The organism is Plantibacter sp. MDV22-iso1 (assembly GCF_058408345.1).
Genome location: NZ_JBZVDY010000004.1, coordinates 227898 through 285568, shown reverse-complemented (window position 1 = coordinate 285568; position 57671 = coordinate 227898). Strand labels below are relative to the sequence as shown.

Genomic DNA, 57671 nt, shown 5'->3' with positions numbered 1-57671 from the left:
CCGGGTCGCGGCCGGCGTCCTCGGCGGCAACGGTGGTGGGAAGGACGACCTCGCACAGGGTGGCGGCGTCGACGCCACCGCGCTCGGCGACGCCCTCGCGGCGATCGCCCGCGAGATCGCCTGACATGACGGACGGGTTCCGTCGCGGTGTCCGACTCGGGATCGACGTCGGGAAGGCCAGGGTCGGGGTCGCGAGAAGCGATCCCGACGGCCTGTTGGCCACGCCGGTGGAGACGGTCACACGGGACCTGGGCGGCGACGCCGACATCCGGGCGATCGCGGTCATCGCCGAAGAACTCGGCGCCGTGGAGCTCGTCGTCGGTCTCCCGATCGCCCTGTCGGGGAAGGACACGGCGTCCACACAGGACGCCCGGGAGTTCGCCGCCCGGCTCAGGTCGATCACCGGTGTCCCGGCCCGTCTCGTCGACGAGCGGCTGACGACGGTGACCGCCCACGGCGCCTTGCGCTCCGCTGGGAAACGACAGAAGCAGACGCGCTCGATTGTCGATCAGGTGGCGGCCGTCATACTCTTGCAGTACGCCCTCGACGCCGAACGCGGTTCGGGGCGACCCCCCGGAAGCCCCGTCGACCCGTGAACAGGACGTGCCTGTGTCGAATCTGACACCTGAGAACAACCCAGCAGACGATCCGCTCGCCGACCTCTTCACGTCCGAACGGAACGCAGCGGGGGAGCAGCCGGTGCCACTGTCCCGACGCGAGGCACGTCAGCGGCGGGAGGCCGCCGAAGCCGCCTCGACGCCGCCCGAGCCCGTCGATGAAGACGCCGCGAGCGACACGGTCGAACCGGCCCCGGCCGGCTCCAGATCGGTCGACGCCACGTCCGTCGACGCCCCCTCGACCGCCGCGTCGTCCGGTGACTCCAGCGTCGGCGAGCCGGCCGCGAGCGCCACACCCTTGAGCGGATCGACCTCACGTGCGCCCGAGTCCGACGACACCGAGTCATCGGTGTCCCGGGCCAGGACCATGACCATCCCCGCGTTCGAGGACCTGCTCGCTGAGGACGACACGGCGAACGACAGCGGGCCGCAGCCGATCCATCGGGGGCGCCGTCGTGCGCTGGCCGGCGGGGAACCGCCGAAGCGCCGTCGTGGTCGTCGCGGGCTCATCGCGCTCATCGTGTCGATCGTGGTCGTCGGGGGTCTCGTCGCGTGCGCCGCGGTCGTGTGGACGAGTTACGAGCCGCAGATCCGCAAGGTCCTCGGCTGGGAGGAACCGAACGACTACGAGGGTGCCGGCAGCGGCGAGGCCGTCGTCATGGTCAACGAGGGCGACATCGGCGAGGACATCGCGACGAGCCTGCACGACGCGGGGGTCACGAAGTCGTTCGACGCCTTCTACGACCTCCTCCTCGCACAGCCCACCCAGCCGGAGTTCTTCCCTGGCGCCTACAAGCTGAAGCTCAAGATGAGCGCCAAGTCCGCCCTTGCGGCCCTGACCGATGAGGCGAACCGCATGGAGGACACCTTCGTCATCCCCGAGGGCACCGCCGAGCAGGACGCCCTGCCGTCGATCGCGGAGGGCACCGGCATCCCGCTGGAGGAACTCCAGGCTGCGGCCGCCGACGTCGCGTCCTTCGGTCTCCCCGCCGAGGCGACCTCGCTCGAGGGGTTCCTCTTCCCGGCGACCTACAGCCTCCCCGACGGCGGCGATGCGCACGCCGTCCTCCAGACCCTCGTGAACCGGTCGTTCCAGGCGCTCGACGACGCCGGGGTGAAGCCCGAGGACCGCTGGAAGACCATCGTCCTGGCCTCGCTCATCCAGAAGGAGGCGGGCCTCCGCGACGACTACTACAAGGTGTCGCGGGTCTTCCTCAACCGACTGGACCCGGCCCAGTGGGAGAGCGGTCTGCTGCAGTCCGACGCGACGGTCGCGTACGGGACGGGCAACACCCACCGGGTGTCGACAACGGACGCCGAGCGCGCCGACGCTTCGAACCCGTACAACACCTACGTCCACCCGGGCATGGTCGTGCGACCGATCTCGAACCCGGGCGACCTCGCGATCGACGCAGCCCTGCATCCGGCCGACGGACCCTGGCTCTACTTCGTCACCTGGAACCTCGATTCCGGTGAGACGATCTTCTCCACCACCCAGGAGGAGCACGAGGCCGCGGTCGACAAGTGGCTGTCCTGGATGGACGAGCACCCCGAGTACCAGTAGCGGGAGCGTGGCGCACATGCGTGGAACAGGGCCGGGTCACGGCCAGGACGGGCAGCCGCGGCTCGCCGTGCTCGGCGCGCCCATCGCCCACTCCAAGTCGCCGGCACTGCATGAGGCCGCCTACCGGGTGCTGGGGCTCGACTGGGACTACGGTCGCCACGAACTCGAGGCGGCTGAGCTCTCGGCCTTCCTCGACGACCTCGGCTCGGACTGGCGGGGGCTCTCGCTGACCATGCCACTGAAGCATCGCGCGCTCGAGCTGGCCGACGTGGCCGACCGCGCCGCAACCGAGACCGGGGCGGTCAACACGCTGCGTCTCCGACGAGCCGAGGACGGGTCCCGTCGGATCGAGGGGTTCAACACCGACGTCGGCGGCATCGTCCGCGCGATCGGGGCGGCCGGTGTCGACACGATCGCGTCCGCGGTCGTCCTGGGCGGGGGAGCGACGGCTTCCTCGGCGATCATGGCGGCGGCGGACCTCGGTGCCGAGCACGTCCACGTGGCGCTCCGACGACCGGCCCAGGCGCGACCACTCGAGGACCTCGCCGGCCGGCTGGGGCTGCGGTTCGCCTCAGGGCCGTTCGACGGTGAGACGCCTGACGCACCGCTCGTGATCAGCACCCTTCCGGGCGGCGCCCTCACCGAACCGGGTCCGGTCCTGTCCCATGCTCCAGGCGCGCTCCTCCTCGACGTCGCGTACGACCCGTGGCCGAGCGTGCTCGCGGAGGCCTGGTCGCAGGCCGGCGGGTCGGTCCTCAGCGGGCTGTCGATGCTCGTGCACCAGGCGTTGCTCCAGGTCCGGATCTTCGTCCTCGGCGATCAGCTCCTGCCGCTCGACGACGAGACGACGGTGCTCGGGGCGATGCTCGAAACGGTCCACCTCGATCACACCGGGGCGCCGGTCGCCTGGCACTGACCGCTCCGGACGCATCCGTCGCCCACCTGCACACCCGCCGGGCCGTCGACCGAAGGCGCACGGTCGCGTCCCGGCTCTATGGAAGGATAGGACCATGCTTCGTTGGCTCACTGCCGGAGAGTCTCACGGCCCGGAACTCATCGCCGTCCTCGAGGGACTCCCCTCCGGCGTCCCCATCTCCATGGACGGCGTCCGCGCCGACCTCGCCCGACGGAAGCTCGGCTACGGCCGAGGATCCCGCATGAAGTTCGAGGAGGACGAGCTCAACCTGTCCGGCGGCGTCCGCCACGGCTTCTCCATGGGCAGCCCGATCGCGATCCGCATCGGCAACACCGAGTGGCCGAAGTGGGCCGAGGTCATGAGCCCCGAGCCGACCGAGATCTCCGACAAGTCGCGTGGCCGCAGCGCCGCGCTCACCCGTCCGCGTCCCGGTCACGCCGACCTGACGGGTATGCAGAAGTACGGCTTCGACGAGGCGCGTCCCGTGCTCGAACGCGCCAGCGCACGCGAGACCGCAGCGCGCGTCGCCCTCGGTGCCGTCGCGCGCTCCTTCCTCGGCGAGCTGGGCATCACCCTCGTCAGCCACACGCTGTCGATCGGCCCGGTGCGCGTTCCCGAAGACAGCCCGCTGCCGGTCCCGGCCGACGTCGACGCGCTCGACGCCGATCCGCTGCGCTGCTTCGACAAGGCGACCTCGGAGCGCATGGTCGCCGAGGTCGACGCGGCCAAGAAGGACGGCGACACCCTCGGCGGCATCGTGGAGGTCCTGGCCTACGGACTCCCACCGGGACTCGGCTCCTACGTCCACTGGGACCGCCGACTCGACGCACGCCTCGCGGCAGCGCTCATGGGCATCCAGGCCATCAAGGGTGTGGAGGTCGGCGACGGCTTCCTCACGACGACGCGTCGCGGTTCCGCGGCCCACGACGAGCTCGTCCAGGAGAGCGACGGCATCGCCCGGCAGAGCGATCGCGCCGGCGGCACCGAGGGTGGCATGACCACCGGTACCGTCCTCCGCGTGCGCGCCGGCATGAAGCCGATCGCGACCGTCCCGCACTCGCTCCGCACGGTCGACGTCGCGACGAGCGAGGCCGCCACCGCGCACCACCAGCGCTCGGACGTCTGCGCGGTCCCGGCCTCCGGTGTCGTGGCCGAGGCGATGGTGGCCCTGGTCCTCGCCGAAGCGGTGCTCGAGAAGTTCGGTGGCGACTCCGTCCCCGAGACGAAGCGCAACCTCGACGGATACCTGGCAGCGATCCCGTCGAACCTGCGCACGCGAGGCGACCACGCCTCCAGCGCCGATGCCTGAGCAGGCCGCCGATCTCCGACTCCCCGTCGTCCTCATCGGACCGATGGGGTCGGGGAAGAGCCGGGTCGGCAAGCAGCTGGCGAAGCGCCTGGGCCTGCCGTTCGTCGACACCGACAACGTCGTCTCCGGCGAGCACGGCGCGATCGCGCGCATCTTCGAGCAACACGGCGAGCCTCACTTCCGCGCCCTGGAGCGGGCGGCGGTCGCCGCCGCACTCGAGCAGCCGGCGATCGTGTCGCTCGGCGGGGGAGCGGTGCTCGACGAGGACACGCAGCGTCAGCTCGCCGATGCACGCGTCGTGCTGTTGACGGTGACCGAAGAGGCCGTGCTGGCACGAGCCAACCTCGACAAGCGTCCACTCCTCCGTGACGACCCCGGCGCGTGGTCGCGCATCGCCGCCGCCCGGCGTCCCGTGTACGAACGACTCGCGGATGTCACCTTCGACACCTCGCACCGACCCATCTCAGGCATCGTCGACGAACTCGTCGCCTGGGTGAAGGAGCCTGCATGAGCACCGAACCGACCACCCCGACCGAGCGGACCGTCATCGAGGTGACGGGATCCTCCCCGTACCCCATCACGATCGGGAGAGGGCTGGAGGACGTGCTCGTCGACGCCCTCGGGACCAGCGTGCAGCGGATCCTCATCGTCCACCCGGCGACGCTGGGCGAGAAGGCTGCCAAACTGCGCGAGACCCTGAGCGACCGGTACCAGGTGCTGCTCGCCGAGGTGCCGGACGCCGAGGCCGGGAAACGGGTCGAGGTGGCCGCGTTCTGCTGGGGAGTCCTCGGCCAGGCAGACTTCACGCGCTCCGACGCGGTCATCGGGTTCGGCGGTGGCGCCGTCACCGACCTCGCAGGCTTCGTCGCCGCCACCTGGCTGCGCGGCGTCCGACTCGTGCAGGTCCCCACGACGGTCCTCGGCATGGTCGACGCGGCCGTGGGCGGCAAGACGGGCATCAACACCGCGGAAGGCAAGAACCTCGTCGGCGCCTTCTACGCCCCGGCAGCCGTCGTCTGCGATCTCGACACGCTCGACACCCTCCCGAAGAACGAGATCCTCGCCGGGTTCGCCGAGGTGGCCAAGGCCGGGTTCATCCGCTACCCGGAGATCCTCGATCTCATCGAGGTCGACGTCGACGCCGCGACCGACCCCGAGACACCCGCCTTCCGCCGCTGCATCGAGCTCGCGATCCGGATGAAGGCCGACGTCGTCAGCGAGGACTTCACCGAGCAGGGCCTCCGCGAGATCCTCAACTACGGGCACACGCTCGGGCATGCCATCGAGCACGCCGAGCGGTATCAGTGGCGACACGGTGCCGCGGTGGCGATCGGCATGATGTACGTCGCCGAGCTCTCCCGCCTCGCCGGCCGGCTGTCGGACGAGGTCGTCGACCGCCACCGTCGCGTCCTGGAGCTCCTCAGCCTGCCGATCGCCTATCCGGTGGGCCGCTGGAACACGCTGCTCGCGACGATGCAGCGCGACAAGAAGACGCGCGGTTCGATGTTGCGGTTCATCGTGCTCGACGACCTCGCCAAGCCGACCGTCCTCCAAGGGCCCGAGACCTCGCTGCTCTTCGCCGCCTACCAGGAGATCGGCTCCTGACCGACGCCGGTGCGCTCCGCGAGCGCTCGTCCCGAACGGATACCCTCGACTCATGACCACCGTACTCGTCCTCAACGGACCGAACCTCGGGCGCCTCGGCAGCCGTGAACCCGACGTCTACGGCTCGGCCGACCTCGTTGCGCTGCGCACCGTGCTCGAGGCCGACGCGGGCGACGGGACGCGGATCGACCTGCGCCAGACGGACGACGAAGGCGAGCTGATCGGCTGGCTCCACGAGGCCGTCGACTCCGGCACGTCCGTGATCCTCAACCCCGCGGCGTTCACCCACTACAGCTACGGGCTCCGTGACGCGGCGGCCATGGTCACGAAGGCTGGCCTCCTGCTCGTCGAGGTGCACCTCTCGAATCCGCACGCCCGCGAGGCCTTCCGTCACACGAGCGTGATCTCCGGTGTCGCGACCGGCGTGATCGCCGGTTTCGGCTTCGACTCGTACCGCCTCGCCCTCGACCTCGTGGTGCGCCGCAGCGCCGAGTGACGTGCGCGGCGCCCTGGTCCACCACGGGTGCATTGGTCACGGGTCCTCGCAGCGGTTACACTCGTTCGTTGGGTCGTATCCGGCCGCACACTTTCCACGAACGGACATTCTCGCGCATGGCTTCTACCGCTGACATCAAGAACGGCATCGTCCTGAACATCGACGGGCAGCTCTGGACGGTGATCGAGTTCCAGCACGTCAAGCCGGGCAAGGGTGGCGCGTTCGTCCGCACCAAGATGAAGAACATCATGACCGGCAAGGTCGTCGACAAGACGTACAACGCCGGCACGAAGATCGACGTCGAGAACGTCGACCGCCGCGACTTCACCTACCTGTACGCGGACGGCGACTCCTTCGTCTTCATGGACAAGAGCGACTACGACCAGATCACCATCCCCGCCGTCGTCGTCGGCGACACCAAGAACTTCCTCCTCGAGAACCAGGACGTCACGGTCGCACTCAACAACGGCAACCCGCTCTACGTCGAGCTCCCCGCGTCGGTCATCCTCGAGGTCACCTACACGGAACCCGGGCTCCAGGGCGACCGCTCGACCGGCGGCACGAAGCCGGCGACCGTCGAGACCGGCTACGAGATCCAGGTCCCGCTCTTCCTCGAGACCGGCACCAAGGTCAAGGTCGACACCCGTACGGGTGACTACCTCGGTCGCGTCAACGAGTGAGCGCTCGCACCAAGGCGCGCAAGCGCGCCCTCGATCTGCTGTACCAAGCCGACGTCCGTCAGCAGACCCTCGCTGAAGTCCTGTCCGCGGAAGCGTCTCGCGCCGTCAGCGAGCCCGACCGCCAGGCCTCGTGGTTGTATGCGCGAGAGATCGTCGACGGCGTCGGTGACCACGCCGAGGAGATCGACGAGCAGATCGAGACGTACGCGCAGGGCTGGACGCTCGCGCGGATGCCCACGGTCGACCGGGCCATCCTCCGGATCGCGATCTGGGAGATCCTGTTCAACGACGAGGTGCCGCACGGCGTCGCCATCGACGAAGCGGTCGAGGCGGCCAAGACGCTGTCGACCGACGACTCGGCCGGCTTCATCAACGGCCTGCTCGGCAAGATCTCGCAGATCAACCCGCGGTGACGATGAGCGACGAGAACGGTGCAGCCCTGCCGCTGAAGCGCGTGCACCACATCGCGATCATCGCCAGCGACTACGAGCGCTCCAAGCACTTCTACACCTCGGTGCTCGGCTGCGAGCTGCTCACCGAGGTGTACCGGGCCGAGCGCGACTCCTGGATGGGCGACCTCGCCCTGAACGGTCAGTACCTCATCGAGTTGTTCTCCTTCCCTGACCCGCCGGCGCGCGCATCCGGGCCCGAAGCGCTCGGGCTGCGGCACCTCGCCTTCGCCGTCGACGACGTCGACGCCGGCCACGCGCGGCTGGTCGAGCTGGGTGTCCGCGTCGAAGACGTCCGGATCGACCCGCACACCTCGCGCAAGATGCTGTTCTTCTTCGATCCCGACGGCCTCCCGTTGGAGCTCTACGAGGCCTGATCCGACTGCTAGGCTCGGGTGTTGACCAAGACAACCTTTAAGACCGTCCAGAGAGGCGGAGAAGGGAGTCGGCGATGAGCGCACGTACCGTGCTGCACGAAGCTGACATCGCGCGGGCGTTGACTCGGATCTCCCACGAGATCCTCGAGTCCAACCGCGGAGCAGACGACCTCGTGATCCTCGGCATCCCGACGCGCGGGGTCATCCTCGCGAAGCGGATCGCCGCCACGATCTCCTCGATCTCGGGCGCGACCATCGTCTCGGGTGCACTCGACGTCACGATGTACCGCGACGACCTGGCGAAACACCCGACCCGTGCACCGCAGCCCACGACACTGCCGCCGCAGGGGATCGACGGGCGCACGGTCGTCCTCGTCGACGACGTCCTGTACTCGGGACGCACCATCCGCGCCGCACTCGACGCGTTGACCGACCTGGGCCGCCCACGCGTCGTGCGGCTCGCCGCGCTCGTCGACCGCGGGCACCGCGAGCTCCCGATCCGGCCCGACTTCGTGGGGAAGAACCTGCCCTCCTCGCAGGCGGAGCGCATCTTCGTCCGGCTCACCGAGTTCGACGGCGACGACTCCGTGACGATCGAGGGGAGCGGCGAATGAGGCACCTGCTGTCGACGAAGACCCTCACCCGCGACGAGGCGATCGAGATCCTCGACGTCGCGGAGGACATGGCCGAGACGCAGTTCCGTGAGGTCCGCAAGCTCCCGACCCTCCGTGGGAAGACGGTCGTCAACCTCTTCTTCGAGGACTCGACCCGCACGCGCATCTCGTTCGAGGCTGCCGCAAAACGGCTGTCCGCAGACGTCATCACCTTCAGCGCGAAGGGGTCGAGCGTCTCGAAGGGCGAGAGCCTCAAGGACACCGCACAGACCCTCGCCGCGATGCACGCCGACGCCGTCGTGATCCGACACTCCGCCTCCGGTGCGCCGCAGACCCTCGCCGACAGCGGGTGGATCGACGCAGGCATCCTGAACGCGGGGGACGGGACGCACGAGCACCCGACGCAGGCCCTCCTGGACGCGTTCACGATGCGCAAGCGCCTCCACGGCGAGCGTTCCCGCGGTCGCGCGCTCGACGGGGTGGCGGTGACGATCGTCGGCGACATCCTGCATTCCCGGGTCGCCCGCTCGAACGTCTGGCTGCTCGACACGCTCGGCGCCGAGGTGACCCTCGTCGCCCCGCCGACACTGCTTCCGGTGGACCTCGGCCCGTGGCCGGCCACCGTCCGCTACGACCTGGACGACGCGATCGCCCAGCGTCCCGACGTGCTGATGATGCTCCGGATCCAGTCCGAACGCATGCGCGCCGCCTTTTTCCCGAACAGCCGGGAGTATTCCAGGCGCTGGGGGCTCGACGACGAGCGACTCGCCCGCCTCGATCCGGCTAGCATTGTCATGCACCCCGGGCCGATGAACCGCGGTCTGGAGATCTCGTCCGGGGCAGCCGACTCACCCCGGTCGACCGTCCTCGAACAGGTCGCCAACGGGGTGTCGGTCCGGATGGCCGCGTTGTACCTGCTGCTGTCCGGCGATCGAGAGGAATCCACCCGTGTCTGAGCCCACTTCGAATCACGACGCCACGCTGATCACCGGAGCGACGCTCGCCGACGGGACACGCACCGACCTCCTCCTGCGCGACGGACGGATCGCGGAACGCGGCTCCGGGCTGAGCGCCGTCGGCGCGACCGTCGTCGATGCAGACGGCCTCCTCGCTCTCCCCGGGCTCGTCGACCTCCACACGCATCTCCGGGAACCCGGGTTCGAGCAGAGCGAGACGGTGCTCACCGGTACGCGTGCCGCAGCCGCCGGCGGCTTCACCGCGGTGTTCGCGATGGCCAACACCTCGCCGGTGGCCGACACGGCCGGGGTCGTCGAGCAGGAACAGTCGCTCGGTGAACGCGCCGGGTACGCGACGGTGCAGCCGATCGGTGCCGTGACGGTCGGCCTCGCCGGAGAGCGGCTCGCCGAACTCGGCGCCATGGCCTCCTCACGTGCCGAGGTCCGGGTCTTCTCGGACGACGGTCTCTGCGTGTCCGACCCGCTGCTCATGCGCCGCGCGCTGGAGTACGTGAAGGCCTTCGACGGCGTGATCGCCCAGCACGCGCAGGAACCCCGGCTCACCGTCGGTGCGCAGATGAACGAGGGCGCCCTCTCCGGCGAACTCGGGCTCACCGGGTGGCCGGCGGTCGCCGAGGAGTCGATCATCGCCCGCGACGTCCTCCTCGCCGAGCATGTGGGTTCCCGCCTCCACATCTGCCATGTCTCGACGGCAGGGTCCGTCGACGTCATCCGCTGGGCGAAGGCCCGAGGCATCCCCGTCACGGCCGAGGTCACGCCGCACCACCTGCTGCTCACGGAGGAGCTGGTGGCGAGTTACGACGCCCGGTACAAGGTGAACCCGCCGCTGCGACGGGCGGAGGACGTCCAGGCGCTGCGCGAGGCCCTCGCGGACGGCACGATCGACATCGTCGCGACGGACCACGCACCGCACCCGGTCGAGGCCAAGGACTGCGAGTGGGACGCCGCCGCGAACGGCATGGTGGGCCTCGAGTCCGCCCTCTCCGTCGTGCACGCGTCGATGGTCGCGACCGGGCTCCTGGACTGGAACGACGTCGCCCGGGTGCTCTCGGCGACGCCGGCGAGGATCGGACGGATCACCGGGCAGGGGGCTTCGATCGAGGCCGGAGCTCCGGCGGAGGTCGTGCTCTACGACACCGCCGCCACCCGTCCGTTCGGCACGGCCGACCTTGCCGGCAAGGGCGTGAATTCGCCCTACCTCGGCCTGGAGCTGCCGGGCCGCGTCGTCGCCACCTTCCACCGTGGCTACGCGACCGTCCTGGACGGCGCCGTGCTCCCGACGGAGCAGGTCGCGGCGGCAGCACGCCGCGCCGCGCGATCCGCGGAGGTCGAGCGCTGATGGACGGGCGGATCCTCGCGGCCGTCCTCGTCGCCCTCGTCCTCCTCGGCATCCTCGCCCTCATGGGCCTCGCCTGGCGACGCCGCGTCGCGCGCGACGCCCAGGTCGGTCCCCTCGCAGAGCTCCCCGACCCGCGGCCGGTCCCGTCACTGACGGTCGAGGTCCTCTACGTCGCGACGTCGAAGCACGACCAGCCGCTCGAACGGCTGGCGTTGCAGGGACTGCGCTACCGATCCCGGGTCACGCTCGAACTGGGCGCCGCCGGAGTCGTCGTCGACGTCCCGGGGGAGCGGCCGACGTTCATCCCGGCGACGAGCATCGTCGGCGTCGACCAGACCAACCTCACGATCGACCGGGTCGTCGAGCGGGGCGGGCTCATCCGCCTGAGCTGGCGTCCCGTCCCGACGGTGATCGCGGACAGCACCTTCCGCGTCCTCGAGCAGGCGGACCGCGCCCGCATCATCGACATCGTCACGAGCATCATCCCCGCCGCGGACGCCGGACTCCGGCCGACCGGCACCTCAGACACCCTCGCCGACGTCACCTCGGCCGACGACTCCACCCCACCGCCTCACGAGAGGGCTTGACCATGACCTCCTTCACCCCACCCAGTCCAGCGGTACTCGTCCTCGAGGACGGCAACCGCTACGTCGGGCACGCCTACGGCGCGACCGGCCGCACGCTCGGCGAGGTCGTCTTCGCCACCGGCATGACCGGCTACCAGGAGACGCTGACCGACCCGTCCTACGCCGGACAGATCGTCCTGATGACCGCGCCCCACATCGGCAACACCGGCGTCAACCGCGAGGACATGGAGTCCGCCCGTGTCTGGGTCGCCGGATACGTGGTGCGCGACGCGTCGCGCGTCGTCTCCAACTTCCGAGCGGACCGCTCGCTCGACGACGAACTCGTCCAGGACGGCGTCGTGGGCATCAGCGGCATCGACACCCGCGCGGTGACGAGGCACATCCGTTCCGCCGGTTCCATGCGCGGCGGCGTGTTCTCCGGTGAGGACTTCGAGTTGTCCGGCGCCGAACAGCTCAGTCTCGTCCGCGCCGGCGCGCAGATGGCCGGTCTGAACCTGTCGAGCCAGGTCTCCACGACCGAGCAGTACACCGTGCCGGCGGTGGGGGAGCGCGTCGGTTCCGTCGCGGTCCTCGACCTCGGCGTCAAGACGTCGACGCTCAACCACCTCGCCGCTCGCGGCTTCGACGTCGTGGTGCTGCCGCAGTCGGTGACCTCGGCCGAAGTCCTCGCGCTCGAACCGTCCGCCCTGTTCTTCTCCAACGGACCCGGCGACCCGGCTGCGAGCGACGCGCACGTCGCCCTCCTGCAGGACGTGCTCCGCGCGGGCGTCCCGTACTTCGGCATCTGCTTCGGCAACCAGCTGCTCGGCCGCGCGCTCGGATTCGACACCTACAAGCTGCCGTTCGGCCACCGCGGGATCAACCAGCCGGTCCTCGACAAGGCGACCGGTCGGGTGGAGATCACCTCGCAGAACCACGGCTTCGCGGTGGACCTGCCGATCGAGGGCCGCCACGAGACGCCCGCCGGGTTCGGCCTCGCGGAGGTCAGCCACTACAGCCTGAACGACGAGGTCGTCGAGGGCATCAACTGCATCGACATCCCCGCGTTCTCGGTCCAGTACCACCCCGAGTCCGCCTCGGGTCCGCACGACGCGGTCTACCTCTTCGACCGGTTCCGCGACCTCGTGACCGGCCACGCCACCACTTCCAGCACCAAGGAGAACAACTAGTGCCCAAGCGCGACGACATCAACAGCGTCCTCGTCATCGGCTCCGGGCCGATCGTCATCGGGCAGGCCGCCGAGTTCGACTACTCGGGCACCCAGGCATGCCGCGTGCTGCGCGAGGAGGGCGTCCGCGTCATCCTCGTCAACTCGAACCCGGCGACCATCATGACCGACCCCGACTTCGCCGACGCGACCTACGTGGAGCCGATCACCTGGCAGGTCATCGAGACGATCATCGCGAAGGAGAAGCCCGACGCGATCCTCCCGACCCTCGGGGGCCAGACGGCGTTGAACGCCGCGATCCAGCTGCACGAGCACGGCATCCTCGAGAAGTACGACGTCGAGCTCATCGGCGCGAACTTCGAGGCGATCAACAAGGGCGAGGACCGCCAGATCTTCAAGCAGCTCGTGCTCGACGCGGGCGCGGACGTGGCCCGCTCGTACATCGCCCACACGGTCGAGGAGGCCGTCGGCTACGCCGAGGAGCTCGGCTACCCGCTGGTCGTCCGCCCCTCGTTCACCATGGGCGGCCTCGGCTCAGGCTTCGCGTACACCGAGGCGGAACTGCGCCGGATCGTCGGTGACGGCCTCCACCAGAGCCCGACCACCGAGGTGCTCCTCGAGGAGTCGATCCTCGGCTGGAAGGAGTACGAGCTCGAGCTCATGCGCGACACGGCCGACAACACCGTCGTCGTCTGCTCGATCGAGAACGTCGACCCGGTCGGTGTGCACACCGGGGACTCCATCACGGTGGCCCCCGCCCTGACGCTGACGGACCGCGAGTACCAGAAGCTCCGCGACATCGGCATCGACATCATCCGCGCGGTCGGCGTCGACACCGGCGGCTGCAACATCCAGTTCGCGGTCGACCCGGCCGACGGCCGCATCATCGTCATCGAGATGAACCCGCGCGTCTCGCGCTCGAGTGCCCTCGCCTCGAAGGCGACCGGCTTCCCGATCGCGAAGATCGCGGCGAAGCTGGCCATCGGGTACCGACTCGACGAGATCCCGAACGACATCACGAAGGTCACGCCCGCGAGCTTCGAGCCCACGCTCGACTACGTCGTCGTGAAGGTCCCGCGCTTCGCGTTCGAGAAGTTCCCCGCCGCCGACCCGACGCTCACGACCACCATGAAGTCGGTGGGTGAGGCGATGGCGATCGGACGCAACTACGCCACCGCCCTGCAGAAGGCGCTGCGGTCGCTCGAGAAGCGCGGTTCCAGCTTCCACTGGAGCGACGAGTCCCGCAGCGTCGAAGAGCTGCTCGAGGTCATGAAGACCCCGACCGACGGCCGCATCGTCGTCGTGCAGCAGGCGCTCCGCAAGGGTGCCACCGCCGAGCAAGTCTTCGAGGCCACCAAGATCGACCCGTGGTTCATCGACCAGATCGTCCTCATCAACGACGTCGCCGACTGGATCGCCGCGGCGGACCGCCTCGACACCGAGGTGCTCCGGACCGCGAAGAACCACGGCTTCTCGGACGCGCAGATCGGTCAGCTGCGCGGGTTCGGCGAGCAGGAGGTGCGTGAGGTCCGCCACATCCTGGGTGTCCGCCCGGTCTACAAGACGGTCGACACGTGCGCCGGCGAGTTCCCGGCCCTCACCCCGTACCACTACTCGAGCTACGACACGGAGACCGAGGTGGTCGCGAGCGACCGCCGCAAGGTGGTCATCCTCGGGTCCGGCCCGAACCGCATCGGCCAGGGCATCGAGTTCGACTACTCCTGCGTGCACGCGTCCTTCGCGCTGCAGGCCGCCGGTTTCGAGACGATCATGATCAACTGCAACCCGGAGACCGTCTCGACGGACTACGACACGAGCGACCGGCTCTACTTCGAGCCGCTCACGCTCGAGGACGTCCTCGAGGTCATCCACGCCGAGAGCGAGTCGGGCGAACTCGTCGGTGTCGTCGTCCAGCTCGGCGGCCAGACGGCGCTCGGGCTCGCGAAGGGTCTCGAGGCCGCAGGCGTCCCGATCCTCGGCACCACGCCGACCGCCATCGACCTCGCCGAGGAGCGCGGCCAGTTCCAGGAGATCCTGGACGCCGCCGGCCTCGTCGCACCGAAGAACGGCACCGCGGTGGAGATCGAGGGTGCGCTGCGCGTCGCCGAGGAGATCGGCTACCCGGTCCTCGTCCGCCCGAGCTTCGTGCTCGGCGGACGCGGCATGGAGATCATCTACGACAGCGCATCACTCACGGACTACTTCGTGCGCATCGAGGACCAGGGCATCGTGGGCCCGGCCCAGCCGCTGCTCGTCGACCACTTCCTCGACGACGCGATCGAGATCGACGTCGACGCCCTGTTCGACGGCGAGGAGCTCTACATCGGCGGCGTCATGGAGCACATCGAGGAGGCCGGTATCCACTCGGGCGACTCGAGCTGCACCCTGCCGCCCGTCTCGCTCGGTCGCGCCGAGATCGACCGCGTGCGGAACGCGACGCTCGCGATCGCCCAGGGGATCGGCGTGCGTGGTCTCCTGAACGTCCAGTTCGCGATCGGCGCCGGCATCCTCTACGTCATCGAGGCGAACCCGCGTGCGTCCCGCACGGTGCCGTTCGTGTCGAAGGCGCTCGGCATCCCGCTGGCCAAGGCCGCTTCGCTCATCATGACCGGCGCGACGGTGGCCGAGCTCAAGGACTCGGGGCTCCTGCCCCCGGTCGACGGATCCCGCGTCCCGATCGACTCCCCGGTGTCGGTCAAGGAGGCCGTGCTGCCCTTCAAGCGCTTCCGCACGAAGGACGGCCAGATCGTCGACAGCGTGCTCGGCCCGGAGATGCGCTCCACCGGCGAGGTGATGGGCATCGACAAGGACTTCCCGCGCGCGTTCGCGAAGAGCCAGGAGGCGGCCTACGGCGGCCTGCCGTCGAGCGGAACGGTGTTCGTCTCGGTCTCCGACCGCGACAAGCGTTCGATCATCCTGCCGGTGCTGCGCCTCCAGCAGCTCGGGTTCGACATCCTCGCGACCGACGGCACGGCCGAGGTGCTGAACCGGAACGGCATCAGTGCCCGAACGGTGCGCAAGTACAGCGAGACCACGGCCGCGGGCGAGGACGACTCGATCGTCGACCTGATCAACCGCGACGAGGTCGACATGGTCATCAACACCCCGAGTGGCCGGTCGGCTCGCGCGGACGGCTACGAGATCCGCGCGGCCGCCGTCGCGGCCGACAAGCCGCTCTTCACGACGATCGCGCAGCTCACCGCCGCGGTCGGCTCCTTCGAGGCGCTCGGCGGTGGCTTCGAGGTCCGCTCGCTCCAGGAGTACGCACTCGATCGGGCTGCGCGCTCGTGACGGCTTCCTTCGGAACCCGGCTGGACGAGGTCTTCGTCCGGTCGGGCCGACTCTGCGTCGGCATCGATCCGCACCGCTTCCTGCTCGAGGCGTGGGGCCTGCCTGACACCGCCGCCGGCGCAGGGGCCTTCGGCCTCGCCGTCGTCGAGGCCGCAGCCGGTCGCGCCGGGATCGTCAAGCCGCAGGTGGCGTTCTTCGAACGGTTCGGATCGGCCGGGTACATCGCCCTCGAAGGGGTCCTCGCAGCGGCACGCGACGCCGGGCTCCTCGTGATCGGCGACGCCAAGCGCGGCGAGATCGGGACGAGCATGGAGGGCTATGCCGAGGCGTGGCTGACCCCCGGTTCACCGCTGGAGGTCGACGCCCTCACCGTGAACCCCTATCTCGGCTTCGGCTCACTGCACCCGGCACTCGAGCTCGCCGAGCAGCACGGCAAGGGCGTGTTCGTGCTGACGGCGACCTCGAACCCGGAGGGTCGCGACGTCCAGCTCGCCGAGGACAGCGCCGGCCTCACCGTCGCGGCGTCGATGCTCGACGAGATCGACCACTGGAACGCACGGCACCACCCCGGGTCGACCGGTTCGATCGGCGCGGTCATCGGTGCCACGCTCCGTCTCGAGGAGTTCGGCCTGACGGCGGTACCGCCGACGACCACGCTCCCGATCCTGGCACCCGGTTTCGGCCACCAGGGAGCCGCGGTCGCCGACCTCGGATCCATCTACGGCGACCTCGCGCCGGGCGTCATTGTCTCCGAGTCCCGGAGCATCCTCGCCGCCGGACCCTCGGGGATCGCGGACGCCGTCGAACGTTCCGTCTCAGCCGTGAGGAGCGCCCGTGGTTGACCAGGAGCAGGACCAGCCCAGCAGGAACATGCCGGAGGTCGACCGGGCCGCCGCGTCACGTGAGGCCGTTCGCAAACGTCGCGCCCGCGCGACCGTCAAGGCCTCCATCGCCTCCGGCGCCCGCACCCCGTTGGAGGTGCTCGACGCCGCGACCGCCGATCCGGACGGCATCGAGGGCGGCATCCGCATCACCGAATACCTCCTCAGCATCCCGAGTGTCGGCGTCACCAAACTCGGGCGGATCCTCGAATCGCTCGGTATCTCCTCGGTCAAGCGCCTGGGCGGTCTCGGTCGACTGCAGCGGGATCGCCTCCGCGCCTTCATCGCAGAGCGCTACCCGGGCACGGCGCGCAGCCGACTCGTCGTGCTCGCCGGTCCGACGGCCGTCGGCAAGGGGACGGTCGCCGCGTACATTCGCGACCACTACCCGGAGGTGCACCTCTCCGTCTCGGCCACGACGCGCAAGCCGCGGCCTGGGGAGCAGCACGAAGTGAACTATTACTTCGTGACCGACGACGAGTTCGACGGCCTCATCGAGGGCGACCGCCTGCTCGAGCACGCCACGGTCCACAACGCGTACCGCTACGGCACGCCACGCGAGCCGATCGAACGTGCGCTCGCAGCCGGCGACAGCGCGCTGCTCGAGATCGACATCCAGGGCGCCAGGCAGGTCCGGGAGGCGATGCCGGAGGCGACCCTGGTGTTCCTGCTGCCGCCGAGCTGGGACGAACTGGTCCGTCGACTCGTCGGACGGGGCACCGAGGACGAGGAGGAACGGGAGCGCCGACTGCGTACTGCGAAGGTCGAACTGGCCGCCGCGGACGAGTTCGACCACCGTGTCGTCAACGACGACGTGGCCCGCGCGGCCCAAGAGGTCGTAGACTTGATGAAGATTCACGGGGATTGACGTCCGACGCGCACCCCGCATCGATCCGATCTTCCCCGAACACAACCACACGAGGAGTGTGAACCTGCATGGCTGACAAGCTCAAGGGCATCATCGACCCGCCCATCGACTCCCTGCTCACCAAGGTCGAGTCCAAGTACGCACTCGTGATCTTCGCGTCCAAGCGCGCGCGCCAGATCAACGACTACTACGCCGACCTCCACGAGGGCAGCCTGTTCGACAACGTCGGGCCGCTGGTCGACTCGTCCGTCGAGGACAAGCCGCTCTCGATCGCGATGCACGAGATCAACGAGGACAAGCTCCAGATCAAGCCGATCGCCGAATAACGCTTCACCACGACGAATCCGCCGGGCGCCAGACGACCGGCGGATTCGTCGTGTCGGGCCCGTTCCCACCACCGCGACGCCCTGCGTCACAGGCGGACGACGTGTCCGAGGCCTCGACTAGAGTGATCAACGGTCGGGCCCCGGAACACCACGACGGCCGATCCCTCCACCATCGCATCACCACTTCCGACGGGAGACCGCATGACCGAGCTGCGCCTGTTCACCTCCGAATCCGTGACCGAGGGGCATCCCGACAAGATCTGCGACCAGATCTCGGACAGCATCCTCGACGCGCTCCTCGAGGTGGATCCGCGCAGTCGAGTCGCCGTCGAGACGCTCGTCACCACCGGGCTCGTCCATGTCGCCGGTGAGGTCTCCACGAGCGGCTACGTCGACATCCCGACGATCGTCCGCGAGCGCATCCGGTCCATCGGCTACACCTCGTCCGACATCGGATTCGACGGCGACTCCTGCGGCGTGAGCGTGTCGATCGGCTCGCAGTCCGCCGACATCGCCGCCGGAGTCGACCACGCCTTCGAGTCCCGCGAGCAGTCCAGCGTCGACGCCTACGACCTCCAGGGCGCCGGCGACCAGGGCATCATGTTCGGGTTCGCGACCACCGAGACGCCGCAGTACATGCCGCTGCCCAGCTGGATCGCGCACCGTCTCGCAGAGCGACTCGCCGAGGTACGCAAGTCCGGCCAGCTCGACTACCTGCGCCCGGACGGCAAGACCCAGGTCACCATCGGGTACGACGGCTTCCTCCCGAAGACCGTGGAGACGGTCGTGGTCTCCACGCAGCACAATCCGGGTGTCTCCACGGAGCAGCTGCGCCGCGACGTCCAGCGTCACGTCATCGAACCGGTCCTCGCGACGGTCGAGCTCGACAGCTCGAACGTGACGCACCTGATCAACCCGACCGGCATCTTCGTCGTCGGTGGCCCGATGGGCGACGCCGGGCTCACCGGACGCAAGATCATCATCGACACCTACGGCGGAGCGGCTCGACACGGCGGTGGGGCCTTCAGCGGGAAGGACCCGTCGAAGGTGGACCGCTCGGCCGCGTACGCCATGCGCTGGGTGGCGAAGAACGCGGTCGCCGCCGGATTCGCCGAACGTCTCGAGGTGCAGGTCGCCTACGCCATCGGCAAGGCCGCGCCGGTCGGACTCTACGTCGAGACCTTCGGGACGGCCCATGTGCCGGAGGCCGACATCACGCGCGCGATCCGCGACGTCTTCGACCTCCGTCCGGCCGCGATCATCGCCGACCTCGACCTGATCCGCCCCATCTACGCCGCCACGGCGGCGTACGGGCACTTCGGCCGCGAGCTCCCCGACTTCACGTGGGAGCGTCTCGACCGGGTGGAGGCGTTGCGGTCAGCAGCCGGGCTGTAGCCGTGGTCGGCGCGAGGGTCGCGAGGGTGGTGCTCGACTCCCCGTTGCCACAGCTCGACCACCTGTTCGACTACGCCATCCCCGACGAACTGGCTGACGACGCCGTGCTCGGCGCGCGCGTCTCGGTCCCGCTGCGCTCGGCGGGTCGGTCGGCGAACGGGTTCATCGTCGACCTCGCCGACTCGAGCGAGTTCGGCGGAGCGCTCAGCCCCTTGAGCTCGGTCGTCTCGTCGGTGCCGGTCCTGACCCCGAGCCTGTGGACGCTCGCACGCCGTGTCGCGGACCGCAGCGCCGGCAGCGCCATGGACGTCCTGCGTCTCGCCATCCCGCCGCGACAGGTCCGGGTCGAGAAGACCTGGACCGCCGCGACCCCGCCGGAACCTCCGTCGGTCGAGCGGCGCACCGTCCCGGGGTACGCCCCCGGCACCCTCGACCGTCTCGCGCTGGGGGAGCGGTACGCGATCAGCGCGATCCCCACCCTGACCGCGACGAGCGCGGGCGTGTGGCTCCCGGACTGGTCGTTCACGCTGGCGGCTCTCGCCGTGAACCAGCTGTCCGAGGGGAGGAGTGCGATCCTGTGCGTCCCCGACTACCGGGACGTCGAACACCTCCTGGCGGCGCTCGACGACCTCGGTGTCGGTGCCGCGGTCGCGAGGGCTGATGCGAAGCAGACCCCGGCTGCTCGCTACCGCGCCTACCTGGACGGCCTGCATCCGGTGCCCCGGATCGTCGTCGGCAACCGGTCGGCCGTCTATGCACCGGCGCACGACCTCGGACTCATCGCCCTCTGGGACGACGGCGACCCCCTCCACCAGGAGCAGCTCGCCCCCTATGTGCACGCCCGCGACGTCGCGTTGACCCGGCAGGAGATGAGCGGCTCCGCCCTCGTCTTCGCCGCGCACTCACGCAGTACCGAGGCGCAGCGACTCGTCGAACTCGGCTGGCTGCGCGAGGTCGCACCGACCCCGCCGATACGCCCGAGAGTCGTCGTGTCCCGGGCGAGCGGCGACGACGCCATGACGAGCCAGGCGAGGATACCGTCGAGCGCCTGGCGCGCAGTCGACGAGGCGCTGCATCACGGACCCGTGCTGGTCCAGGTCGCGCGGCCGGGGTACGCGCCGCACCTCGCCTGTCGACGGTGCGGGACGAGGGCCCACTGCTCGGTGTGCCACGGTCCACTCCAACTCGCCACAGCCCGTTCGCAGCCCTCCTGCCGGTGGTGCGGTCACCTCGCGGCAGGGTGGTCGTGCGAGACCTGCCACGACACCGCGTTCCGTGTCACGGCCGCCGGCACCGGCCGGACCGCCGAAGAACTGGGCCGGGCGTTCCCCCGGTACCGGGTCGTGGTGTCGGACGGCGACGCCCCCAAGTTCGACGTCGGTCCGGAGCCGGCGCTGGTGATCGCGACCCGAGGCGCGGAGCCCGTCGCAGCGGGCGGCTATGCCGCCGTCCTCCTGGTCGACGCCGACCGCATGCTGGCGCGGGAGTCACTCCGTGTCGCCGAGGACTGCCTACGGTGGTGGTCGAACGCCGCAGCCCTGGCCGCTCCACGCGCGCCGGTGCTGCTGATCGGCGTCGAGGCCCCCGTGGCGAACGCCTTCGCCCTCTGGCAGCAACCGCGGTTCGCGAGCGAGGAGCTCGCCGAGCGCCGAGAGCTCGGGTTCCCTCCCGCGGTCCGGAGCGCGACCCTCACCGGCACCCGCGACGCCGTCGACGCCGCTCTCGCCGCGCTGCCCGCCGAGTACCGGAGCCGCGTGCTCGGCCCGACCGTCGACGAGGCGGGCGACAGCGTCGCGATCCTGCGGGTCGACTACGGCCATGCCAGGGCGGTCGCCGAGCAGTTGCGGGCGACCGTGGTCGCGCAGGCGGCGAAGCGTCGACGGCCGACCCCCGGCAGGCGGGCGCCGAAAGCCCCGCCTACACTCAGAGTACGATTCGACGATCCGGAGATGCTGTCATGATCCACCCCGTCCACGAAGTCCGAACCGCATGAGGCTGGTCTTCGCCGGCACCCCCGCCGTCGCCGTCCCGACGCTCGACGCCCTCGTCTCGGCCGGGCACGAGATCGCGGCCGTCGTGACCCGACCCGACGCCCCGCTCGGCCGCAAGCGGGTCCTGACCCCGTCGCCGGTGGCAGCGGCCGCCGAACGGCTCGGGCTCCCGGTCATCCGCGCTGCACGTCTCGACGACGACGCGACGGCGCGGATCGTCGCGCTCCGTGCGGAACTCGGCGTGATCGTCGCGTACGGCGGGCTCGTCCGTGAACCCCTCCTGTCCGCGCCGGCACACGGTTGGATCAATCTACACTTCTCGTTGCTGCCGGCCTGGCGCGGCGCGGCGCCCGTCCAGCGGTCCGTGATGGCCGGGGACGCGGTCACCGGCGCGTCGGTCTTCCAGCTCGTGCCGGCTCTTGACGCCGGAGACGTCTTCGCCACCGTGGAGACGCCGATCACCGAGGGCGAGACGTCGGGGGAGCTCCTCGACCGGCTCGCCGAGCTCGGCGCACCGCTCACTGCCGAGGTCGTCGCCGCCATCGCCGCCGGCACCGCGGTCGCGGCCCCGCAGCAGGGCGAGGTGTCCCTCGCGCCGAAGCTCGACGGCCAGGACGGCCGGATCGTCTGGGACCGCCCCGTCGCCGACGTGTGGTCGCAGATCCGCGGGGTCACCCCCGAGCCGGGCGCGTTCACCGTCCTCGACGAGGCGCGGGTGAAGGTGCACCGCGCCGTCCCCGTGTCGACCCTGCCGACGGATCCGCCGGCGCCCGGGACGATCGTGTCCGTCGACGGCCTCGTCCTGGTCGGCACGGCGGACACCCCGTTGCAACTCCTGGAGGTGCAGCCGGCGGGACGGACGGCGATGCCGGCCGCCGACTGGTGGCGCGGTGCGTCCACGGGAACCGATCGGTTGGTCACCGCGTGAGCGGCCAGCAGCCCGAGGGCCAGCGACGCCGCGACCGACGGCCCCGCGACGTGGAACCCCGTCGAGGACGCCAGCGTCCCACGCGTCCGCGTGACTCGGCGACCGTGCAGCCGGCACGCCGATTGGCCTTCGACGTCATCCACGCCGTCAGCACCTCGGACGCCTACGCGAACCTCCTCCTGCCGCACCGGCTGGCCGAGGCGAAGTTGAGTCCGGCGGACGCCGGCCTCGCGACCGAACTGACGTACGGCACCCTCCGCCGACGCGGGTACTACGACCGGGTCATCGCGCACGCTGCCAAGCGTCCCGTGACCGAGATCGACGACGCGATCCTCGACGTCCTGCGGCTCGGAGCCCATCAGCTGCTCTCCATGCGCGTCCCAGGCCACGCCGCCGTGAACGAGTCGGTCGAGCTCGCCCGCTCCGCGGGTTCACGGTCCGCTGCCGGCTTCACCAACGGCGTCCTCCGCACCATCTCGCGGACCGAACCCGCCGAGTGGGAGCGGATCCTGCTGGCTGAGGCCACGAACGACACCGATCGCCTGGCCGTGAGCACCGCACACCCGGCGTGGGTCGTTCGGGCCATCAGACAGGCGCTCGATCTGCAGGACCGCGGCGACGAACTCGAGGACGCACTGGCCGCGGACAACCTCGCCCCGCAGGTGAACCTCATCGCACTCCCGGGGCTCGCCGACCGGCCCGAGGACGCCGAACCCAACCGGTTCTCGCCGTACGGCTTCCGCAGCGCCGGCGGCGACCCGGTGCAACTCGTCGGGACCGGCGGCGGGCGCCTCCGCGTCCAGGACGAGGGCTCGCAGCTCGCCGCGCTCGCGCTGACCCGCGCGGTACCGGTCCGGTCCGGCGAGCGATGGCTCGACCTCTGTGCGGGGCCGGGTGGCAAGGCGGCGCTGCTGGCCGCCGAGGCCCTCGCCGGGGAGGCACGCCTCGACGCGAACGAACTGGTCCCCGCCAGGGCCCGTCTCGTGGAGCGCGCCCTCGCAGGTGTCCCGCTCGACGTGTCGGTCTCGACCGCCGACGGCACGACGCTCGCGGCAGCGCATCCCGCGACCTACGACCGCATCCTCCTCGACGCCCCGTGCACCGGGCTCGGCGCGCTGCGACGACGACCGGAGGCGCGGTGGCGGAAGACGCCGAAGGACGTCTCCGAACTGACCCGACTGCAGGGCTCACTGCTCGATGCCGCCATCACCGCGCTCGCTCCCGGCGGGATCGTGGCGTACGTGACGTGTTCGCCGCACGTCGGCGAGACGGCACTGATCGTGGAGAGCGCCCTGCGTGCCCATCCCGGGATGGAGCGGCTCGACACCTCCGCGGTGCTCGACCAGGTCACGACCGAACCGCTCGACGCCGCGGCACCCGGTGGCGCGGTCCAGCTCTGGCCGCACCGCCAGGGCACCGACGCCATGTACATCGCCCTCCTTCGCAAGCCTGCGGAGTCGGCCGGACCCGCTGTCGATCGATAGGCTCGAGCACATGTCCGCGCGCATCAACCCGAGCATCCTGTCCGCCGATTTCGTGAACCTCCAGGCCGACCTGGAGCGGATCGCGAGCGCCGACCTCGTCCATGTCGACGTCATGGACAACCATTTCGTCCCGAACCTCACGTTCGGTCCGCAGATGGTCGGTCGCATCCAGGACGTGTCTCCGGTCCCGCTCGACGTCCACCTCATGATCTCGGACGTCGATCGATGGGCTCCCGGCTACGCCGAGCTCGGGGCGTACTCGGTGACGTTCCACGCCGAGGCCACCAGCGACCCCGTCGCCCTCGCCAGACGCCTGCGTTCCATCGGGGCACGCGCCGGGATCGCCGTGAAGCCCGGCACGCCCATCGAGCCGTACCTGGAACTCCTGTCGGAGTTCGACCAGGTGCTCGTCATGACGGTCGAGCCGGGATTCGGCGGACAGTCGTTCATGCCGGAGACCATGCCGAAGCTGCAGGCGCTGTCAGCCGAGGTCGCGCGCACCGGTCTCGACGTCTGGCTCCAGGTCGACGGCGGGATCTCCGCGGACACGATCGGGATCGCTGCCGCCGCCGGCGCGGACACCTTCGTCGCGGGGTCGGCGGTCTACAGCGGTTCCGATCCGGCGTCGAACATCGCGCTCCTCCGGGCCGCCGCCGAGGCGTCGACGCACACCCACTGACCCGGCGAGCCGGTCGAGCGCGTCCGCGGTGCGCACCGCCGCCCGGAACCGGTACCCTGGAGCACGTGAAAACCTTCGACGAGCTGTTCGACGAGCTGCGCCTGAAGGCCGAGACCCGGCCGGAGGGTTCCGGCACCGTCCGCGAACTGGACACGGGTGTGCACGGCATCGGGAAGAAGATCGTCGAGGAGGCCGCCGAGGTCTGGATGGCGGCCGAGTACCAGAGCGACACCGAGACGGCCGAGGAGATCTCCCAGCTGCTCTACCACGTGCAGGTGATGATGGTGGCGAAGGGGCTCACCCCCGCCGACGTCTACCGACATCTGTAGGAGCTCGTCGCGGCGCATCCGCCGCGCCTCCTGATCACCCCTGTCGAGACACCGTCGCACAACACGAAAGTCACCCCATGCTGAGAGTCGCCGTGCCCAACAAGGGCTCGCTGTCCGAGACCGCCGTCGAGATGCTGCAGGAGGCCGGCTACGCGACCCGGCGCGACACCAAGGAGCTCCACGTCGTCGACGCACGGAACGACGTCGAGTTCTTCTACCTCCGTCCGCGCGACATCGCGACCTACGTCGGTTCCGGCGCCCTCGACATCGGCATCACCGGGCGCGATCTGCTCCTGGACTCGCACTCCGCCGCCACCGAACTCGCCGAGCTGGGCTTCGGCGGCTCGACGTTCCGCTTCGCCGGTCCGGCCGACGAGTTCTCCGAGCTCTCCGATCTCGCGGGGAAGACCGTCGCCACCAGTTACCCCGGCCTCGTCGGCAACTTCCTCCGCGACGCCGGTGTGGATGCCACGCTCGTCCACCTCGACGGTGCGGTCGAGTCGGCGGTCCAGCTCGGGGTCGCGGACGCGGTGGCGGACGTCGTGTCCACCGGCACGACCCTCCGGAAGGCCGGCCTCGGCATCTTCGGCCCGGTGATCCTCGACTCCAACGCCGTGCTCATCGCGTCGCCGGAGACGAAGCCCACCACGGCGACGCTCATCCGCCGCCTGCAGGGCGTGCTCGTCGCGCGGCAGTACGTGCTCGTCGACTACGACCTCCCGGTCCGGCTGCTCGAGCAGGCGACCGCCGTCGCCGGTGGCATCGAGTCGCCGACGATCTCGCCGCTCCGCGACCCAGAGTGGGTGGCGGTCCGGGTCATGATCCCTCGCGGCGACGCGAACGACGTCATGGACCGCCTCTACGAGCTCGGCGCACGCGCCATCCTCGTCACGGCCATCCACGCCGCCCGACTCTGAGTCGCCCCTCCATCATCACCCGCCCCAGTCGCCCTGCGGAGGCCTCCGTGTCACTCGCCACCCGAGTCATCCCCTGTCTCGACGTCGCCGACGGGCGCGTCGTGAAGGGCGTCAACTTCCTCGACCTCCGCGATGCCGGCGATCCCGTCGAGCTCGCGAAGCGCTATGCCGAACAGGGCGCCGATGAACTGACCTTCCTCGACGTCACGGCCACCGTCGCCGAACGCGACACCACCTACGACCTCGTCAGCCGCACCGCCGAGCAGGTCTTCATCCCGCTCACGGTCGGCGGCGGGGTCCGCTCGACCCAGGACGTCTCCCGGCTCCTGGCCAGTGGGGCGGACAAGGTCGGCGTGAACAGCGCCGCGATCGCCCGGCCGGAGTTACTGGGGGAGATCGCCGACCGCTTCGGCGCTCAGGTCCTCGTCCTGTCCCTGGACGTGAAGCGACACGTCGGCAGCGCATCCGGATGGATCGTCACGACACACGGCGGCCGACGAGAGACCGAGCTCGACGCGCTCGCCTGGGCCGCCGAGGCGATCGAACGCGGTGCGGGCGAGCTGTTGGTGAACTCGATCGACGCCGACGGCACCAAGGCCGGGTTCGACACCGAGCTCATCAGCGCCATGCGCGAGATCAGCCGGGTTCCGGTCATCGCGTCCGGGGGAGCAGGCCGCCTCGCCGACTTCCCACCCGCGATCGCCGCGGGTGCCGACGCCGTCCTCGCCGCGAGCGTCTTCCACAACGGCGAGTTGACGATCGGCCAGGTCAAACAGGAACTCGCCGACGCCGGTTGGACGGTGCGGGCATGAGCGCGGACATCACCATCCCGGTGGGCGCCGATCCGGAGACCGCGATCGGGCAGCTCACCTTCGACGCGCATGGCCTGCTGCCCGCGATCGTGCAGCAGTGGGACTCCCGCGAGGTGCTCATGCTCGGGTGGATGGACGCCGAGGCCGTCCGCCGGACGATGACCGAGGGGCGGGTCACCTACTGGTCCCGGTCACGACAGGAGTACTGGCGCAAAGGGGACACCTCCGGCCACGTGCAGTTCGTCCGGGCGCTCGCCTACGACTGCGACGGGGATACCCTGTTGGTGGAGGTCGATCAGCACGGTGCCGCCTGCCACACGGGCACGCGCAGCTGTTTCGACGGCCGGAGCCTCGACGTCGTCGCAGCACCGACGCCGACACCATGAATCGAGTTGGAGCATGACCGAGAGCACTGCAGCACCCCAGTCCGGACCGGTGGAGCCGCCGAAGCCCGACGAACCGTCCGAGGCTGACGAGCTCGAGTCCAGGGCTCTCCGCAGTCGTCAGCGCCGCCTGAAGACCCTGCTCCTCGTCACCGCCGTCCTCGCCGACGCGCTCATCCTCGCGGCGTGGACCCAGACCTGGCTCTCGATCAGCCTCGTCGGCGTCGGCCCACACTCCGGCGCGCTCGACGTGCTCGGCTCCGTCGCCGCTCCCGCTCTGTCCGCACTCGCCCTGGCCGGTCTCGCCCTCGTCGCAGCGCTGGCGATCGCCGGGCCGGTGTTCCGCATCATCCTCGGCCTGCTGGAGGCCGTGATCGGCGCCTGCGTCATGATCTCGTCGATCGCGGTGCTCGCCTCGCCGGCGACCGCGGGCGCGGCCGCCGTCACCGAGGCCACGGGCGTGGCCGGAAGTCAGTCGACCATCGACCTCGTCGCGGCGACCACGCTCACCGCGTGGCCGGCGATCACCCTGGTGCTCGGCGTCGTGCTCGGTCTCGCCGGGCTCGCGACCGTGCTCACCCACCGCCGGTGGCCCGGTCCGTCGAAGAAGTACCAGGCGGTCCGGTTCACCCAGGTGGAGACGGCCCCGAGCGCCGACCCGGTGGGCGCCTGGGACGACCTCAGCCGCGGCGACGACCCGACGCGCTGACCGCTCCGCCGACCCACGACGGCACCCCGGGCCACCTGGGAACTCGTGGCCCACGCACGGAACCGCGCACCGCTTGCCGGTACACTGGAACCCGCACTCGCACAGAAGGAGAACCATGAGCACCGACCCCTCGGACCCCGGCCACGGACACTCGCCCGCCGCCTGGACGGCCGTGATCATCATGTTGGTCGCGTTCGCCGCCGGTACGGTCTTCTTCTGGCTCGATATGCCCGTCCTCGTGTGGGCGTCGGCCGGCCTCCTCCTCCTCGGGTGGATCACGGGCGGTGTCCTCGCCAAGGCGGGGTACGGCGTCGGTGGGTCCAAGACCGTGGCGAAAGAGCACTGAACATGCTCGCCGACCTGATGGCCGGCGCGAAGGAGGACGCCCTCGGGCGCCTCGCGGGCCGTCCGGCTGCAGTCGTCGAAGCCGCTGCCGTCGAGGCCCCTCCGGCCATCGACGCCCTCGCTGCGCTCGCCCCGGCCGACCAGGTCAAGATCATCGCCGAGGTCAAGCGGTCCAGCCCGTCACGCGGCGCGTTGGCCGACATCCCCGACCCGGCGCTCCTCGCCTCGCTCTACGAGCAGGGTGGTGCCAGCGCGGTCAGTGTGCTGACCGAGGGCCGGAAGTTCGGTGGTTCGCTGCAGGACCTCGAGGCCGTCCGGGCTTCGATCCGTATCCCGGTCCTGCGGAAGGACTTCATCTCCCTGCCGTACCAGGTGTTCGAAGCCCGGGCATCCGGCGCCGACCTGGTCCTCCTGATCGTCGCCGGACTCGATCAGGCCACGCTGTCGTCGCTGCACGAGCTCGTCGTGCAGCTCGGCATGACGCCACTGGTCGAGACCCATTCAGCCGACGAGCTGTCGAGGGCGAGCGACATCGGCGCCCGGCTCATCGGCGTCAACGCGCGGAACCTCAGCACCTTCGAACTCGACCAACACCTCTTCGGATCGTTGACCGACCGTTTCCCCGCCGACGCCGTCAAGGTGGCCGAGTCCGCCGTGCTCCGCGCCGCCGACGTCGCCGCCTACCGACGTGACGGCGCCGACGTCGTCCTGGTCGGCGAGGCGCTCGTCACCGGCGACCCCGTCGCCACCCTCGAACAGTTCCTGGGAGCCACCGCATGACCATGTCACCAGCCACCCCCGCCCACGCGGAATCGACGCACCTCCGAGACGAGGCAGGCCCGTTCTTCGGCGACTTCGGCGGACGCTACATGCCTGAGGCGCTCATCGCCGCGGTCGACGAACTCGCGACGGCCTACGAGGCCGCCAAGGCCGACGAGAGCTTCCAGGCCGAGCTCACGACGCTGCTCCGCGACTACGCCGGCCGCCCGTCGATCATCACCGAGGTGCCACGCTTCGCCGCATCGGCGGGCGGCGCGCGCATCTTCCTCAAGCGCGAGGACCTCAACCACACCGGCTCGCACAAGATCAACAACGTCCTGGGCCAGGCGCTCCTCACGAAGCGCATCGGCAAGACCCGCGTCATCGCCGAGACCGGGGCCGGTCAGCACGGTGTGGCCACGGCCACCGCGGCCGCACTCTTCGGCCTCGACTGCACGATCTACATGGGCGAGGTCGACACCGAACGCCAGGCGCTCAACGTCGCCCGGATGCGACTCCTCGGCGCGACCGTCATCCCCGTGACGACCGGATCGCGGACCCTCAAGGACGCCATCAACGAGGCGTACCGCGACTGGGTCGCCTCGGTCGAGACGACGAACTACATCTTCGGCACCGCAGCGGGCCCACACCCGTTCCCCGTGATGGTGCGCGACTTCCAGAAGATCATCGGCGAAGAGGCCCGCGCACAGCTCCTCGAGTTGAACGGCTCACTCCCGGACGCGGTCGTCGCCTGCGTCGGCGGCGGCTCAAACGCGATCGGGATCTTCCACGCCTTCCTCGACGACGCGGACGTCGCGCTCTACGGGGTCGAGGCGGCCGGCGACGGCGTCGACACCCCACGGCATGCCGCGTCCATCGGCCGCGGTCGTCCGGGCGTCCTCCACGGTGCCCGCACCTTCGTCCTGCAGGACGACGACGGCCAGACCGTCGAGTCCCACTCGATCTCCGCCGGGCTCGACTACCCGGGCGTCGGACCGGAGCACGCCTGGCTCGCCGACACCGGGCGGGCGACGTACGTCCCTGCGACGGACGCCGAGGCGATGGAGGCCTTCCGGCTCCTGAGCCGCACCGAGGGCATCATCCCCGCGATCGAGTCCGCACACGCGCTTGCCGGGGCCATCGTCCTCGGCAAGGAGCTCGGCCCCGAGGCGACCATCCTGATCAACCTCTCCGGGCGCGGAGACAAGGACGTCGAGACGGCTGCGACCTACTTCGGGCTCCTCGACGAAGCCGGGCGGAACGCATGACCGCCCCGGCCACCGGTCACACGACGGTCTCACCGGTCGCTTCGGCGATCGATGCGGCCTCCGTGGACCGCCGCGGCGCCCTCATCGGATACCTCCCCGTCGGGTTCCCCGACCTCCAGACGAGCATCGACGCCGCCATCGCGCTCGCGCAGAACGGCGTCGACGTCCTCGAGCTCGGCGTTCCCTACTCGGACCCCGTCATGGACGGAGCGGTCATCCAGGCCGCGACGATGACGGCTCTCGCGGAGGGGTTCCGGTTGCGCGACGTCTTCACGGCGATCAGCGCCATCCGCGCCGCCGTGGACGTCCCGGTCCTCGTCATGACGTACTGGAACCCGGTGCTGCAGTACGGCGTCGAACGGTTCGCCTCCGACCTCGCAGCGGCCGGGGGAGCCGGGCTCATCACGCCCGACATCACCCCCGACGCCGCGGCGGACTGGCTCGACGCCAGCGAACGACACGGCCTCGACCGGGTCTTCCTCGCAGCCCCGACGTCGAGCGACGAGCGCCTGTCGCTCGTGACCGAACACTCCCGCGGCTTCGTCTACACCGTCTCCACGATGGGCATCACCGGTGCCCGGCAGGACCTCGACGCCGCTGCGAAGACCCTCGTCGGTCGGCTCCGCACGGCCGGGGCACAGCACGCGTGCGTCGGCATCGGCATCTCGACGGCGGAGCAGGTCCGCTCGGTCCTCGAGTACGCCGACGGAGCCATCGTCGGATCCGTGTTCGTCAAAGCCCTCGCCGACGGCGGTGTCCCGGCGATCACCGAGGTCGCCCGTTCACTCGCGGCCGGCACCGCCCGCTGAGGGTATCCTCAGCACGTCCGCGATGCTGAAAGCCCTACACTCGATCAGAGTTCGTAACGAAAGGCGACCACTGCAGTGATTGCACCCCTCAGCATCCCGAGCCCGAACCCGGACATCGCGACCTTCAGCGTGGGCCCGTTCACGGTGCACATGTACGCGCTCTGCATCATTGCCGGGATCATCGCCGCCACCATCCTCACCTCCCGGCGGCTGACGAAGCGCGGTGCCGAGCCGGGCATCGTGCTCGACATCATCCTGTGGGCCATCCCCTTGGGGATCATCGGTGCGCGGATCTTCCACGTCCTGACCCACCCCGGCGACTACTTCTACCCGGGTGCGGACCTCCTGCGCACGCTCTACATCTGGGAGGGCGGCATCGCGATCTTCGGTTCGCTCATCGGTGGAGCAGTCGGCGCCTACATCGGCTGCCGCATGACGGGGATCCGGTTCTGGACCTTCGCCGACGCCCTCGCGCCCGGCCTGCTGCTCGCCCAGGCGTTCGGACGCCTCGGCAACTACTTCAACCACGAGCTCTACGGGCTCCCCACGGACCTGCCCTGGGGCCTCGAGATCGAGGCCAGCAACCCCGCGTTCCCGATCGGTCTGCCCGCCGGCACGCTCTTCCACCCCACGTTCCTGTACGAGATCATCTGGAACCTGCTGGGGGTGGCCGTCATCCTCTGGATCGGACACCGCTTCAACCCGCAGTGGGGCCGCCTGTTCGGTGTCTACCTCATCTGGTACGGAGCCGGTCGCACGGTCTGGGAGACCATCCGGATCGACCCGAGCGAGTACCTCTTCGGCATCCGCGCCAACGTCTGGGCCGCGATCCTCGCGATCGTCGTCGGACTCGCGATCATCGTCATCCAGTCGCGTCGCCACACGGGTGCCGAGCCGTCGCCGTACGTCCCCGGCCGTTCCTGGGCCGATCCGAAGGCTGCGGTAGACTACTACGACACCGACGCGGAGAACCTGGGGCTGCGCAGTGCCTCCGCCGACGACGATGCCGACGGATCAGACCGCACTGCGTCATCCACTCCGTCGTCCGAAGCCACGGTCGCCACAAGCAAGACCGGCTCTCGCTCCTAGGCTGAACGCACCCTCGTCGGCCCGGTGGATCCCGGCTCAGCAGGGGATCCATCACCCGTTTCATCCCAGGGCCAGCGACGTCCCCTTCTGATCCCCTTTCGTGAGGACGGTAATTCCATGGCGCATGCACCGTACGCTTCGTTCAGCTCGGTTCCGCCCAAGCAGGGCATGTACGACCCGGCGAACGAGAAGGACGCCTGTGGCCTGGCGATGGTCGCGACCCTGACGGGCGAGGCCTCGCACAGCATCATCGACGCGGCGCTCGGTTCGCTCCGCAACCTGGAGCACCGCGGCGCGATCGGTTCCGACGCCGGGACCGGCGACGGCGCGGGCATCCTCACCCAGATGCCCGACGCCTTCCTGCGCGGCGTCGCCGGGTTCGAGCTGCCGCCGCTCGGTTCGTACGCCGTGGGCATCGCCTTCCTGCCCACCGACGCCTCCGAGCGCGCACAGCTCCAGACCCGCATCGCCGCGATCGCCGCCGAGGAGGAACTCACGGTCCTCGGCTGGCGCGAGGTGCCGGTCGACCCCGACGAGTTGGGGAAGCTGGCCCGTGCTGCCATGCCGGCGTTCGAGCAACTGTTCGTCACCGGGTCCGGAGCCTCGACGCCGACCGGGATCGCCCTCGACCGACTCGCCTTCCGGCTCCGGAAGCGGGCGGAGCGCGAGCTCGGGGCGTACTTCATCTCCCTGTCGAGCCGCACGCTCGTCTACAAGGGCATGGTCACGACGCTCCAGCTCGAACCGTTCTACCCAGACCTGTCCGACGAGCGGTTCGCGACCAAGCTCGCCATCGTCCACTCGCGGTACTCCACCAACACGTTCCCGTCCTGGCCGCTGGCCCAGCCGCTGCGCATGATGGCGCACAACGGCGAGATCAACACGGTCGAGGGGAACCGCAACTGGATGCGCGCGCGGCAGTCGCAGCTCGAGTCCGAGCTCATCGGCGACATCCGCCCGCTGCTCCCCATCATCACGCCCGGAGCGAGCGACTCCGCCTCGTTCGACGAGGTCCTCGAGCTGTTGACGCTGACCGGACGGTCCCTCCCGCACGCCATGATGATGATGGTCCCCGAGGCCTGGGAGAAGCAGACCGGGCTGTCGCAGGAGCGACGCGACTTCTACGAGTTCAACTCCATGCAGATGGAGCCGTGGGACGGTCCGGCAGCCCTCACCTTCACGGACGGCTCACTCGTCGGCGCGACCCTGGACCGGAACGGCCTGCGTCCCGGTCGGTGGCTGGAGACGACCGACGGTCTCGTCGTCCTGGGTAGCGAGATCGGCGTCCTCGACGTCGACCCGAGCCGGGTCAAGCGCAAGGGCCGCCTGCGTCCCGGGAAGATGTTCCTCGTCGACACCGAGGCCGGGCGGATCATCGAGGACGACGAGATCAAGGACGAGCTCTCGGCTTCGGCACCCTGGGGCGACTGGCTCGACGCCGGACGCATCAACCTGAGCGACCTGCCGGAGCGCGAGCACATCGTGCACACGCCGGCATCCGTCACCCGCCGCCAGCGGACCTTCGGGTACACCGAGGAGGAGGTGCGCATCCTCCTGCAGCCCATGGGCCAGAACGGTGCGGAGCCGCTCGGCGCGATGGGGTCGGACACCCCGATCGCGGTGCTCTCCGACCGCCCTCGGCTGCTGTTCGACTACTTCGTGCAGCAGTTCGCCCAGGTCACCAACCCGCCGCTCGACTCGATCCGCGAGGAGGTCGTCACCTCGCTGAAGCTCGGGCTCGGCCCGGAGCGCAACCTCCTCTCCTGGGGTCCGGAGCACGCCAAGCAGGTCGTCCTCGACTTCCCGGTCATCGACAACGACGAGCTCGCCAAGATCCAGCACATCGACCCGAACCCGGCGAGCCCGCTGACGACGACCGTCAAGGCGCTCTACCGCGTCGAGGACGGCTCGGCCGGACTCGAGACACGCCTGCGCGAGATGTGCGACGAGGTCGACCAGGCGATCCTCGCAGGCTCGGAGTTCATCGTCCTGAGCGACCGTGACTCGAACTCCGACCTCGCGCCGATCCCGTCGCTGCTCTCGCTCGCCGCCGTGCACCACCACCTCATCCGCGCCGAGAACCGGATGAAGGTCGGGCTCGTCGTCGAGGCCGGCGACGTGCGCGAGGTCCACCACGTCGCGCTGCTCATCGGCTACGGCGCCTCCGCCATCAACCCGTACCTGGCCATGGAGAGCTGCGAGGACCTCGTCCGCAGCGGCCTCATCCAGGGCGTCACCCGCGAGCAGGCCGTCAAGAACGTCATCAAGGCGCTCGGCAAGGGCGTGCTCAAGATCATGTCGAAGATGGGCATCTCGACGGTGTCCTCCTACGCCGGAGCACAGGCCTTCGAGGCCGTCGGCCTGAGCCAGCAGCTCGTCGACAGCTATTTCACCGGCACGGAGACGAAGCTCGGCGGTGTCGGCATCGAGGTGATCGCCGAGGAGAACGCGAAGCGTCACCGGTACGCGTACCCCGAGGACGCCGCATCGACGGCCCACGAGCGCCTGCAGTCCGGCGGTGAGTACCAGTGGCGTCGCGACGGTTCGCCGCACCTCTTCAACCCGGAGACGGTCTTCAAGCTCCAGCACGCGACCAAGACGCGCCGGTACGACATCTTCCGCGAGTACACCCACATGGTCGACTCCCAGGCGGCACAGCTCATGACGCTCCGCGGGATGTTCACCCTCCGCACCGGTGCCCGCCCGCCCGTCCCGCTCGACGAGGTCGAGTCGGTCGCCTCGATCGTGAAGCGGTTCTCGACCGGCGCGATGAGCTACGGCTCCATCTCGCGCGAGGCGCACGAGACGCTGGCGATCGCGATGAACAGCATCGGTGCCAAGTCGAACACCGGTGAGGGTGGCGAGGACGTCGACCGGCTCCTCGACCCGACGCGCCGCAGCGCGATCAAGCAGGTCGCCTCCGGCCGGTTCGGCGTGACGAGCATGTACCTCACGCACGCCGACGACATCCAGATCAAGCTCGCCCAGGGCGCGAAGCCCGGTGAGGGTGGGCAGTTGCCGCCGACGAAGGTCTACCCGTGGGTGGCGCGGACGCGGCACGCCACCGCGGGCGTCGGCCTCATCTCGCCGCCGCCGCACCACGACATCTACTCGATCGAGGACCTGAAGCAGCTCATCTTCGACCTGAAGCGTGCGAACCCGAAGGCCCGGATCCACACCAAGCTGGTCAGCCAGTCCGGCATCGGTGCGGTGGCCGCGGGCGTCGCGAAGGCGCTCTCGGACGTCATCCTCGTCTCCGGTCACGACGGCGGAACCGGCGCAAGCCCGTTGAACTCCCTGAAGCACGCGGGCACGCCCTGGGAGCTGGGTCTCGCTGAGACGCAGCAGACCCTCATGCTCAACAACATGCGCGACCGGGTCGTGGTGCAGGTCGACGGTCAGATGAAGACCGGACGCGACGTCGTCATCGGGGCCCTGCTCGGCGCCGAGGAGTTCGGCTTTGCGACGGCACCGCTCGTCGTCTCCGGGTGCGTCATGATGCGCGTGTGCCACCTCGACACCTGCCCGGTCGGCGTCGCGACGCAGAACCCGGTGCTGCGCGAGCGGTTCACCGGCAAGCCGGAGTTCGTCGTGAACTTCTTCGAGTTCATCGCCCAGGAGGTGCGCGAGTACCTCGCCGAGCTCGGGTTCCGGACGCTCGAGGAGGCGATCGGCCACAACGAACTGATCGACGCCGACCGGGCGATCGACCACTGGAAGGCGTCCGGGCTCGACCTGGCCCCGGTCCTCGTGGGTCCCGTCTTCGCCGACGACGAGCCGCGGATCAACCGCCGGCCGCAGGAGCACGAGCTCGAGAAGCACTTCGACCAGCAGCTCATCACGGCCGCCTCGGACGTGCTCGAACACGGTGGCCACTTCTCGGTCGACCTGCCCATCCGCAACACGGAGCGGGCGGTCGGCACCATGCTCGGCCACGAGGTCACCAGGCGGCACGGCGAGAACGGGCTCCCGGCAGGGAGCATCGACATCACCCTGCGCGGCTCGGCCGGGCAGTCCTTCGGCGCGTTCCTCCCCGGCGGCATCGCGCTGCGGCTCATCGGCGACTCGAACGACTACGTCGGCAAGGGCCTGTCCGGCGGACAGATCGTCGTCCGGCCATCCGAGCGCGCAGCCTTCGCGCCCGAGGAGAACGTGATCGCCGGCAACGTCATCGGGTACGGCGCGACCCAGGGCACCATGTTCCTGAGCGGGATCGTCGGCGAGCGGTTCCTGGTGCGCAACTCCGGCGCCACGGCGGTCGTCGAAGGCGTCGGTGACCACGCGCTCGAGTACATGACGGGTGGTCTCGCCGTCATCCTGGGTCAGACCGGCCGGAACCTCGGCGCGGGCATGTCCGGCGGCACGGCCTACGTGTTCGACCTCGAACGCGACCAGGTCAACCGCGACTCCCTCGCCTCGGGGGAGCTCACCCTGTCCGAACTCGACAGTGCCGACGCCGAGATCGTCCGCGACCTCCTCGAACGGCACGTCGTGGAGACCGGTTCTCCGCTGGCCGGCCGGCTGCTCGCCGACATCGAAGACTCACTCGCCCGGTTCGTCAAGGTCCTCCCGCGTGACTACGCGGCGGTCCTGGCGACCCGACAGACCGCACTCGACGAGGGGCTCGACCCCGACGGCGACATCGTATGGAACCGAATCCTGGAGGTGACCGGTGGCTGATCCCAAGGGATTCCTGAAGGTACCGGAGCGCGAGCTCCCGAAGCGCCGGCCCGTGCCGGTCCGCATCATGGACTGGAAAGAGGTCTACGAGCAGAGCGACCCCGCGACCGTCCGCAAGCAGGCTGGTCGCTGCATGGACTGCGGCATCCCGTTCTGCCATCAGGGCTGCCCGCTGGGCAACCTCATCCCGGAGTGGAACGACCTGATGTGGCGAGGCGAGGGACGCTCGGCCATCGAGCGGCTGCACGCCACGAACAACTTCCCGGAGTTCACAGGCCGTCTCTGCCCGGCGCCGTGCGAGAGTTCGTGCGTGCTGGGCATCAACCAGCCCGCCGTGACCATCAAGCAGGTCGAGGTGTCGATCATCGACCAGGCGTTCGCCAACGGTTGGGTCGAGTCCCACCCGCCGGAGCGGCTGACCGGCAAGACGGTCGCCGTCGTCGGTTCCGGTCCGGCCGGTCTCGCCGCAGCCCAGCAGCTGACGCGTGCCGGGCACACGGTCGCGGTCTACGAGCGCGACGACCGCATCGGTGGTCTGCTGCGCTACGGCATCCCCGACTTCAAGATGGAGAAGAAGCACCTCGACATCCGGCTGAAGCAGATGCAGGACGAGGGCACCCGGTTCCGCGCCGGCGTGAACATCGGGGTCGACATCAGCTGGGACGAGCTCCGCGCCCGCTACGACGCCGTCGTCATCGCCACCGGCGCGATGGTGCCGCGCGACCTGCCGATCCCCGGTCGTGACCTCTCCGGGGTCCACTTCGCGATGGAGTACCTCGTGCAGGCGAACCGCGTCGGCGCCGGCGACACGGTCGCCGACCAGATCACGGCGGAGGACAAGCACGTGGTCGTCCTCGGCGGCGGCGACACCGGTGCCGACTGCATCGGCACGGCGCACCGTCAGGGTGCCGCCTCCGTCACGAACCTCGCCATCGGCACGCAGCCGGCGGGGGAGCGGCCCGAGCACCAGCCGTGGCCCATGATGCCGACGCTCTTCGAGGTCGCGAGCGCACACGAGGAGGGCGGCAACCGCGAGTACCTGGTGTCGACCGTCGAGTTCCTCGCCAACGAGGCCGGCGAGGTGCGGGCGATCCGCGTCGCCGAGACGGAGTTCATCGACGGCCGTCGCGTGCCGAAGAGTGGCACCGAGCGGGAGATCCCGGCCGACCTCGTCCTGCTCGCACTCGGATTCACGGGCCCGGAGGACGAGACCCTCGAGTCGCAGTTCCAGCTCCCCTTCACCGGGCGTGGCAACGTGGCGCGGGAGCACGATTACCAGACCAACCAGCCCGGCGTGTTCGTCGCGGGTGACGCCGGTCGTGGCCAGTCCCTCATCGTGTGGGCGATCGCCGAGGGCCGCGCTGCGGCGGCGGCCGTCGACCAGTACCTCGAGGGCGAGACCCAGCTTCCCTTCCCGGTCCGTCCCACGGACCAGCCCATCTCCCTCTAGGCTTTCAAGCGGACGACAAGCGTCGGACGCATCATGCCGAGCAGTGAGTACCGAAGCGCCTCGCGCGCAGAAATCATGGAGAACACACACACATGAGACGAGCCAAGATCGTCGCAACGCTGGGGCCTGCAGTCTCCAGCTATGAGAACATCCGGGCCATCATCGATGCGGGGGTCGATGTCACCCGGATGAACCTGAGCCACGGCAGTTACGACGTGCACGAGGCCATCTACGCCAACGTGCGCAAGGCCACCGAGGACTCCGGCCGTGCCGTCGCCGTCCTGGTCGACCTGCAGGGCCCGAAGATCCGCCTCGGCAAGTTCGAGGGCGGCCCGTACGACCTCGCCGTCGGCGACATCTTCAAGATCACGACCGAGGACATCCTCGGCACCAAGGAGATCTCCTCGACGACGTTCAAGGGCCTGCCCCAGGACGTCAAGCCGGGCGACTTCCTCCTGATCGACGACGGCAAGGTCAAGGTCGAGGTCGTTGAAGCGGACGACACCGTCGTGACCACGCGCGTCATCGTCGCCGGCCCCGTGTCGAACAACAAGGGCATCAACCTCCCCGGCGTCGCCGTCAACGTCCCCGCGCTCAGCGAGAAGGACGAAGCGGACCTCCGCTGGGGACTGCGTCTCGGCGCCGACCTCATCGCCCTGTCGTTCGTGCGCGACGCAGCCGACATCGACCGTGTCCACGAGATCATGGCGGAGGAGGGCCGCAAGGTCCCCGTGATCGCCAAGATCGAGAAGCCGCAGGCCGTCGAGAACCTCGAGGGTATCGTCGAGGCGTTCGACGCGATCATGGTCGCCCGTGGCGACCTCGGTGTCGAGCTCCCGCTCGAGGCCGTCCCGATCGTGCAGAAGCGTGCGGTGGAGCTCGCTCGCCGCATGGCGAAGCCGGTCATCGTCGCGACGCAGATGCTCGAGTCGATGATCTCCAGCCCCATCCCGACCCGCGCGGAGACCTCCGACGTCGCGAACGCGGTGCTCGACGGTGCTGACGCGGTCATGCTCAGTGGCGAGACGAGTGTCGGCGCCTACCCGGTGATCACGGTCCAGACCATGGCCCGGATCGTCGAGTCGACCGAGACCCACGGTCTCGACCGCGTTCCGCCGCTCGGCACGAAGCCGCGCACCCAGGCCGGAGCGATCACGTTGGCGGCCGTCGAGGTGGCGGACTTCGTCGAGGCGAAGTTCCTCTGCGTCTTCACGGAGTCGGGGGAGTCGGTCCGCCGCATGGCCCGTCTCCGCAACCGGATCCCGATCCTGGCGTTCACGCCCGACCCGGCCATCCGTCGTCGGATGGCGCTGAACTGGGGCGTCGAGTCCTTCGTCGTCGAGCGCGTGACGCACACCGACCAGATGGTCGCCCAGGTGGACGAGGTCCTCGTCGCCACGGGCAAGGCCGCCGTCGGTGAGCCGGTCATCATCATCTCCGGTTCCCCTCCCGGCATCCCCGGGACGACGAACGACATCCGCGTCCACAAGGTGGGCGACGTCCTCTAGTCGTCGACAGCAGCGAAGGCCGTGGTCCTCCCGTACGGGGACCACGGCCTTGGTCGTCCGCCGGGTGTGCGGTGGCACCGCGATTCCGGACGCCGTGGGTCTAGCCTGATGCCCATGAACCGTTCCGTCCTCGTCGACGACACCCTCCGCAGCGCAGTGGGCCTGGAGCCGGGAGGCGTCGACCGTGAGGCGACCGGTGCGGCGGGACTCCTGGCCTCCCGATTCGCCGTCCTGGAGCTCGCCGCGGTCGCCGTCGGCGCCGTGGAGGATGCCGCCGACCGACTCCGCATCGCCCTCGGATACGAGCCGATGCACACGGCTCTCGACCTCAAGCGGATCGCCGCGGCCTACCAGAGCGACCGCCTGTTGCGGATCGACGGAGCAGCCGTGGACGCGTTCGCGCCACTGTCCGGCTTCTTCGCCGCGGCAGACGGCTGGGTGCGCACGCACGCGAACTACCCGCACCATCGCCGCCGCCTGAGCGCCATGCTCGGGATCGGCGACGAGGCCACCCGCGCAGAGCTCGCCTCGGCGATCGCCTCCCGCTCGGCCCTCGACCTGGAATCGGAGGCCGCCGGGGTCGGCGCACTGCTCGTCGCCGTCCGGAGCGCTGCCGAATGGTCGTCCACACCGCAGGCCTCGGTCGGTGACGGACCGCTCGTCAGGCGCCACGGTGGCTCCAGCGGCTCGAGGATCGCCTCGTGGGTGCGGCCCACGCGCCGGCAACCCTTGCGCGGCCTCCGCGTCCTCGACCTGACGCGGGTGATCGCCGGTCCCGTGTCCACGAGGACCCTCGCGCTCCTCGGTGCGGACGTCCTGCGCGTGGATCCACCGCAGGTCCCCGAGATCCCCTGGCAGCACACCGACAGCGGCCAGGGGAAGCGGACGGCGACCCTCGACGCGTCGACACCGCGCGGCCTCGCGACACTGCAGACGCTGAGCGACGAGGCCGACATCCTGGTGACGGGGTACCGGCCACACGCCCTCGAGCGCCTCGGTCTGCGAGGTCGCGACGGTCTGGTCACCGGCTCCGTCGACGCCTGGGGTACGACGAGCCCATGGGGTGATCGACGAGGTTTCGACAGCCTGGTCCAGGCCGCGACGGGCATCGCACTGGTCGAGGGCCATGACGGCGTCCCGGGTGCCCTGCCGGCGCAGGCGCTCGACCACAGCGCGGGATACCTGCTGGCGGCGGCGATCGTCGACGACGTGGCGAGGGTCGTCGGTGGCGGTGATGCCGGCCGGTCGTCGGTGTCGCTCGCGCGCGTCGGTGCTGCGCTCCAGCGACTCTCGCGAACCGAGGAACGCCCGCCGTCCGACCTCCCGGGAGCGCGGTGCCTGGTCACCCACGGTGCGGTGACGACGGCCCGCCCCGCGCTCAGCGCCTTCGACGACCACGCGTCCCCGGCGGCCGTCCTGGGGAGCGCCGAACCGCAGTGGAACCCGCGCAGCTGATCCCGGCACACTCCGCACCGGGAGATGACCGCCGTCCGGTCGCTCGCCTACCCTGGAGGTATGCGCCTCATCCTCATCAGACACGGTCAGACCTCGTCCAACGTCGCCGGCCTGCTCGACACCGCGATCCCCGGGGCCGTCCTCACCGAACTCGGCGAGACGCAGGCGGCCGCCCTCCCCAAAGCGCTCGTGGGGGAGCGGATCGACGCGGTCTACGCCTCCACCGCGGTGCGGGCGCAACAGACCGCCGCACCTGTCGCCGACGTCAGCGGGCTTCCCGTGATCGTCCGTGACGGACTCCGGGAGATCAGCGCCGGCGACAGCGAGATGCTCGGGTCGCCCGAGGCCGTCCAGGTCTACATCGACACCATCGTGGCGTGGGCGATGGGCGACCTCGACACCCGGATGCCGGGCGGCGAGAACGGCCATGAGGTGTTCGCGCGCTTCGACGCGGTGATCGAGGAGCTCGAGGGCTCCGGACTGGAGAGCGTGGTGGTCGTGAGCCACGGAGCGATGCTCCGGTCCTGGCTCGGGCTGCGCGGGGCGAACGTCGACGGACACTTCATCGGCACGCACCCCATCACGAACACGGGCGTCATCATCGTCGACGGGGACACGACGACCGGTTGGCGGGTCGATACCTGGACGGGCGACGCCGTCGGCGGACCGGAGCTGACGACGGAGGCCGACGGTCCGGCCGCCGCCGTCGAGCGAGGCTTCTGATCAGTTCGCGTCGTCCGCCGAGGTCGCGCCGTCCGTGAGGAACGGTCCGGGCTCCTCGCCGGGCTGACCCGGCAGAGAGGCGACGAGACGGTCGAGCTCGGCGGCGTCGACGTCGATGCCCTGGTCACTGAGACGGTCCGCCAGCGCTGCCCGGACGTCGAGGTCCGGGGTGAGGGACCGGTCGGCTGCGACCTGCACGAGGATGCCCTGGAGCCGGTCGTCGGTGCTGGCGTCGTGGACGTCCTGGCGCGGGTCGGTGTGCTCTGCGGTCATGGTGTCGGGTCCCATCGTGTCGGCAGGTCGAGTGCACCCGGTGGGCCATCAGCTCGTTCCTGGTACCGGTGGTGGGACTCGAACCCACACGTCTTTCGACAAAGCATTTTGAGTGCTCCGCGTCTGCCATTCCGCCACACCGGCGCGTCCGCCGCACGGCGAACAGCAACCTGCATCAGAGTACCGTAGGATTTGAGGGTGACCGAGCAAGAGACCCCTCCCGCAGCCCCACGGCGCGTCGTCGTCGCTGAGGACGAATCCCTCATCCGCCTCGACATCGTCGAGATCCTCCGCGACAACGGTTTCGAGGTCGTCGGCGAGGCCGGCGACGGCGAGACCGCTGTCGCCCTCGCGACGGAACTCCGTCCGGATCTCGTGATCATGGACGTCAAGATGCCTCAGCTCGACGGCATCTCCGCGGCCGAGCGCATCGGGAAGGCGCACATCGCCCCGGTGGTCCTCCTCACGGCCTTCAGCCAGAAGGAGCTCGTCGAGCGGGCGAGCGAGGCAGGCGCCCTCGCCTACGTCGTGAAGCCGTTCACGCCGAACGACCTCCTTCCCGCGATCGAGATCGCCCTCTCGCGCTACCAGCAGATCATCACCCTCGAGGCCGAGGTCGCCGACATGGTCGAGCGCTTCGAGACCCGCAAGCTCGTCGACCGGGCGAAGGGCCTCCTCAACGAGAAGATGGGCCTCACCGAGCCCGAGGCGTTCCGCTGGATCCAGAAGGCCTCCATGGACCGTCGCCTCACCATGCACGATGTCGCGCAGGCCATCATCGAGCAGCTCAGCGCCAAGAAGTAGCGCTCCTCCCTCGTCGCAAGAGCGGCCCGTCCCCTCGGGGGCGGGTCGCTCTGCTGTGTCCGGTGCCGGGTTCGTCAGCCGGTCGGTGCGTCCTTGATGAGGTTCGTGATGCGGATCGTGGAGCACCGTCGTCCCTGATCGTCGGTGACGGCGATCTCGTGCACCGTGAGCGAGCGACCGAGGTGGATCGGGGTGCAGACGCCGGTCACGACGCCCCCGGTGGCTGACCTGGTGTGCGTCGCGTTGATGTCGATGCCGACCGCGAGTTTGCCCGGGCCCGCGAAGAGGTTGGCGGCCATGGAGCCGAGGGACTCGCCGAGCACGACGTACGCCCCGCCGTGCAGCAGCATCGCGGGTTGGGTGTTGCCCTCGACGGGCATGGTGGCGACGGATCGCTGCACCGTGAACTCGGTGAACTCGATGCCCATCTTGGCGGCGAGTGCGCCGCTGCCCCTCGTCCGCAGGAACTCGAGTGCGTCGTCGGTCTCGTTCGTCATGTCCACCTTCGGATCGGGCCTGAGCCGTGTCGGCACCGGCTTGTAGGCTGGGCGCGTGTCGGAATCAGAAAAGCCTACCCTCCTCGTCGTCGACGGCCACTCGCTCGCATTCCGGGCGTTCTACGCCCTGCCGGTCGACAGCTTCCAAACCCGCGACGGTCAGCACACGAACGCCATCCACGGCTTCATCTCCATGCTGATCAGCCTGCTCAAGAACGAGAACCCGAGCCACATCGCCGTGGCGTTCGACATCTCGCGCCGTTCCTTCCGCACCCGCGAGTACCCCGAGTACAAGGGCACGCGCGGTGAGACCCCGGCGGAGTTCAAGGGACAGGTGCCGCTGCTCGAAGAGGCGCTCAAGGCGATGAACATCACGACGATCAGCAAAGAGGACTACGAGGCCGACGACATCCTCGCCACCCTCGCCAAGCAGGGCGCCGAGGAGGGCTTCCGGGTCCTCGTCGTCTCCGGCGACCGCGACACCATCCAGCTCGTCACCGACGACGTCACCCTGCTGTACCCGTCGAGCCAGGGCGTCTCCGCGCTCACCCGGTACGACGGAGCCAAGGTCTTCGAGCGCTACGGCATCCGGCCGGAGCAGTACCCGGAGATCGCGGCGCTCGTCGGTGAGACGAGCGACAACCTCCCGGGCATCCCGAAGGTCGGCGAGAAGACCGCCGTGAAGTGGCTCAACCAGTTCGGCTCCCTCGAACAGATCCTCGAGCGCGCCGACGAGATCACCGGCAAGGTGGGGGAGAGCCTCCGTGAGCACAAGGAGAACGCGGTCCGCAACCGCCGACTCAACCGGCTCCTCACCGACGTCGAACTGTCTGTCGGGCCGAAGGACCTCGAACGCCGACCGATCGACGCGGACGCGGTGGCGGCCGTCTTCGGGCGGCTCGAGTTCCGCACGCTGCTCGATCGGGTCCTCAAACTCGACGGACTCGAGGCCAACACGGATGTGTCCGCACCGCAGGCGGGCGGCGTGGTCATGCCACCGCAGAAGGAGCTGCTCGACGAAGAGCTCGAGGCGTGGATCACCCGTGCCGTCGCCGCACATCCCGCCGGGATCGGTCTCCACCTCGACCTCGACGGAGGCCTTCCGGTCGCGGCCGGCCTCGCGACCCCCACGGAGATCGTCTCGCTCGCCTGGCGTCCCGGTGAGGCCGACTACGCCCCGCTCGAAGCGTGGTTGGCGAGCGACGCCCCGAAGATCATGCACGACGCCAAGCCGCAGCTCCAGGCGGTCACGCGCGCCGGCCTGACGGTCGACGGTCTCGGCTACGACACCGCGGTCGCCGGCTGGCTCCTGCGTCCGAGCGGCGGCGACAAGACGATCGCCGACCTCATCACGCGCTATCTCGACGAGACGATGCCCGTCGCCGACCCGAACCAGCTCGTCCCCGAGACCGACCCCGTGGGGGTCGGCGGCACCGCCTGGTACGCCCTCCGGGTCGCCGAGGCCACTCGCACGGCGCTCGACGCCGGGTCGCTCGGCGTGCTGCTCGACATGGAACTGCCGGTCCTCCAGGTGCTGGCCCACATGGAGTTGACCGGGGTGACGGTCGACCACGACATCCTGAGCGGCCTGTCCGAGCAGCTCGGGAACCGGGCGGCGGAGCTCGCGAGCAACGCGTATGCGGAGATCGGCCGCGAGGTCAACCTCGGATCACCGAAGCAGCTGCAGGAGGTCCTCTTCGACCAGCTCGCCATGCCGAAGACACGCGCCAACAAGACGGGCTTCTCGACCGACGCCGGCGCCCTGGCCGATCTCCAGGAGAAGAGCCCGCACCCGTTCCTGGGGCTCCTCCTCGAGCACCGCGATGCGACGAAGCTCCGCCAGATCGTGGAGACGCTCGACAAGGCGATCACGCCCGACGGCCGCATCCACACGACGTACGTCCAGATCGGGACCAGCACCGGTCGGATCTCCTCGACCGACCCGAACCTGCAGAACATCCCCGTGCGCACCGAGGAGGGACGCCGCATCCGCGCCGCCTTCCAAGCCGGCTCCGGGTACGAGACCCTGCTGACCGCCGACTACTCGCAGATCGAGATGCGGATCATGGCGCACCTCTCAGGCGATGCCGGCCTCATCGAGGCGTTCAAGTCCGGCGAGGACCTCCACCGTTTCGTCGGCGCGCGCATCTTCGGCGTCGCCGCCGAGGATGTGACCCCCGCGATGCGCAACAAGGTCAAAGCGATGTCGTACGGACTCGCCTACGGCTTGAGTGCGTTCGGGCTCTCGAAGCAGCTGCGGATCTCGAGCGCTGAGGCGAAGCAGCTCATGGTCGACTACTTCGAGCGCTTCGGTGCGGTCCGCGACTACCTGCGCAACGTCGTCGAGCAGGCCAAACTCGACGGCTACACCGAGACGATCTTCGGTCGTCGCAGGCTCTTCCCCGAGCTCTCGAGCCCCAACCGACTGGTCAGGGAGAACGCCGAACGCCAGGCGCTGAACGCCCCGATCCAGGGTTCGGCCGCCGACATCATGAAACGCGCCATGATCGGCATCGAGTCCGAGCTACGCTCCGAATCCCTCAGCTCGCAGATGATGCTGCAGGTGCACGACGAACTGATCTTCGAGGTCGCCGAGGGGGAGTGGGACGCCCTGGAGCGCATCGTCCGAGCACAGATGGCCGGTGCCGCCGAACTGTCGGTACCGCTGGAGGTCCAGATCGGCCGCGGTCACGACTGGGACGCCGCAGCCCACTGAGCGCGCCCTGCGGGTCCGCACCCGGGCGGCGGACGGGTGCGGACTAGGCTCGTCGTCATGTCCCACGAAGAACTTCGTCAGAGCACACCGATCGACGCCATCGCCGAGAGCTGGGTGGAGACCCTCGTCCAGCTGAAGCCGGAGGTCGGCACCTACATCGGCCGCACGGACGTCGGCGGACGGTACGGCGACTACTCGCCGGCCGGGCACGAGGCGTACGTCGAAGCCGCGTCGCGCACGCTTCGCGAGCTGCGGTCCGCCGCACCGGTCGACGCCGTCGACCGCGTCACCCAGACCGACCTCTCGGCGGAACTGGAGCTCGACCTCGCCTCGTCGGAGGCCGGTCTCCAGTACCGCGACCTCAACGTGATCGCGTCGCCGTCGCAGGAACTGCGCGACGTCTTCGACCTGATGCCGACCGCGACGGTCGAGGACTGGAGCACCATCCGGACCCGCCTCGGCGCGTTGCCGGACGCGGTCGACGGGTACATCGAGACCCTGCGCGAGGGCATCGCCCGTGGGATCACCCCGGCACGCCGCCAGGTGGCCGAGGTGTACGAGCAGGTCCTCCGCACCGGCGCCGACGACGGATTCTTCATCGGCTTCGCCGCCAACGCCGGACCGGCGGACGGTCAGCTCCCGGCGTCCCTCGCCGCCGAACTCTCGACGGGTGCCGGCGCCGCAGCCGTCGCCTACAACCGTCTGGCGGACTTCCTCGCGCACGAACTGCTGCCTGCTGCGACCCAGGAGGACGCCATCGGCCGCGAGCTCTACGCGCTGCAGTCCCGCCGCTTCCTCGGCGCGACGGTCGACCTCGACGAGAGCTACGAGTGGGGCATCGAGGAACTGGCGCGCATGGTGTCGGAGCAGGAGGCGATCGCGAACGAGATCCTCCCCGGCGCGTCCGTCGAGGAGGCGGTCGCATTCCTCGAACAGGATCCGGTGCGCAAGCTGCACGGCACCGACGCGCTCCAGCGGTGGATGCAGGAGACGAGTGACCGTGCGGTCGAGGAGCTGGGGCGCACGCACTTCGACATCCCGCAGGAGATCCGCGCGCTCGAGTGCATGATCGCGCCGACGCAGGAGGGCGGGATCTACTACACCGGCCCGACGGACGACTTCTCACGCCCTGGCCGCATGTGGTGGTCCGTCCCCGCCGGCGTCACCGAGTTCGACACGTGGCGCGAGCTCACGACCGTCTACCACGAGGGTGTGCCAGGACATCACCTGCAGATCGGGCAGGCCGTCGTCAACCGGAAGACGCTCAACCTCTGGCGCCGACAGCTCGCCGGCACCTCCGGCCACGCCGAGGGATGGGCGCTCTACGCCGAGCGCCTGATGGAACAGCTCGGATACCTCGACGACCCGGCGGACCGCCTGGGCATGCTCGACGGTCAGCGGATGCGCGCGGCCCGCGTCGTCCTCGACATCGGCGTACACCTCGGCAAGCCGCTTCCGGACGGCAGCGGGACCTGGACCGCCGAGTACGCCTTCGACTTCATGGGTCGCAACGTCAACATGTCGCCGGAGTTCGTCTGGTTCGAGGTCAACCGGTACCTCGGTTGGCCCGGCCAGGCGCCCTCGTACAAGATCGGCCAGCGCATCTGGGAACAGCTCCGCGACGACGCGGCCCGCCGCGCCGGAGACGCCTTCGACATCAAGGACTTCCACCGTCGGGCACTGGACCTCGGTGGCGTCGGGCTCGACACGCTGCGGACGGCGATGCTCGGATGACGGCTGAACGGATCGTCGTCGCCGGCGCGTCCGGGTTCATCGGGCGTCGTCTGGTCGAGTCGTTCCGGGCCGACGGCGCCACCGTCTCCGTCATCGGGCGTGGTGCCGCCGACGCGCGATGGGGTGACCACGCGGGCATCGCCCGGCTGGTCGACGGCGCGGACCTCCTGGTCAACCTCGCCGGGAAGAGTGTGAACTGTCGCTACACCCCGTCGAACCGCGCCGAGATCCTCCGATCCCGCGTGGACACGACGACGGAGCTGGCGCGGGCGGTGCGTGCAGCCGTTTCGCCTCCGCCGCTCTGGATCAATGCGTCGACCGCCACGATCTACCGCCATGCCGACGACCGCCCGATGACGGAGGCCGACGGTGAGATCGGTTCCGGGTTCTCCGTCGACGTCGCGACCGCCTGGGAGCAGGCGTTCTTCGCGGACGAGCTGCCCGGGACACGACGGGTCGCCCTCCGCATCGCGATCGTCCTGGGGGACGGCGGAGCACTCACCCCGCTCGGGTGGTTGGCGCGTCTCGGCCTCGGCGGACCCCAACTGGACGGTCACTGGCCCACTTCCCGATCGCGTCGTGCCGCCGGCACGGATCACCGGTTCGGGACGCCGGGCGGGCGGCAGCGGTTCAGCTGGATCCACCTGGACGACGTCATCGGGATCGTCCGGTTCCTCCGTGGCCATCCCGAACTCGACGGCGTCGTCAACGTGACGTCACCGAACCCCACCGACAACCGCGGATTCATGCGGACCGTGCGGTACGTGCTCGGGATGCCGGTCGGCCTCCCCGCACCCCGCTGGTTGCTGGAGATCGGGATGTCCGTCCTGCGGACCGAGAGCGAGCTGGTCCTGAAGAGTCGCTGGGCGATGCCGGAGCGGTTGCTGCAGGCGGGCTACCGGTTCGAGCACCCGACGCTCGATCCAGCGCTGCGGGACATCCTCTCCCACCGCGGCTTGCCTGCACACCCGGAAAATCGCTAGACTGGACTGTCACAATTGTGACGTCCTATCCGCCTGCCCGTCTCGCAGAGCGACACCGATCCCCGGATCGGTTCACACAACAGCATCGCTTCGATCAACGTCCGTGGTCATCCACGGGTCCGGAGCCGTGCGCGAGGCCGGCCTGAATCATTGTCCACCTGGAGCAATTACTACATGACAAGCGCAACGACCGCCCCCAAGCAGGTCGCAATCAACGACATCGGATCTGCTGAGGACTTCCTCGCAGCGGTCGAAAAGACTCTGAAGTTCTTCAACGACGGCGACCTCATCGAGGGCACCGTCGTGAAGATCGACCGCGACGAGGTCCTCCTCGACGTCGGCTACAAGACCGAGGGTGTCATCCCCTCGCGTGAACTCTCCATCAAGCACGACGTCGACCCCTCCGAGGTCGTCAACGTCGGCGACACGATCGAGGCTCTCGTTCTCCAGAAGGAGGACAAGGAAGGCCGTCTGATCCTGTCGAAGAAGCGCGCGCAGTACGAGCGTGCTTGGGGCGACGTGGAGAAGATCAAGGAATCCGACGGCGTCGTCACCGGTTCGGTCATCGAGGTCGTCAAGGGCGGCCTCATCGTCGACATCGGCCTCCGTGGCTTCCTCCCGGCTTCGCTCATCGAGCTGCGCCGCGTCCGCGACCTCACGCCGTACCTCGGCCAGGAGATCGAGGCGAAGATCCTCGAGCTCGACAAGAACCGCAACAACGTGGTCCTGTCGCGCCGTGCGCTCCTCGAGCAGACGCAGTCCGAGAGCCGCACCACCTTCCTCAACAACCTCCAGAAGGGACAGGTCCGCAAGGGCGTCGTCTCCTCGATCGTCAACTTCGGCGCGTTCGTCGACCTCGGCGGCGTCGACGGTCTGGTCCACGTCTCCGAGCTCAGCTGGAAGCACATCGAGCACGCCAGCGAGGTCGTCGAGGTCGGTCAGGAAGTCACCGTCGAGATCCTCGAGGTCGACCTGGACCGCGAGCGCGTCTCGCTGTCGCTCAAGGCGACCCAGGAGGACCCGTGGCAGGTCTTCGCCCGCACCCACGCCATCGGCCAGGTTGCACCGGGTAAGGTCACCAAGCTCGTCCCGTTCGGTGCGTTCGTCCGCGTCGCAGACGGCATCGAGGGCCTCGTGCACATCTCGGAGCTCTCCGGCAAGCACGTCGAGCTCGCCGAGCAGGTCGTGTCGGTCGGCGAAGAGGTCTTCGTCAAGGTCATCGACATCGACCTCGAGCGTCGCCGTATCTCGCTGAGCCTCAAGCAGGCCAACGAGGGCGTCGACCCCGAGGGCACCGAGTTCGACCCGGCCCTCTACGGCATGCTCACGGAGTACGACGAGCTCGGGAACTACAAGTACCCCGAGGGCTTCGACGCCGAGACGCAGGAGTGGAAGGAAGGCTTCGACGCCGAGCGCGAGAAGTGGGAGCAGGACTACGCTGCCGCCCAGGCTCGTTGGGAAGCGCACAAGAAGCAGGTCGCTGCCGCAGCCGTCGAAGAGGCCAACCAGGCTTCCTCGTCGACCGCGTCCTCGTCGGCCGGTTCCTCGTTCTCGAGCGACTCCGCCGGCGGCGGCACGCTCGCTGACGACGAGTCCCTCGCGGCCCTCCGCGAGAAGCTCTCGAGCAACTAGTCCCACCAGCACCGACCAGCGTCGGTGTCCAGCAGGGGGTCGCCTTCGGGCGGCCCCCTGCTGCGTTGTGCGAGGGGCGCTCGTCGAAGGTGCTGCACGCTCCGCGGGTACGCTGGCTGACATGTACCTCATCGGCCTCACCGGCGGGATCGCCTCCGGCAAATCGACCATCGCGGCCCGGCTCGCTGAACACGGCGTCGTCATCATCGACGCGGACGTCCTCTCCCGAGAGGCCGTCGAGCCGGGGACCCCGGGACTGGCCGCCATCGCGCAGCGCTTCGGTGCCGACGTGATCGGGCCCGACGGATCACTCGACCGCGCGGCGCTCGGCTCGATCGTCTTCGCCGACGACCAGGCGCGGGCCGACCTCAACGCCATCGTGCACCCGGAGGTCAAACGGCGTTCACAGGCCCGGATCGCCGAAGCCTCGAGCGACCCCGGTGCCGTCGTCGTCTACGATGTCCCGCTGCTCGTCGAGACCGGCCGCGCCGACGAGTTCGACCTCGTGGTCGTCGCCGCGGCTCCGGAGGGGGAGCGCGCCCGTCGGCTCGTCGACCTCCGCGGGCTCGACCGGGGCGAGGCGGAACGACGGATCGCGGCCCAGGCGACCGAGGAACAGCGCGCCGCCGTCGCCGACGTGGTGGTCGACACTTCCGGCTCGCTCGAGCACACTCTCAGCCAGGTCGACGCGGTCTGGCACCGCGCCGCCGCGGCGGCCGTACCGGCGCCCGACCGCCAGGACGGCGTCTGAGCGCGTCGCCCGCTCCGCTGTGGGCGAAGCGGGGCGGCGGTGTCGGTGGTCCTCCGTAGACTCGGAGCATGGAACCAACACGCGCCGTCCGCCCCTTCGAGGTGATCAGCGAGTACGAGCCGAGCGGCGATCAGCCCGCCGCCATCGAGCAGCTGTCCGGGCGCATCAACGCCGGCGAGACCGATGTCGTCCTCCTGGGTGCCACCGGTACCGGTAAGTCCGCGACGACCGCCTGGCTCATCGAAGCCGTCCAGCGCCCGACGCTCGTCCTGGCGCACAACAAGACCCTGGCGGCCCAGCTGGCGAACGAGTTCCGCGAACTCATGCCGAACAACGCGGTCGAGTACTTCGTCTCCTACTACGACTACTACCAGCCCGAGGCGTACGTCCCACAGACCGACACCTTCATCGAGAAGGACTCGTCCATCAACGCCGAGGTCGAGCGGCTGCGGCACTCGACCACCAACTCGCTGCTGAGCCGTCGCGACGTCATCGTCGTGTCGACCGTGTCGTGCATCTACGGTCTCGGTGCGGCGGAGGAGTACCTGGAGGCGATGGCGGCGCTGCAGGTCGGGCAGAACATCGGGCGCGACCGCCTCATCCGCAAGTTCGTCGGCATGCAGTACAACCGCAACGACGTCGACTTCTCGCGTGGCAACTTCCGTGTGCGCGGCGACACCATCGAGATCATCCCGGTCTACGAGGAGCTCGCGATCCGCATCGAGTTCTTCGGCGACGAGATCGAGGCCCTCTACGCCCTGCACCCGCTCACCGGCGACGTCGTGAAGAAGCTCGACGCGGTGTCGGTGTTCCCGGCCTCCCACTACGCCGCCAGCCCGCAGACGATCCAGCGCGCCATCGGCACGATCCAGGAGGAGCTGGCGGAGCGGCTCCAGTCGCTCGAACGCGAGGGCAAGCTCCTCGAGGCGCAGCGGCTCCGCATGCGCACCACGTTCGACCTCGAGATGATGCAGCAGATCGGCTTCTGCTCCGGCATCGAGAACTACTCGCGCCACATCGACGGCCGCTCGGCCGGCGAGGCACCGAACTGCCTCCTCGACTACTTCCCAGACGACTTCCTCACCGTCATCGACGAGTCGCATGTCACCGTTCCGCAGATCGGCGCGATGTTCGAGGGCGACGCCTCCCGCAAGCGCACCCTGGTCGAGCACGGGTTCCGACTCCCGAGCGCGATGGACAACCGTCCACTCCGGTGGGACGAGTTCAAGAACCGCGTCGGTCAGACGGTGTACCTCTCGGCGACGCCGGGCAAGTACGAGATGGGCATCGCAGACGGCATCGTCGAGCAGATCATCCGCCCGACGGGCCTCGTCGACCCGGCGATCATCGTGAAGCCCTCCAACGGCCAGATCGACGACCTCCTCGAGGAGATCCGGGTTCGCGCCGAGCGCGACGAGCGCGTCCTCGTGACCACCCTCACCAAGAAGATGGCGGAGGAGCTCACCGACTTCCTGACGGAGGCCGGCGTGCGCGTCCGCTACCTGCACTCCGACGTCGACACCCTCCGGCGGGTCGAGCTGCTGAGCGAACTCCGGCAGGGCGTCTACGACGTCCTCATCGGCATCAACCTGCTGCGCGAGGGGCTCGACCTCCCCGAGGTCTCGCTCGTGGCGATCCTCGACGCCGACAAGGAGGGCTTCCTCCGCTCGTCGACCTCGCTCATCCAGACCATCGGTCGTGCCGCCCGCAACGTGTCCGGCGAAGTCCACATGTACGCCGACGTCCTGACCGACTCGATGAAGCGCGCGATCGAGGAGACGGACCGTCGCCGGGAGAAGCAGATCGCCTACAACGAGGAGCGCGGCATCGATCCGCAGCCGTTGCGCAAGCGCATCGCCGACATCACCGAGGCGCTCGCCCGAGAAGGTGCGGACACCGCGGCGTTGCTCGCCGGACGCGACAACGGCAAGAAGAAGAGTCCGACGCCGAACCTGCGTCGAGAGGGCATCGCCGCCGAGGGCGCGAACGACCTGGAGTCGATCATCGCCGACCTCAACGCCCAGATGCTGGCCGCCGCGGCCGAACTCAAGTTCGAACTCGCCGGCCGCCTCCGCGACGAGGTCTCCGAACTCAAGCAGGAGCTCCGACAGATGGCCAAGGCCGGGCACATCTAGTCCGCCGCTTCGCTGAGAGCGCAGTACCACAGACACCGCTCGGGAGTCCGGTGTCGGTGGTGCTGCGTAGACTCGAAGGGTGTCAATTGCCAAGGTAGATCACCACTCCACGCTCAGCGTCCGCGGTGCCCGCGTCCACAATCTTCAGAACGTCGACCTCGAGATCCCACGCGACTCGCTCGTCGTCTTCACGGGTCTTTCGGGCTCGGGGAAGTCCTCGCTCGCCTTCGACACGATCTTCGCCGAGGGCCAGCGACGCTACGTCGAGTCGCTCTCGGCGTACGCCCGCCAGTTCCTCGGTCAGGTCGACCGCCCGGACGTCGACTTCATCGAGGGCCTGAGCCCTGCGGTCTCGATCGACCAGAAGTCCACGAACCGCAACCCGCGGTCGACCGTCGGGACGATCACCGAGGTCTACGACTACATGCGGCTGCTCTGGGCGCGCATCGGCGTCCCGCACTGCCCGGTCTGCGGCGAGGTCATCCAACGCCAGACGGTGCAGCAGATCGCCGACCAGCTGATGGAGCTCGAGGAGCGACGCCGGTACCAGATCGTCGCCCCCGTTGTGAGCCAGAAGAAGGGCGAGTTCGTCGACCTCTTCAAGGAGCTCTCGGCCAAGGGCTTCGCCCGTGCCATCGTCGACGGGGAGGCGATCCAGCTGGCGGAGCCGCCGACGCTCAAGAAGCAGGTCAAGCACGACATCGCGGTCGTCGTCGACCGCCTCGTCGCCGGGCCCGAGATCCTCGGCCGCCTGACCGACTCCCTCGAGACGGCACTGCAGCTCACCGACGGCCTCGTGACGATCAACTTCGTCGACGAGGAGGGCGACGACGCCTGGCGCACCTTCTCCGAGAAGCTCTCATGCCCGAACAACCACCCGCTGCAGCTGACCGAGATCGAGCCGCGGACGTTCTCGTTCAACGCCCCGTTCGGTGCCTGCCCGGAGTGCTCCGGCCTCGGCACGCGCATGTCGGTCGACGCGGAGCTGCTCCTCGGCGACGAGGAGCTCAGCATCAACGAGGGCGTCATCGTGCCCTGGACCACGCAGGGCAAGGGGCTCTACCAGTACTACGAGAAGCTGCTCGACGGGCTGGCCCGCGACCTCAACTTCTCGCTCGACACCCCCTGGCGCGACCTGCCCTCCAAGGTCCAGGAGGCGGTGCTCCGCGGCGACAACTTCAAGGTCAAGGTCAAGTGGAAGAACCGCTTCGGCCGTGAGATGAGCTACTCCTCGGGCTTCGAGGGTGTCATCCCGTACATCGAGCGGCAGTACCTCCAGGCCGACACCGACAGCCAACGGGTGCGGTGGTCGGAGTACCTGCGCGAAGTCCCGTGCCAGGTCTGCGGCGGTCGTCGCCTGAAGCCCGAGGTGCTCTCGGTCCTGATCCACGAGCACAGCATCGCGGAGGTCGCCGAGCTGAGCCTCTCCGACGCCCGGAAGTTCATGGACCGCCTCGAACTGAGCGACCGCGAGGCCCACATCGCGGCGCAGGTGCTCCGTGAGATCAAGGTGCGCCTCGACTTCCTCATCCAGGTCGGGCTCAACTACCTCGACCTGGCCAGGACCGCCGGCTCCCTCTCGGGTGGTGAGGCGCAGCGCATCCGCCTCGCGACGCAGATCGGTTCGGGCCTCACCGGCGTGCTCTACGTCCTCGACGAACCGAGCATCGGCCTGCACCAGCGCGACAACCGCCGACTCATCGAGACCCTCGTCGCCCTCCGCGACCTCGGCAACACGCTGATCGTCGTCGAGCACGACGAGGACACCATCCGTACCGCCGACTGGATCGTCGACATCGGTCCCGGCGCGGGCGTCAACGGCGGCCGTGTCGTGCACTCCGGATCGTACGAGGCGCTCGAGGCCAACACCGAGTCCCTCACCGGGGACTACCTCTCCGGCCGCAAGGCCATCGAGATCCCGGCGAAGCGTCGCCCGATCGACACGAAGCGTCAGATCCAGGTGATCGGAGCGCAGGCGAACAACCTGAAGAAGGTCAGCGCGGACTTCCCGCTCGGAGTCCTCACCGCCGTCACCGGCGTGAGCGGCTCCGGGAAGTCCTCGCTGGTCAACGACGTCCTGTACCGGGTCCTGGCGAACAAGCTGAACGGCGCGCGCAAGCTGCCCGGCAAGCACACCAGGGTGACGGGTCTGGAGCACCTCGACAAGGTGATCCACGTCGACCAGGCGCCCATCGGCCGCACCCCGCGTTCGAACCCCGCCACGTACACCGGCGTCTTCGACAAGATCCGCAACCTCTTCGCGGAGACGCAGGAGGCCAAGGTCCGCGGGTACCTCGCCGGACGGTTCAGCTTCAACGTCAAGGGCGGCCGCTGTGAGGCCTGCTCCGGCGACGGCACGATCAAGATCGAGATGAACTTCCTGCCCGACGTCTACGTGGCCTGCGAGGTGTGCGGGGGAGCGCGGTACAACCGCGACACCCTGACCATCCACTACAAGGGCAAGAACATCGCCGAGGTGCTCGACATGCCGATCGCCGAGGCTGCCGACTTCTTCGAGCCGATCTCCTCGATCCACCGGTTCCTGAAGACGCTCGTCGAGGTCGGCCTGGGCTATGTCCGTCTCGGCCAGAGCGCCACGACCCTGTCCGGCGGCGAAGCCCAACGCGTCAAGCTCGCGACGGAGCTGCAGCGGCGGAGCAACGGGCGCAGCGTCTACGTCCTCGACGAGCCGACCACGGGTCTGCACTTCGAAGACGTCCGGAAGCTGCTGCTCGTCCTCGGCGGGCTCGTCGACAAGGGCAACACGGTCATCGTGATCGAGCACAACCTCGACGTCATCAAGTCCGCCGACTGGCTCATCGACATGGGCCCCGAGGGTGGAGCCGGTGGCGGGACGGTCCTCGCCACCGGAACACCCGAGCACCTCGCGACGGTCCCCGGCAGCCACACGGGCTTCTTCCTGAACGAACTGTTCGAGGCAGAGGCCGGCGGCAGCCGCAAGGCGGGCTGACGTGGCGGCCGTCCGCGGCGGAAGTGGTCTGGCGTACCGGCCGAAGGCGGGGGAGATCCCCACCATGCCCGGCGTGTACCGCTTCAGCGACGACTCGGGCCGGGTGCTCTACGTCGGCAAGGCGATGAACCTCCGGGCGAGGCTCAGCAACTACTTCGCGCCCCTGCACACCCTCCACGAGCGCACGCGCCGCATGGTGACGACCGCGACCGGGGTCACCTGGACGACGGTCGGCAGCGACGTCGAGGCGCTGCAGCTCGAGTACACGTGGATCAAGGAGTACGACCCGCCGTTCAACGTGAAGTTCCGCGACGACAAGTCGTACCCGTACCTCGCGGTCACCCTCGGTGACGAGGCGCCGCGCGTCATGGTCACCCGGAACACCCGGATCCCGGGGGCCAAGTACTTCGGCCCGTACCCGAAGATCTGGGCCGTCCACGACACGGTCGACCTCATGATCAAGGTCTTCCCGATCCGCACCTGCTCCGACTCGGCGTACAAGCGGGCCATGGCCTCGGGGAAGCCCTGTTTCCCCGGGCAGATCGGGCGGTGCGGAGGGCCGTGCTCCGGCAAGGTCACCATCGAGGAACACCGCGCGATCGTCGACGACTTCGTCTCGTTCATGGTCGGCAACGACCGCCGGTTCACGACGCGCATCACCGCCGACATGAAGGCCGCCGCGGCCCGCCAGGACTACGAGTCCGCGGCCGTCTACCGGGATCAGCTCCAGGCGCTCGACCAGGTGCTCGCGAAGAGCGCGGTCGTCCTGCGCGACGCCGTGGACGCCGACCTGTTCGGCATCGACCACGACGAGCTCGCCGCGTCGGTGCAGCAGTTCATCGTCCGTGGCGGCCGCATCCGCGGTGTGCGGTCGTGGACCGTCGACAAGGAGCTCGACATGTCGACCGCCGAGCTCGTCGACAGCGTCGTCCAACGGGTGTACGCCGCCGCGAGCGGGACCGAGGTCCCGAGAGAGGTGCTCGTCCCGGAACTGCCGGACGACGCCGAGAGCCTCGAGGACTGGCTGGCCGAACGCCGCGGCTCGAAGGTCGCCCTCCGCGTCGCCCAGCGCGGCGAGAAGGCGACGCTCATGGAGACCGCGGTCGTCAACGCCAAGCAGGCCCTCATGCTCTACAAGACCCGGCGCAGCTCCGACTTCGTGGCCAGGACGCAGGCGCTCGAGGACATCCGCGATGCGCTCGGGATGCCCGAGGCGCCGCTGCGGATCGAGTGCTTCGACGTGTCGCACCTGAGCGGTACCAACATCGTGGCGTCGATGGTGGTCTTCGAGGACGGGCTGTCCCGGAAAGACGAGTACCGTCGCTTCGGCGTCGCCGAGTCCACCGACGACACCGACTCGATCTACCAGGTCGTCTCCCGGCGACTCGCACACCTCAC

The 57671-nt window shown here is 69.4% G+C and carries 50 protein-coding genes, 1 tRNA gene and 1 pseudogene (2 of these 52 cut by a window edge); 49 read left to right on the top strand and 3 right to left on the bottom strand.

Going from position 1 to position 57671, the window contains the following annotated elements; all coding sequences use genetic code 11:
* From alaS to AC4PMY_RS18165, 40 genes and pseudogenes are all read left to right on the top strand, one after another.
* A protein-coding gene (alaS, locus tag AC4PMY_RS18360; RefSeq protein ID WP_491623348.1) for an alanine--tRNA ligase crosses the window boundary here: on the top strand, positions 1 to 124 show its final stretch. Its footprint begins 2531 nt before the window's first position; the window shows 124 of its 2655 coding nt (coding positions 2532-2655); its start codon lies beyond the left edge, outside the window; its stop codon occupies positions 122 to 124.
* 1 nt (position 125) lies between these two features.
* Positions 126 to 596 (top strand): Holliday junction resolvase RuvX, encoded by a 471-nt coding sequence (gene ruvX, locus AC4PMY_RS18355; protein ID WP_079002500.1) that lies wholly within the window; start codon positions 126 to 128, stop codon positions 594 to 596.
* Positions 597 to 609: 13 nt separating this feature from the next.
* Positions 610 to 2181, top strand: coding sequence for an endolytic transglycosylase MltG (gene mltG, locus AC4PMY_RS18350; protein ID WP_491623347.1), 1572 nt, complete (start codon positions 610 to 612; stop codon positions 2179 to 2181).
* 16 nt (positions 2182 to 2197) lie between these two features.
* Positions 2198 to 3097: a shikimate dehydrogenase gene (locus AC4PMY_RS18345; RefSeq protein WP_491623346.1), complete on the top strand. Its 900-nt coding sequence runs from the start codon at positions 2198 to 2200 to the stop codon at positions 3095 to 3097.
* 94 nt (positions 3098 to 3191) lie between these two features.
* Entirely contained in the window at positions 3192 to 4406 is a 1215-nt protein-coding gene (aroC, locus tag AC4PMY_RS18340; RefSeq protein WP_064293830.1) for a chorismate synthase, read from the top strand.
* Positions 4399 to 4917 (top strand): shikimate kinase, encoded by a 519-nt coding sequence (locus AC4PMY_RS18335; RefSeq protein WP_491623345.1) that lies wholly within the window; start codon positions 4399 to 4401, stop codon positions 4915 to 4917. The genes aroC and AC4PMY_RS18335 overlap by 8 nt, the downstream gene beginning before the upstream one ends.
* Positions 4914 to 6011 carry a 3-dehydroquinate synthase gene (gene aroB, locus AC4PMY_RS18330; RefSeq protein WP_491623344.1) on the top strand — a complete coding sequence of 366 codons (1098 nt, stop codon included), beginning with the start codon at positions 4914 to 4916 and terminating at the stop codon, positions 6009 to 6011. Before AC4PMY_RS18335 ends, aroB begins: the two co-directional genes overlap by 4 nt.
* A 52-nt stretch (positions 6012 to 6063) precedes the next feature.
* Entirely contained in the window at positions 6064 to 6507 is a 444-nt protein-coding gene (locus AC4PMY_RS18325; protein ID WP_079002503.1) for a type II 3-dehydroquinate dehydratase, read from the top strand.
* Positions 6508 to 6623: 116 nt separating this feature from the next.
* Positions 6624 to 7187 carry an elongation factor P gene (gene efp / locus AC4PMY_RS18320; RefSeq protein ID WP_056005785.1) on the top strand — a complete coding sequence of 188 codons (564 nt, stop codon included), beginning with the start codon at positions 6624 to 6626 and terminating at the stop codon, positions 7185 to 7187.
* Positions 7184 to 7600 carry a transcription antitermination factor NusB gene (gene nusB, locus AC4PMY_RS18315; protein ID WP_064293834.1) on the top strand — a complete coding sequence of 139 codons (417 nt, stop codon included), beginning with the start codon at positions 7184 to 7186 and terminating at the stop codon, positions 7598 to 7600. The genes efp and nusB overlap by 4 nt, the downstream gene beginning before the upstream one ends.
* A gap of 2 nt (positions 7601 to 7602) precedes the next feature.
* Complete coding sequence (locus AC4PMY_RS18310; RefSeq protein WP_064293835.1) at positions 7603 to 8013, top strand: VOC family protein; 411 nt, start codon at positions 7603 to 7605, stop codon at positions 8011 to 8013.
* 68 nt (positions 8014 to 8081) lie between these two features.
* Positions 8082 to 8627: pseudogene (gene pyrR, locus AC4PMY_RS18305) on the top strand (bifunctional pyr operon transcriptional regulator/uracil phosphoribosyltransferase PyrR); the annotation flags it as partial.
* On the top strand, positions 8624 to 9583 hold the full coding sequence (locus AC4PMY_RS18300) for an aspartate carbamoyltransferase catalytic subunit (protein ID WP_064293837.1): 960 nt from the start codon (positions 8624 to 8626) through the stop codon (positions 9581 to 9583). The pseudogene pyrR and the gene AC4PMY_RS18300, both read left to right, overlap by 4 nt.
* The gene (locus AC4PMY_RS18295) at positions 9576 to 10943 is read left to right on the top strand and encodes a dihydroorotase (RefSeq protein WP_064293838.1); all 1368 of its coding nucleotides are present in this window, start codon (positions 9576 to 9578) and stop codon (positions 10941 to 10943) included. Before AC4PMY_RS18300 ends, AC4PMY_RS18295 begins: the two co-directional genes overlap by 8 nt.
* The gene (locus AC4PMY_RS18290) at positions 10943 to 11530 is read left to right on the top strand and encodes a PH-like domain-containing protein (RefSeq protein WP_491623343.1); all 588 of its coding nucleotides are present in this window, start codon (positions 10943 to 10945) and stop codon (positions 11528 to 11530) included. The genes AC4PMY_RS18295 and AC4PMY_RS18290 overlap by 1 nt, the downstream gene beginning before the upstream one ends.
* Before the next feature lie 2 nt (positions 11531 to 11532).
* A complete protein-coding gene (gene carA / locus AC4PMY_RS18285; protein WP_064293840.1) occupies positions 11533 to 12699 on the top strand; it encodes a glutamine-hydrolyzing carbamoyl-phosphate synthase small subunit in 1167 nt (388 codons plus the stop codon).
* A complete protein-coding gene (gene carB / locus AC4PMY_RS18280; protein ID WP_491623342.1) occupies positions 12699 to 15989 on the top strand; it encodes a carbamoyl-phosphate synthase large subunit in 3291 nt (1096 codons plus the stop codon). Before carA ends, carB begins: the two co-directional genes overlap by 1 nt.
* Complete coding sequence (gene pyrF, locus AC4PMY_RS18275; protein WP_491623341.1) at positions 15986 to 16831, top strand: orotidine-5'-phosphate decarboxylase; 846 nt, start codon at positions 15986 to 15988, stop codon at positions 16829 to 16831. Before carB ends, pyrF begins: the two co-directional genes overlap by 4 nt.
* A gap of 28 nt (positions 16832 to 16859) precedes the next feature.
* Positions 16860 to 17738 carry a guanylate kinase gene (gene gmk / locus AC4PMY_RS18270; protein ID WP_064293842.1) on the top strand — a complete coding sequence of 293 codons (879 nt, stop codon included), beginning with the start codon at positions 16860 to 16862 and terminating at the stop codon, positions 17736 to 17738.
* A gap of 68 nt (positions 17739 to 17806) precedes the next feature.
* A complete protein-coding gene (rpoZ, locus tag AC4PMY_RS18265; RefSeq protein WP_056005756.1) occupies positions 17807 to 18064 on the top strand; it encodes a DNA-directed RNA polymerase subunit omega in 258 nt (85 codons plus the stop codon).
* A gap of 201 nt (positions 18065 to 18265) precedes the next feature.
* Positions 18266 to 19459, top strand: coding sequence for a methionine adenosyltransferase (gene metK / locus AC4PMY_RS18260; protein WP_064293843.1), 1194 nt, complete (start codon positions 18266 to 18268; stop codon positions 19457 to 19459).
* A gap of 26 nt (positions 19460 to 19485) precedes the next feature.
* Positions 19486 to 21420 carry a primosomal protein N' family DNA-binding protein gene (locus tag AC4PMY_RS18255; RefSeq protein WP_254773579.1) on the top strand — a complete coding sequence of 645 codons (1935 nt, stop codon included), beginning with the start codon at positions 19486 to 19488 and terminating at the stop codon, positions 21418 to 21420.
* 28 nt (positions 21421 to 21448) lie between these two features.
* The gene (gene fmt / locus AC4PMY_RS18250; protein ID WP_071260170.1) at positions 21449 to 22378 is read left to right on the top strand and encodes a methionyl-tRNA formyltransferase; all 930 of its coding nucleotides are present in this window, start codon (positions 21449 to 21451) and stop codon (positions 22376 to 22378) included.
* On the top strand, positions 22375 to 23862 hold the full coding sequence (locus AC4PMY_RS18245; protein WP_491623340.1) for an RsmB/NOP family class I SAM-dependent RNA methyltransferase: 1488 nt from the start codon (positions 22375 to 22377) through the stop codon (positions 23860 to 23862). The genes fmt and AC4PMY_RS18245 overlap by 4 nt, the downstream gene beginning before the upstream one ends.
* A 10-nt stretch (positions 23863 to 23872) precedes the next feature.
* Positions 23873 to 24541 (top strand): ribulose-phosphate 3-epimerase, encoded by a 669-nt coding sequence (gene rpe, locus AC4PMY_RS18240; protein ID WP_491623339.1) that lies wholly within the window; start codon positions 23873 to 23875, stop codon positions 24539 to 24541.
* Between the two features lie 65 nt (positions 24542 to 24606).
* Complete coding sequence (locus AC4PMY_RS18235) at positions 24607 to 24870, top strand: phosphoribosyl-ATP diphosphatase (RefSeq protein ID WP_064293847.1); 264 nt, start codon at positions 24607 to 24609, stop codon at positions 24868 to 24870.
* A 77-nt stretch (positions 24871 to 24947) separates the two neighbouring features.
* The gene (hisG, locus tag AC4PMY_RS18230) at positions 24948 to 25787 is read left to right on the top strand and encodes an ATP phosphoribosyltransferase (protein WP_491623338.1); all 840 of its coding nucleotides are present in this window, start codon (positions 24948 to 24950) and stop codon (positions 25785 to 25787) included.
* A gap of 47 nt (positions 25788 to 25834) precedes the next feature.
* On the top strand, positions 25835 to 26599 hold the full coding sequence (hisF, locus tag AC4PMY_RS18225; protein ID WP_071260176.1) for an imidazole glycerol phosphate synthase subunit HisF: 765 nt from the start codon (positions 25835 to 25837) through the stop codon (positions 26597 to 26599).
* Positions 26596 to 26985 carry a phosphoribosyl-AMP cyclohydrolase gene (gene hisI, locus AC4PMY_RS18220; protein WP_064293850.1) on the top strand — a complete coding sequence of 130 codons (390 nt, stop codon included), beginning with the start codon at positions 26596 to 26598 and terminating at the stop codon, positions 26983 to 26985. Before hisF ends, hisI begins: the two co-directional genes overlap by 4 nt.
* A gap of 13 nt (positions 26986 to 26998) precedes the next feature.
* A complete protein-coding gene (locus AC4PMY_RS18215) occupies positions 26999 to 27691 on the top strand; it encodes a Trp biosynthesis-associated membrane protein (RefSeq protein ID WP_491623337.1) in 693 nt (230 codons plus the stop codon).
* A gap of 115 nt (positions 27692 to 27806) precedes the next feature.
* A complete protein-coding gene (locus tag AC4PMY_RS18210; RefSeq protein WP_064293851.1) occupies positions 27807 to 28037 on the top strand; it encodes a DUF6704 family protein in 231 nt (76 codons plus the stop codon).
* A 2-nt stretch (positions 28038 to 28039) separates the two neighbouring features.
* Complete coding sequence (gene trpC, locus AC4PMY_RS18205; protein WP_491623336.1) at positions 28040 to 28816, top strand: indole-3-glycerol phosphate synthase TrpC; 777 nt, start codon at positions 28040 to 28042, stop codon at positions 28814 to 28816.
* The gene (gene trpB, locus AC4PMY_RS18200) at positions 28813 to 30063 is read left to right on the top strand and encodes a tryptophan synthase subunit beta (protein WP_369808438.1); all 1251 of its coding nucleotides are present in this window, start codon (positions 28813 to 28815) and stop codon (positions 30061 to 30063) included. The genes trpC and trpB overlap by 4 nt, the downstream gene beginning before the upstream one ends.
* On the top strand, positions 30060 to 30872 hold the full coding sequence (trpA, locus tag AC4PMY_RS18195) for a tryptophan synthase subunit alpha (RefSeq protein WP_064293854.1): 813 nt from the start codon (positions 30060 to 30062) through the stop codon (positions 30870 to 30872). Before trpB ends, trpA begins: the two co-directional genes overlap by 4 nt.
* Before the next feature lie 75 nt (positions 30873 to 30947).
* Positions 30948 to 31961, top strand: a complete 1014-nt coding sequence (gene lgt / locus AC4PMY_RS18190) for a prolipoprotein diacylglyceryl transferase (RefSeq protein ID WP_079002517.1) — start codon at positions 30948 to 30950, stop codon at positions 31959 to 31961.
* A 117-nt stretch (positions 31962 to 32078) separates the two neighbouring features.
* A complete protein-coding gene (gltB, locus tag AC4PMY_RS18185) occupies positions 32079 to 36641 on the top strand; it encodes a glutamate synthase large subunit (protein WP_071260179.1) in 4563 nt (1520 codons plus the stop codon).
* Positions 36634 to 38091, top strand: coding sequence for a glutamate synthase subunit beta (locus AC4PMY_RS18180; RefSeq protein WP_064296909.1), 1458 nt, complete (start codon positions 36634 to 36636; stop codon positions 38089 to 38091). The genes gltB and AC4PMY_RS18180 overlap by 8 nt, the downstream gene beginning before the upstream one ends.
* 92 nt (positions 38092 to 38183) lie before the next feature.
* Entirely contained in the window at positions 38184 to 39599 is a 1416-nt protein-coding gene (pyk, locus tag AC4PMY_RS18175; protein WP_491623335.1) for a pyruvate kinase, read from the top strand.
* Positions 39600 to 39713: 114 nt separating this feature from the next.
* The gene (locus AC4PMY_RS18170) at positions 39714 to 41054 is read left to right on the top strand and encodes a CoA transferase (protein WP_491623334.1); all 1341 of its coding nucleotides are present in this window, start codon (positions 39714 to 39716) and stop codon (positions 41052 to 41054) included.
* A 60-nt stretch (positions 41055 to 41114) separates the two neighbouring features.
* Complete coding sequence (locus tag AC4PMY_RS18165; RefSeq protein ID WP_491623333.1) at positions 41115 to 41777, top strand: histidine phosphatase family protein; 663 nt, start codon at positions 41115 to 41117, stop codon at positions 41775 to 41777.
* Here the strand turns inward: AC4PMY_RS18165 and AC4PMY_RS18160 are convergent, their stop codons facing one another.
* Entirely contained in the window at positions 41778 to 42050 is a 273-nt protein-coding gene (locus AC4PMY_RS18160) for a hypothetical protein (protein WP_157583597.1), read from the bottom strand. It abuts the gene before it with no gap.
* A 60-nt stretch (positions 42051 to 42110) separates the two neighbouring features.
* Positions 42111 to 42194: transfer RNA gene (locus AC4PMY_RS18155), tRNA-Leu, on the bottom strand.
* Between the two features lie 54 nt (positions 42195 to 42248).
* On the opposite strand from AC4PMY_RS18155, the gene AC4PMY_RS18150 reads away from it, so the two are divergent.
* Positions 42249 to 42854: an ANTAR domain-containing response regulator gene (locus AC4PMY_RS18150; RefSeq protein WP_064296913.1), complete on the top strand. Its 606-nt coding sequence runs from the start codon at positions 42249 to 42251 to the stop codon at positions 42852 to 42854.
* 74 nt (positions 42855 to 42928) lie between these two features.
* On the opposite strand, the gene AC4PMY_RS18145 is transcribed toward AC4PMY_RS18150, so the two are convergent.
* Positions 42929 to 43351, bottom strand: coding sequence for a hotdog fold thioesterase (locus AC4PMY_RS18145; RefSeq protein ID WP_064297026.1), 423 nt, complete (start codon positions 43349 to 43351; stop codon positions 42929 to 42931).
* 55 nt (positions 43352 to 43406) lie between these two features.
* Here AC4PMY_RS18145 and polA point away from each other — a divergent pair, with 55 nt between their 5' ends.
* From polA to uvrC, 8 genes are all read left to right on the top strand, one after another.
* Positions 43407 to 46067 (top strand): DNA polymerase I, encoded by a 2661-nt coding sequence (polA, locus tag AC4PMY_RS18140; protein WP_064296914.1) that lies wholly within the window; start codon positions 43407 to 43409, stop codon positions 46065 to 46067.
* Between the two features lie 57 nt (positions 46068 to 46124).
* On the top strand, positions 46125 to 47801 hold the full coding sequence (locus AC4PMY_RS18135; protein ID WP_064296915.1) for a DUF885 domain-containing protein: 1677 nt from the start codon (positions 46125 to 46127) through the stop codon (positions 47799 to 47801).
* Entirely contained in the window at positions 47798 to 48784 is a 987-nt protein-coding gene (locus AC4PMY_RS18130) for an epimerase (RefSeq protein WP_491623332.1), read from the top strand. Before AC4PMY_RS18135 ends, AC4PMY_RS18130 begins: the two co-directional genes overlap by 4 nt.
* Before the next feature lie 174 nt (positions 48785 to 48958).
* Positions 48959 to 50416, top strand: a complete 1458-nt coding sequence (gene rpsA / locus AC4PMY_RS18125) for a 30S ribosomal protein S1 (protein WP_056005690.1) — start codon at positions 48959 to 48961, stop codon at positions 50414 to 50416.
* 121 nt (positions 50417 to 50537) lie between these two features.
* Entirely contained in the window at positions 50538 to 51167 is a 630-nt protein-coding gene (gene coaE, locus AC4PMY_RS18120; RefSeq protein ID WP_491623331.1) for a dephospho-CoA kinase, read from the top strand.
* A gap of 68 nt (positions 51168 to 51235) precedes the next feature.
* Positions 51236 to 53302, top strand: a complete 2067-nt coding sequence (gene uvrB / locus AC4PMY_RS18115) for an excinuclease ABC subunit UvrB (RefSeq protein ID WP_121290644.1) — start codon at positions 51236 to 51238, stop codon at positions 53300 to 53302.
* A gap of 79 nt (positions 53303 to 53381) precedes the next feature.
* The gene (uvrA, locus tag AC4PMY_RS18110; protein ID WP_491623330.1) at positions 53382 to 56273 is read left to right on the top strand and encodes an excinuclease ABC subunit UvrA; all 2892 of its coding nucleotides are present in this window, start codon (positions 53382 to 53384) and stop codon (positions 56271 to 56273) included.
* Between the two features lies 1 nt (position 56274).
* Positions 56275 to 57671: the 5' portion of an excinuclease ABC subunit UvrC gene (gene uvrC / locus AC4PMY_RS18105; protein WP_079002525.1), read on the top strand. The gene runs 529 nt beyond the window's last position; only the first 1397 of its 1926 coding nucleotides appear in the window; it begins with the start codon at positions 56275 to 56277; the stop codon falls past the right edge of the window.

Bases quoted from the DNA above. Each gene is read 5' to 3' on its own strand.
- uvrB (WP_121290644.1), top strand. From the start codon at position 51,236: ATGGAACCAACACGCGCCGTCCGCCCCTTCGAGGTGATCAGCGAGTAC.
- rpe (WP_491623339.1), top strand. From the start codon at position 23,873: ATGTCCGCGCGCATCAACCCGAGCATCCTGTCCGCCGATTTCGTGAAC.
- rpoZ (WP_056005756.1), top strand. From the start codon at position 17,807: ATGGCTGACAAGCTCAAGGGCATCATCGACCCGCCCATCGACTCCCTG.
- aroB (WP_491623344.1), top strand. From the start codon at position 4,914: ATGAGCACCGAACCGACCACCCCGACCGAGCGGACCGTCATCGAGGTG.
- AC4PMY_RS18335 (WP_491623345.1), top strand. From the start codon at position 4,399: ATGCCTGAGCAGGCCGCCGATCTCCGACTCCCCGTCGTCCTCATCGGA.
- hisI (WP_064293850.1), top strand. From the start codon at position 26,596: ATGAGCGCGGACATCACCATCCCGGTGGGCGCCGATCCGGAGACCGCG.
- AC4PMY_RS18135 (WP_064296915.1), top strand. From the start codon at position 46,125: ATGTCCCACGAAGAACTTCGTCAGAGCACACCGATCGACGCCATCGCC.
- trpC (WP_491623336.1), top strand. From the start codon at position 28,040: ATGCTCGCCGACCTGATGGCCGGCGCGAAGGAGGACGCCCTCGGGCGC.
- AC4PMY_RS18215 (WP_491623337.1), top strand. From the start codon at position 26,999: ATGACCGAGAGCACTGCAGCACCCCAGTCCGGACCGGTGGAGCCGCCG.
- metK (WP_064293843.1), top strand. From the start codon at position 18,266: ATGACCGAGCTGCGCCTGTTCACCTCCGAATCCGTGACCGAGGGGCAT.
- AC4PMY_RS18210 (WP_064293851.1), top strand. From the start codon at position 27,807: ATGAGCACCGACCCCTCGGACCCCGGCCACGGACACTCGCCCGCCGCC.
- trpB (WP_369808438.1), top strand. From the start codon at position 28,813: ATGACCATGTCACCAGCCACCCCCGCCCACGCGGAATCGACGCACCTC.
- AC4PMY_RS18130 (WP_491623332.1), top strand. From the start codon at position 47,798: ATGACGGCTGAACGGATCGTCGTCGCCGGCGCGTCCGGGTTCATCGGG.
- hisG (WP_491623338.1), top strand. From the start codon at position 24,948: ATGCTGAGAGTCGCCGTGCCCAACAAGGGCTCGCTGTCCGAGACCGCC.
- pyk (WP_491623335.1), top strand. From the start codon at position 38,184: ATGAGACGAGCCAAGATCGTCGCAACGCTGGGGCCTGCAGTCTCCAGC.
- aroC (WP_064293830.1), top strand. From the start codon at position 3,192: ATGCTTCGTTGGCTCACTGCCGGAGAGTCTCACGGCCCGGAACTCATC.
- AC4PMY_RS18310 (WP_064293835.1), top strand. From the start codon at position 7,603: ATGAGCGACGAGAACGGTGCAGCCCTGCCGCTGAAGCGCGTGCACCAC.
- rpsA (WP_056005690.1), top strand. From the start codon at position 48,959: ATGACAAGCGCAACGACCGCCCCCAAGCAGGTCGCAATCAACGACATC.
- gmk (WP_064293842.1), top strand. From the start codon at position 16,860: ATGCCGGAGGTCGACCGGGCCGCCGCGTCACGTGAGGCCGTTCGCAAA.
- AC4PMY_RS18325 (WP_079002503.1), top strand. From the start codon at position 6,064: ATGACCACCGTACTCGTCCTCAACGGACCGAACCTCGGGCGCCTCGGC.
- gltB (WP_071260179.1), top strand. From the start codon at position 32,079: ATGGCGCATGCACCGTACGCTTCGTTCAGCTCGGTTCCGCCCAAGCAG.
- AC4PMY_RS18345 (WP_491623346.1), top strand. From the start codon at position 2,198: ATGCGTGGAACAGGGCCGGGTCACGGCCAGGACGGGCAGCCGCGGCTC.
- trpA (WP_064293854.1), top strand. From the start codon at position 30,060: ATGACCGCCCCGGCCACCGGTCACACGACGGTCTCACCGGTCGCTTCG.
- ruvX (WP_079002500.1), top strand. From the start codon at position 126: ATGACGGACGGGTTCCGTCGCGGTGTCCGACTCGGGATCGACGTCGGG.
- AC4PMY_RS18160 (WP_157583597.1), bottom strand. From the start codon at position 42,050: ATGACCGCAGAGCACACCGACCCGCGCCAGGACGTCCACGACGCCAGC.
- efp (WP_056005785.1), top strand. From the start codon at position 6,624: ATGGCTTCTACCGCTGACATCAAGAACGGCATCGTCCTGAACATCGAC.
- AC4PMY_RS18165 (WP_491623333.1), top strand. From the start codon at position 41,115: ATGCGCCTCATCCTCATCAGACACGGTCAGACCTCGTCCAACGTCGCC.
- carA (WP_064293840.1), top strand. From the start codon at position 11,533: ATGACCTCCTTCACCCCACCCAGTCCAGCGGTACTCGTCCTCGAGGAC.
- AC4PMY_RS18145 (WP_064297026.1), bottom strand. From the start codon at position 43,351: ATGACGAACGAGACCGACGACGCACTCGAGTTCCTGCGGACGAGGGGC.
- fmt (WP_071260170.1), top strand. From the start codon at position 21,449: ATGAGGCTGGTCTTCGCCGGCACCCCCGCCGTCGCCGTCCCGACGCTC.
- AC4PMY_RS18170 (WP_491623334.1), top strand. From the start codon at position 39,714: ATGAACCGTTCCGTCCTCGTCGACGACACCCTCCGCAGCGCAGTGGGC.
- AC4PMY_RS18300 (WP_064293837.1), top strand. From the start codon at position 8,624: ATGAGGCACCTGCTGTCGACGAAGACCCTCACCCGCGACGAGGCGATC.
- coaE (WP_491623331.1), top strand. From the start codon at position 50,538: ATGTACCTCATCGGCCTCACCGGCGGGATCGCCTCCGGCAAATCGACC.
- AC4PMY_RS18290 (WP_491623343.1), top strand. From the start codon at position 10,943: ATGGACGGGCGGATCCTCGCGGCCGTCCTCGTCGCCCTCGTCCTCCTC.